The 56,678-nt window shown below is 65.4% G+C and carries 47 protein-coding genes and 2 pseudogenes; 19 read left to right on the top strand and 30 right to left on the bottom strand.

From position 1 onward, the window contains the following. Positions 1-252: 252 nt before the first annotated feature. The 5 genes from ACILR9_RS32265 to ACILR9_RS32245 all read right to left on the bottom strand — a co-directional run bounded on the left by ACILR9_RS32265 (position 253) and on the right by ACILR9_RS32245 (position 4,689). Positions 253-1,257 (bottom strand): NADPH:quinone oxidoreductase family protein, encoded by a 1,005-nt coding sequence (locus ACILR9_RS32265; RefSeq protein WP_395714088.1) that lies wholly within the window; start codon positions 1,255-1,257, stop codon positions 253-255. Positions 1,258-1,391: 134 nt separating this feature from the next. Continuing rightward, entirely contained in the window at positions 1,392-3,227 is a 1,836-nt protein-coding gene (locus ACILR9_RS32260; protein WP_395714087.1) for a carbamoyltransferase, read from the bottom strand. An 18-nt stretch (positions 3,228-3,245) separates the two neighbouring features. Continuing rightward, positions 3,246-3,398, bottom strand: a complete 153-nt coding sequence (locus tag ACILR9_RS32255; protein ID WP_395709880.1) for a DUF5989 family protein — start codon at positions 3,396-3,398, stop codon at positions 3,246-3,248. A gap of 19 nt (positions 3,399-3,417) precedes the next feature. Further along, on the bottom strand, positions 3,418-3,849 hold the full coding sequence (locus tag ACILR9_RS32250; protein ID WP_395714086.1) for an SxtJ family membrane protein: 432 nt from the start codon (positions 3,847-3,849) through the stop codon (positions 3,418-3,420). Between the two features lie 174 nt (positions 3,850-4,023). After that, positions 4,024-4,689: a TetR/AcrR family transcriptional regulator gene (locus ACILR9_RS32245; RefSeq protein WP_395714085.1), complete on the bottom strand. Its 666-nt coding sequence runs from the start codon at positions 4,687-4,689 to the stop codon at positions 4,024-4,026. Between the two features lie 141 nt (positions 4,690-4,830). On the opposite strand from ACILR9_RS32245, the gene ACILR9_RS32240 reads away from it, so the two are divergent. From ACILR9_RS32240 to ACILR9_RS32215, 6 genes are all read left to right on the top strand, one after another. Continuing rightward, complete coding sequence (locus tag ACILR9_RS32240; protein ID WP_395714084.1) at positions 4,831-5,496, top strand: HAD-IA family hydrolase; 666 nt, start codon at positions 4,831-4,833, stop codon at positions 5,494-5,496. A gap of 141 nt (positions 5,497-5,637) precedes the next feature. Further along, positions 5,638-6,192, top strand: coding sequence for a regulatory protein RecX (locus ACILR9_RS32235; RefSeq protein ID WP_395714083.1), 555 nt, complete (start codon positions 5,638-5,640; stop codon positions 6,190-6,192). 38 nt (positions 6,193-6,230) lie between these two features. Further along, entirely contained in the window at positions 6,231-6,581 is a 351-nt protein-coding gene (gene arsC / locus ACILR9_RS32230; protein ID WP_395714082.1) for an arsenate reductase (glutaredoxin), read from the top strand. A gap of 8 nt (positions 6,582-6,589) precedes the next feature. Then, positions 6,590-8,269 carry an adenylate/guanylate cyclase domain-containing protein gene (locus ACILR9_RS32225; protein ID WP_395714081.1) on the top strand — a complete coding sequence of 560 codons (1,680 nt, stop codon included), beginning with the start codon at positions 6,590-6,592 and terminating at the stop codon, positions 8,267-8,269. 59 nt (positions 8,270-8,328) lie between these two features. Beyond that, entirely contained in the window at positions 8,329-8,829 is a 501-nt protein-coding gene (locus ACILR9_RS32220; protein ID WP_395714080.1) for a tetratricopeptide repeat protein, read from the top strand. A gap of 173 nt (positions 8,830-9,002) precedes the next feature. Further along, a complete protein-coding gene (locus ACILR9_RS32215; protein ID WP_395714079.1) occupies positions 9,003-12,509 on the top strand; it encodes an indolepyruvate ferredoxin oxidoreductase family protein in 3,507 nt (1,168 codons plus the stop codon). 336 nt (positions 12,510-12,845) lie between these two features. Here the strand turns inward: ACILR9_RS32215 and ACILR9_RS32210 are convergent, their stop codons facing one another. Beyond that, positions 12,846-13,445 (bottom strand): YqgE/AlgH family protein, encoded by a 600-nt coding sequence (locus ACILR9_RS32210; RefSeq protein WP_395714078.1) that lies wholly within the window; start codon positions 13,443-13,445, stop codon positions 12,846-12,848. A 142-nt stretch (positions 13,446-13,587) separates the two neighbouring features. Between ACILR9_RS32210 and ACILR9_RS32205 the strand changes: the two genes are divergently transcribed. Both ACILR9_RS32205 and ACILR9_RS32200 read left to right on the top strand, forming a co-directional pair. Further along, positions 13,588-14,070, top strand: a complete 483-nt coding sequence (locus ACILR9_RS32205; protein WP_395714077.1) for a peroxiredoxin — start codon at positions 13,588-13,590, stop codon at positions 14,068-14,070. Between the two features lie 70 nt (positions 14,071-14,140). Then, positions 14,141-15,019: a shikimate dehydrogenase family protein gene (locus ACILR9_RS32200; protein ID WP_395714076.1), complete on the top strand. Its 879-nt coding sequence runs from the start codon at positions 14,141-14,143 to the stop codon at positions 15,017-15,019. 60 nt (positions 15,020-15,079) lie between these two features. On the opposite strand, the gene ACILR9_RS32195 is transcribed toward ACILR9_RS32200, so the two are convergent. From ACILR9_RS32195 to ACILR9_RS32185, 3 genes are all read right to left on the bottom strand, one after another. After that, a complete protein-coding gene (locus ACILR9_RS32195; protein WP_395714075.1) occupies positions 15,080-15,835 on the bottom strand; it encodes an SDR family NAD(P)-dependent oxidoreductase in 756 nt (251 codons plus the stop codon). A gap of 136 nt (positions 15,836-15,971) precedes the next feature. Further along, a complete protein-coding gene (locus tag ACILR9_RS32190) occupies positions 15,972-17,258 on the bottom strand; it encodes a hypothetical protein (RefSeq protein WP_395714074.1) in 1,287 nt (428 codons plus the stop codon). A 22-nt stretch (positions 17,259-17,280) separates the two neighbouring features. Further along, positions 17,281-18,255, bottom strand: a complete 975-nt coding sequence (locus tag ACILR9_RS32185) for a Bug family tripartite tricarboxylate transporter substrate binding protein (protein ID WP_395714073.1) — start codon at positions 18,253-18,255, stop codon at positions 17,281-17,283. 62 nt (positions 18,256-18,317) lie between these two features. Here ACILR9_RS32185 and ACILR9_RS32180 point away from each other — a divergent pair, with 62 nt between their 5' ends. Continuing rightward, positions 18,318-18,551 (top strand): hypothetical protein, encoded by a 234-nt coding sequence (locus ACILR9_RS32180; RefSeq protein ID WP_395714072.1) that lies wholly within the window; start codon positions 18,318-18,320, stop codon positions 18,549-18,551. A 96-nt stretch (positions 18,552-18,647) separates the two neighbouring features. Here the strand turns inward: ACILR9_RS32180 and ACILR9_RS32175 are convergent, their stop codons facing one another. The 3 genes from ACILR9_RS32175 to ACILR9_RS32165 form a co-directional block, all read right to left on the bottom strand. Next, positions 18,648-18,827, bottom strand: a complete 180-nt coding sequence (locus ACILR9_RS32175) for a hypothetical protein (RefSeq protein WP_395714071.1) — start codon at positions 18,825-18,827, stop codon at positions 18,648-18,650. A gap of 17 nt (positions 18,828-18,844) precedes the next feature. Beyond that, positions 18,845-19,228 (bottom strand): hypothetical protein, encoded by a 384-nt coding sequence (locus ACILR9_RS32170; RefSeq protein WP_395714070.1) that lies wholly within the window; start codon positions 19,226-19,228, stop codon positions 18,845-18,847. A gap of 274 nt (positions 19,229-19,502) precedes the next feature. Beyond that, the gene (locus ACILR9_RS32165) at positions 19,503-20,090 is read right to left on the bottom strand and encodes a UbiX family flavin prenyltransferase (protein ID WP_395714091.1); all 588 of its coding nucleotides are present in this window, start codon (positions 20,088-20,090) and stop codon (positions 19,503-19,505) included. A 340-nt stretch (positions 20,091-20,430) separates the two neighbouring features. Here ACILR9_RS32165 and ACILR9_RS32160 point away from each other — a divergent pair, with 340 nt between their 5' ends. Further along, positions 20,431-21,384: a Bug family tripartite tricarboxylate transporter substrate binding protein gene (locus tag ACILR9_RS32160; protein WP_395714069.1), complete on the top strand. Its 954-nt coding sequence runs from the start codon at positions 20,431-20,433 to the stop codon at positions 21,382-21,384. A 54-nt stretch (positions 21,385-21,438) separates the two neighbouring features. Here the strand turns inward: ACILR9_RS32160 and ACILR9_RS32155 are convergent, their stop codons facing one another. Further along, entirely contained in the window at positions 21,439-22,626 is a 1,188-nt protein-coding gene (locus ACILR9_RS32155) for an LLM class flavin-dependent oxidoreductase (protein WP_395714068.1), read from the bottom strand. Between the two features lie 244 nt (positions 22,627-22,870). Here ACILR9_RS32155 and ACILR9_RS32150 point away from each other — a divergent pair, with 244 nt between their 5' ends. The 4 genes from ACILR9_RS32150 to ACILR9_RS32135 all read left to right on the top strand — a co-directional run bounded on the left by ACILR9_RS32150 (position 22,871) and on the right by ACILR9_RS32135 (position 27,429). Then, positions 22,871-23,692 (top strand): SDR family NAD(P)-dependent oxidoreductase, encoded by an 822-nt coding sequence (locus tag ACILR9_RS32150; protein ID WP_395714067.1) that lies wholly within the window; start codon positions 22,871-22,873, stop codon positions 23,690-23,692. Positions 23,693-23,728: 36 nt separating this feature from the next. Further along, positions 23,729-24,976 carry an LLM class flavin-dependent oxidoreductase gene (locus ACILR9_RS32145; RefSeq protein ID WP_395714066.1) on the top strand — a complete coding sequence of 416 codons (1,248 nt, stop codon included), beginning with the start codon at positions 23,729-23,731 and terminating at the stop codon, positions 24,974-24,976. A gap of 129 nt (positions 24,977-25,105) precedes the next feature. Further along, positions 25,106-26,209 (top strand): hypothetical protein, encoded by a 1,104-nt coding sequence (locus ACILR9_RS32140; RefSeq protein ID WP_395714065.1) that lies wholly within the window; start codon positions 25,106-25,108, stop codon positions 26,207-26,209. A gap of 8 nt (positions 26,210-26,217) precedes the next feature. Further along, the gene (locus ACILR9_RS32135) at positions 26,218-27,429 is read left to right on the top strand and encodes an MFS transporter (RefSeq protein ID WP_395714064.1); all 1,212 of its coding nucleotides are present in this window, start codon (positions 26,218-26,220) and stop codon (positions 27,427-27,429) included. Positions 27,430-27,445: 16 nt separating this feature from the next. Here the strand turns inward: ACILR9_RS32135 and ACILR9_RS32130 are convergent, their stop codons facing one another. Beyond that, a complete protein-coding gene (locus tag ACILR9_RS32130; protein ID WP_395714063.1) occupies positions 27,446-30,820 on the bottom strand; it encodes a carboxyl transferase domain-containing protein in 3,375 nt (1,124 codons plus the stop codon). 322 nt (positions 30,821-31,142) lie between these two features. On the opposite strand from ACILR9_RS32130, the gene ACILR9_RS32125 reads away from it, so the two are divergent. From ACILR9_RS32125 to ACILR9_RS32115, 3 genes are all read left to right on the top strand, one after another. Next, positions 31,143-31,340, top strand: a complete 198-nt coding sequence (locus tag ACILR9_RS32125) for a hypothetical protein (protein WP_395714062.1) — start codon at positions 31,143-31,145, stop codon at positions 31,338-31,340. Between the two features lie 443 nt (positions 31,341-31,783). Beyond that, complete coding sequence (locus ACILR9_RS32120; RefSeq protein ID WP_395714061.1) at positions 31,784-34,480, top strand: cation-translocating P-type ATPase; 2,697 nt, start codon at positions 31,784-31,786, stop codon at positions 34,478-34,480. Positions 34,481-34,548: 68 nt separating this feature from the next. Beyond that, positions 34,549-35,754 carry an NnrS family protein gene (locus ACILR9_RS32115; RefSeq protein ID WP_395714060.1) on the top strand — a complete coding sequence of 402 codons (1,206 nt, stop codon included), beginning with the start codon at positions 34,549-34,551 and terminating at the stop codon, positions 35,752-35,754. A gap of 27 nt (positions 35,755-35,781) precedes the next feature. On the opposite strand, the gene ACILR9_RS32110 is transcribed toward ACILR9_RS32115, so the two are convergent. The 8 genes from ACILR9_RS32110 to ACILR9_RS32075 all read right to left on the bottom strand — a co-directional run bounded on the left by ACILR9_RS32110 (position 35,782) and on the right by ACILR9_RS32075 (position 45,003). Then, entirely contained in the window at positions 35,782-36,138 is a 357-nt protein-coding gene (locus ACILR9_RS32110; RefSeq protein WP_395714059.1) for a c-type cytochrome, read from the bottom strand. Between the two features lie 92 nt (positions 36,139-36,230). Continuing rightward, positions 36,231-37,184 carry an FAD:protein FMN transferase gene (locus ACILR9_RS32105; RefSeq protein ID WP_395714058.1) on the bottom strand — a complete coding sequence of 318 codons (954 nt, stop codon included), beginning with the start codon at positions 37,182-37,184 and terminating at the stop codon, positions 36,231-36,233. A gap of 8 nt (positions 37,185-37,192) precedes the next feature. Beyond that, on the bottom strand, positions 37,193-37,702 hold the full coding sequence (locus ACILR9_RS32100) for a nitrous oxide reductase accessory protein NosL (protein WP_395714090.1): 510 nt from the start codon (positions 37,700-37,702) through the stop codon (positions 37,193-37,195). A 23-nt stretch (positions 37,703-37,725) separates the two neighbouring features. Next, positions 37,726-38,556: an ABC transporter permease subunit gene (locus ACILR9_RS32095; protein ID WP_395714057.1), complete on the bottom strand. Its 831-nt coding sequence runs from the start codon at positions 38,554-38,556 to the stop codon at positions 37,726-37,728. Then, positions 38,553-39,473 carry an ABC transporter ATP-binding protein gene (locus ACILR9_RS32090; RefSeq protein ID WP_395714056.1) on the bottom strand — a complete coding sequence of 307 codons (921 nt, stop codon included), beginning with the start codon at positions 39,471-39,473 and terminating at the stop codon, positions 38,553-38,555. Before ACILR9_RS32090 ends, ACILR9_RS32095 begins: the two co-directional genes overlap by 4 nt. After that, complete coding sequence (locus ACILR9_RS32085; RefSeq protein WP_395714055.1) at positions 39,470-40,861, bottom strand: nitrous oxide reductase family maturation protein NosD; 1,392 nt, start codon at positions 40,859-40,861, stop codon at positions 39,470-39,472. Before ACILR9_RS32085 ends, ACILR9_RS32090 begins: the two co-directional genes overlap by 4 nt. Positions 40,862-40,877: 16 nt before the next feature. After that, on the bottom strand, positions 40,878-42,815 hold the full coding sequence (nosZ, locus tag ACILR9_RS32080; RefSeq protein ID WP_395714054.1) for a TAT-dependent nitrous-oxide reductase: 1,938 nt from the start codon (positions 42,813-42,815) through the stop codon (positions 40,878-40,880). A gap of 16 nt (positions 42,816-42,831) precedes the next feature. Then, on the bottom strand, positions 42,832-45,003 hold the full coding sequence (locus ACILR9_RS32075) for a 4Fe-4S binding protein (protein ID WP_395714053.1): 2,172 nt from the start codon (positions 45,001-45,003) through the stop codon (positions 42,832-42,834). Positions 45,004-45,107: 104 nt separating this feature from the next. Here ACILR9_RS32075 and ACILR9_RS32070 point away from each other — a divergent pair, with 104 nt between their 5' ends. Next, a complete protein-coding gene (locus ACILR9_RS32070) occupies positions 45,108-46,091 on the top strand; it encodes a ferritin family protein (RefSeq protein ID WP_395714052.1) in 984 nt (327 codons plus the stop codon). 184 nt (positions 46,092-46,275) lie between these two features. On the opposite strand, the gene ACILR9_RS32065 is transcribed toward ACILR9_RS32070, so the two are convergent. The 3 genes from ACILR9_RS32065 to ACILR9_RS32055 form a co-directional block, all read right to left on the bottom strand. Beyond that, the gene (locus ACILR9_RS32065; protein WP_395714051.1) at positions 46,276-46,788 is read right to left on the bottom strand and encodes a methyltransferase family protein; all 513 of its coding nucleotides are present in this window, start codon (positions 46,786-46,788) and stop codon (positions 46,276-46,278) included. A 129-nt stretch (positions 46,789-46,917) separates the two neighbouring features. Then, the gene (locus ACILR9_RS32060; protein WP_395714050.1) at positions 46,918-47,868 is read right to left on the bottom strand and encodes a dienelactone hydrolase family protein; all 951 of its coding nucleotides are present in this window, start codon (positions 47,866-47,868) and stop codon (positions 46,918-46,920) included. A gap of 76 nt (positions 47,869-47,944) precedes the next feature. Next, positions 47,945-48,766 carry an alpha/beta fold hydrolase gene (locus ACILR9_RS32055; RefSeq protein ID WP_395714049.1) on the bottom strand — a complete coding sequence of 274 codons (822 nt, stop codon included), beginning with the start codon at positions 48,764-48,766 and terminating at the stop codon, positions 47,945-47,947. Positions 48,767-49,035: 269 nt separating this feature from the next. On the opposite strand from ACILR9_RS32055, the gene ACILR9_RS32050 reads away from it, so the two are divergent. Beyond that, the gene (locus ACILR9_RS32050) at positions 49,036-50,604 is read left to right on the top strand and encodes a winged helix-turn-helix domain-containing tetratricopeptide repeat protein (RefSeq protein WP_395714048.1); all 1,569 of its coding nucleotides are present in this window, start codon (positions 49,036-49,038) and stop codon (positions 50,602-50,604) included. 1,357 nt (positions 50,605-51,961) lie between these two features. Here ACILR9_RS32050 and ACILR9_RS32045 read toward each other — a convergent pair. The 5 genes and pseudogenes from ACILR9_RS32045 to ACILR9_RS32025 all read right to left on the bottom strand — a co-directional run. Beyond that, entirely contained in the window at positions 51,962-53,524 is a 1,563-nt protein-coding gene (locus ACILR9_RS32045; RefSeq protein ID WP_395714047.1) for a DUF2252 domain-containing protein, read from the bottom strand. Continuing rightward, positions 53,467-54,279 carry a hypothetical protein gene (locus ACILR9_RS32040; RefSeq protein WP_395714046.1) on the bottom strand — a complete coding sequence of 271 codons (813 nt, stop codon included), beginning with the start codon at positions 54,277-54,279 and terminating at the stop codon, positions 53,467-53,469. Before ACILR9_RS32040 ends, ACILR9_RS32045 begins: the two co-directional genes overlap by 58 nt. A gap of 85 nt (positions 54,280-54,364) precedes the next feature. Beyond that, positions 54,365-54,614 (bottom strand): annotated as a pseudogene (locus ACILR9_RS32035) (efflux transporter periplasmic adaptor subunit); the annotation flags it as partial. Positions 54,615-54,876: 262 nt separating this feature from the next. Continuing rightward, positions 54,877-56,343 carry a tetratricopeptide repeat protein gene (locus tag ACILR9_RS32030; RefSeq protein WP_395714089.1) on the bottom strand — a complete coding sequence of 489 codons (1,467 nt, stop codon included), beginning with the start codon at positions 56,341-56,343 and terminating at the stop codon, positions 54,877-54,879. 192 nt (positions 56,344-56,535) lie between these two features. Beyond that, positions 56,536-56,649 (bottom strand): annotated as a pseudogene (locus ACILR9_RS32025) (hypothetical protein); the annotation flags it as partial. Positions 56,650-56,678 lie beyond the last annotated feature (29 nt).

Here is a 56,678-nt window from a genome sequence, read left to right as displayed (position 1 = left end):
TCGCTCGACTCGGCGGATGGACCGGATACCAAAGTGACAAATCAAATGGCCCCATCACTATGCGCGACGGACTCGAACGCTTCTACGCTATCGCTGATGGTTACCATCTCGCAGCGCAACATCTGTGCTCAAGTTAGCCATGCAGTGGGGAGGTGTCGCCGTCTTACGGCGACGGAGGGGTCATGAGCCATGACCCCGCTGCCTCTTGTGACTCATGACCCCTCCGCCCCGTAAGACGGGGCACCTCCCCAGCTACGCTGGGGAGGAGAACGAAGGGGCCATCTCGATCACCACCTTGCCGACGACCTTGCGGTCGAGCAGGACGCGGAAGGCGTCGGCCGCGCGCTCCATCGGGAAGCGGTGCGAGATGTGCGGGCGCATGACGCCGAGGCCGGCGAGCCGCGGCAATTCCTCGGCGTAGTCGCGGCCGAGCTCCGGCGCGATGCGGACGATGGTCTCGCCAGCGCGCACGCCCAGCACGGTCAGGCCCTTGATCAGGATATGGTTGGACATGAGCTTGCTCGGCCCGCCCGAGGTGAAGCCCACCACCAGCAGCCGGGCGCCGTAGGCGGCGGCGCGCACCGACTTCTCCAGCACCTCGCCACCGACCGGATCGTAGACCACATCGGCGCCGCGCCCCTCAGTCAGCCCTTTGACCTCGGCGACGAAATCGGCGGTACGGTAGTTCACGACATGATCGGCGCCGAGCCGCCGCACGACGGCGAGGCGTTCGTCGTCGCCACCGGTGGCGATGACCCGTGCACCGAGATGCTTGCCGAGCTGCACCGCCGCCAGGCCGACGCCTCCTGCCGCGCCGTGCACCAGCAGCACGTCACCCGCCTTGATGCGCGCACGATGGATCAGCGAGTGGTAGGCGGTGGTGGCGCCGACGCGAAAGCCTGCACCCTCGGCGAACGACCAGTTGTCCGGCAGGCGCGTCATCACGTTGCGCGGCGCCAGCTTCACGTACTCGGCGAAAGCGCCGGGCCGGATGCCGAAGATCACGCGATCGCCCGGCCGCCACGCCGCGACCTCGGCGCCGACGGCATGAACAGTGCCCGCGCCCTCCATGCCCGGCACGAACGGAAGCTCGGGCTTGTGCTGGTACTCGCCCGACACGGTGAGGATGTCGGGGAAATTGACCGACGCGGCGCCGACCTTGACGATGATGTCGTGCGGCCCGGGCTCGGGGATCGGTCGCTCCGCGATCTTCAGGACAGACGGATCGCCCAGGCGATCGCAGAGAACGACGCGCATCGAGGTACCTCAGCAATCAAGCGCAGGCACGGATAAGAAAGGTCTCTCGCTGCGCTCGGGATGACACCGATACTGTTGCTCGTGACGACAATGGTGTCATCCCGAGCGCAGCGAGGGGTCCTTCTTTTGTCGCGCTAATCGAGCTCGAAGGCGTTCTTGTAGTCGAGCTTGAGGGCGGGATCCTGGTCTTCCTTGCGCAGGAAGCAGTTGCCGACGACCAGCACCTCGATCTCGCTTCCCATGAAGCAGCGGAAGGCATCCTCGGGCGTGCACACGATCGGCTCGCCGCGCACGTTGAACGAGGTGTTCACCACCACCGAGTAGCCGGTCTTGGCCTTGAATGACGCCAGCAGGTCGTGAAAGGCCGGATTGGTTTCCTTGTGCACGGTCTGGATGCGCGCCGAGTAGTCGACGTGGGTGACGGCCGGAATGTCGGAGCGCGGCACGTTCAGCTTGTCGATACCGAACAGCGCCTGCTCGGCCTCGCTCATGGCGCGGCGGCGGTCATCGTTCACCGGCGCCACCATCAGCATGTAGGGGCTGTCGCTCTTTATATCGAAATAGTCGCCGACATCCTCGCGCAGCACCGCCGGCGCGAACGGGCGGAACGACTCGCGGTACTTGACCTTGAGGTTCAGCGTCTTCTGCATCGAGGGCGAACGCGCGTCGCCCAGGATCGAGCGGGCGCCCAGCGAGCGCGGCCCGAACTCCATGCGACCCTGCATCCAGCCCACCGCCTTCTCGTCGGCCAGCGCCCGGGCGGTCTGCTCGATCGTCTGGTCACGGGTCAGCACGGTGAACTTGGCGCCGGCGGCGGTCAGGCGGGCGGCAATCTCCTCGTCGGTGTATTCCGGACCGAGGTAGCTGCCGGCCATGCCGTCGAGATGGCCGTTGAGCTTGCGCGCCTGGCCGAGGAAGCCGTGATAGGCGGCGAAAGCGGCGCCGACCGCGCCGCCGGCATCGCCGGCCGCCGGCTGCACCCAGATGCCATCGAACAGGTTCTCGCGCAGCAGCTTGCCGTTGGCGACGCAATTCAGCGCCACGCCGCCGGCCAGGCAGATGTTCTTCGCCCCGGTGTCGCGCTTCACCGAGCGCGCCAGCCTGAGCACGATCTCTTCGGTCACCGCCTGCACCGACGCCGCGAGATCCATATGGTGCTGGGTCAGCAGCTCCTCGGGCTTGCGCGCCTTGCCGCCGAACAGCGCCGCGAACTTGTCGTTCGTCATGCGCAGGCCGGTGCAGTAGTCGAAGTAGGTCTGGTCGAGGCGGAAGGTGCCGTCTTCCTTGAGGTCGACGATGTTGGACAGGATCAGATCCTTGAACTTCGGCTCGCCGTAGGGCGCCAAGCCCATGACCTTGTACTCGCCGGAGTTGACCTTGAAGCCGGTATAGTAGGTGAAGGCCGAATAGAGCAGCCCGAGCGAATGTGGGAAGTGCAGCTCTTTCGTCATCTCGAGCTTGTTGCCCTGGCCCCAGCCGAGCGACGTCGTCGCCCATTCGCCGACGCCGTCCATGGTCAGGACGGCGGCCTCCTCGTAGGGCGACGGGAAGAAGGCCGAGGCGGCGTGGCTCTGATGATGCTCGCCGAACAGCAGGCGCTTCTGCCAGTCGAAGTCAGGCTGCCAGCGCTTCATCTCGTCGCGCAGCAGCGTCTTCTGGAAGAGCTTCTCCTTCAGCCACAGCGGCATGGCCATACGGAACGAGTTGAAGCCGCGTGGCGCATAGGCCAGGTAGGTCTCGAGCAGCCGTTCGAATTTCAGGAACGGCTTGTCGTAGAACGCGACATAGTCGACGTCGGCCAGCGCGATGCCGGCGCGGTCGAGGCAGAACTGCACGGCATTCTGGGGGAAGCCGGAGTCATGCTTCTTGCGCGTGAAGCGCTCCTCCTGCGCGGCCCCGACGAGATGGCCGTCCTCGATCAGCGCCGCGGCACTGTCATGGTAAAAAGCCGAAATCCCGAGGACACGCATGGCGAGCCAACCCTTCGTCTAGAACAGGGTATAGATGAACGGCGCGATCGCCGAGCCCTTGGTGAGCACGATCAGGCCGCCGAAGATCACCATCATGATGAGGATGGGGAGCAGCCAGAACTTCTTGCGTTCCCGCATGAACGCCCAGAGTTCGCCGACGATGGAGCCCATGGAGACAGGTCCTTTCTGGTCAGAACTGATTCTTCATCGATTGCGGAGGCGGTCCGGGCGGCGTGCGATCGATCCAGTAGCTCTTGGCATTGCGATCGAGCCGCAGGCGCAGGAAATCCTTGCCGGTCGCCCGCATGATCAGGCCGATCGGCATGATGGTCACGAAGAACAGCAGCCCCAGAACGAGGGGGTTCATGACCTTGTAGAGCAGCAGGCCGAATTTCAGCCACAGCCGGTTGAGCGGCCCCAGGATGCTGGGGACGGTATAGGCGACCACCAGGAAGGCCACCGCGATCGGCAGCAGGTAGTGCCAGCCGGTATGGTCGCGCCACCACGACAGCGCGCTGATGATGGCGAAGAAGCCGGCGAAGACCAGGCCAAAGCCGCGGTCGCTGCCGGCCTTGACATGCTCTTCGCGTGAAAAGTCTTCATGAAGCTGGCTGGTCGCCATGTCCTGCTGGGTGCCTGTCGCTGGCCGTCTTGGGGGCCTTTAACTCTCTGATCGCAAACGCCGAGTCAACGGCACAGACGCAATAGCGGGGGATTTGCCGCCGAGGCACAGTCCGGCGGGCCGTAACCATCCGGCCGGACGTGCCTCTGGGCAGCCCGCATGCCCAAGGCCGCGCTAGGCGGCCGCCGCGGTGTCGGCTCGGTGGGCCATCAGCGCCGTCAAGGTCCGCCGCCAAGCCGCCGCGGCCCGATCGTAGCTGAACCCGTCGCGTCGCCGCAGCACCACCCAGGCCTCGAGGGACAGCGCGCCGCCGATGGCGTCGGCAAGCTCTTCCCGCGCCTCCTCGCTCAACGCGGCGAATTCCTGGGCAAACAGCTCGGCAACCCGCCGGCGCACTTGCTGGCGCAGGCTGTTGGACCGCTCGATCAGGGCCGGATGATGGGCGAACTGGCCGGCAGCGACCCGCAACGGGATGATCTTGTCGAACAGCTGGGCCAGATTCTCGACCGCCGTGGCGATCCGGAACTCGAGCGAGAGGCCCTGCGACGTGGGAGGCGGGATGACCAAGTCCTGGCCGATACTGTCCACTGTAGTAACAAAAAGTGACTCGACATCGCCAAAATGCTGGAAAACCGACCGGACCGACACGTCCGCCCGCTTGGCGACCGCGACCACGGTTGGTGCCGTGCTCGTCTCGCAGATCATTTCCTTGGCAGCAGCCAGGATGCGGCGACGGGTTTCGGCGGCTCGCCGATTGCGCCCGTCGGACCGCGCCGACCGGGCCGTCAGATCGTGCGACGGGGACTCACCGGAAAGCACCATTGCGTTGCCGCGCGTCAAAGCCGCTGCTTCATTCATCATTCATCTTCCTAAACCGTGATCGCAGGCGAACGGTGGCCAACGCCGAACCCGTCCCCTATGGAAGTCGGTCAGATAGTCGCCCACCGTGGCAGGAACAAGGTCAACACCGTCGCACCCACCATGAACACGAGCCATGCATCACCCCCTCTCGCCGTCCTTTGGGATTTCGGCGGGGTCATTCTCAGCAGCCCCTTCGAAGCCTTCAATCGCTACGAAAGCGAGGCCGGCCTCCCCAAAGATTTCATTCGCGGGCTGAATGCACGCAATCCCGATACCAATGCCTGGGCCAAAATGGAACGAAGCGAGGTCACCCTCGATGGCTTCGTCGACCTGTTCCAGGAAGAAGCGCGCCAGCACGGCCATACGCTCGACGGCTGGCGGATACTGCAATCGTTGAGCGGCGACATTCGGCCGCAGATGGTCGAGGCCCTGCGCCGCTGCAAGGCGGCGTTCCGGGTCGCCTGCATCACCAACAACATGAAGTCGGGCGACGGTCCCGGCATGGCCCGCAGCGCCGACAAGGCGGCGGCGATCGCCGACATCATGACCCTGTTCGAGCACGTGGTGGAATCGAGCCGGCTCGGCTGGCGCAAGCCCGATCCACGCATCTACCGCCACGCCTGCGACCTCCTGGGCGTGCCGCCGGAGCACTGCATCTACCTCGACGACCTCGGCATCAACCTCAAGCCGGCGCGCGCCATGGGCATGCGCACCATCAAGGTCGGCGATCCCGATATCGCCATCGCCGAGCTCGAGGCGATGGTGAGGATACCGTTGCGGGGATGAAGGGGAATTCTTGAAACCCTCGTTCATGGTCTTCCGGACCGCGAGCGTCTCGCTCGCTCATGGCGCGGCTCGGCGAAGCCGAACGCGGCCTCATCCAGCTCATGAGCATGAGCGAGCGAGACGCTCGCGGCCCGGAAGACCATGAAGCATCTCGCGCGCCCGATTACGGCGAAGTACCTGGAGAACGCTGCGGCATTCTACCTCGAGCGCTACCCAACCACCGCCGAGGGCCTGCGCCGCGTGCTGATGCGCCGCGTCCGTCGCGCCGAGAGGGTCGAGGCGCCGGTGATGGACAATGTCGAGGAGGCGATCGACGCCATCATCGCCCGTTTCGTCGCGTCGGGCGTGATCGACGATGCGGCCTTCGCGCAGACCAAGGCGCGGGCGCTGCATCGCCGCGGCATGTCGACCCGGATGACGCACCAGAAGCTTCGCCTGGCCGGCGTCGATCGCGATACGCTCGACAAGGCGATGACCTCGCTGGACGACGAGCTCGCCACCGATCCCCAGAGCCGCGAGCGTCGGGCCGCCATTGCGCTGGCGCGCCGCCGCCGCCTCGGGCCGTTTCGGGCGAGCGAGCAGCGCAAGCAGAATCGCCTGCGCGACCTGGCGGCGCTGGCCCGCGCCGGCTTCGCCAGCGACATCGCGCGCAAGGTGATCGATGCTGCCGACCCGGGCGCGCTGGACGAAGCCTGACACTGGACGAAGCCTGACCGGTTGGCCATGATTCGGCGATGAGCCTCACGATCTGGCACAACCCGCGCTGCACCAAGTCGCGGGAAACCCTCGAGCTGCTGCGCAGCCGGGGCATCGAACCGACCATCCGCGAATACTTGAAGCAGCCGCCCAGCAAGGCCGAGGTCGAAACCCTGATCGGGCAGCTGGGCGGTGACCCGACGGCACTGATCCGCGACGGCGAGCCCGAGTTCAAGAAGCTCGGAAAGAAGAAGGCCAACCTCTCCAGGGCCGATATCGCCAAGGTGATTGCGGCGGCGCCAATCCTGCTGCAGCGCCCCGTCGTCGTATCCGGCAAGCGCGCCGTCATCGGCCGTCCGCCCGAAGCCGTGCTGGCGCTCGTGAAATAGCGCAACCTATGGTCGGCCGGATCCGTCTCTGGTCGGGCTATGTGCTTTTCTTCTACGTCGTCACCCATCTGCTCAATCACGCGCTCGGCCTGATCTCTCTGCGCGTGCTCGAGACGGGCCGCGTCTGGTTCGTCTACCTCTGGCACAACCCGATCGGCCAGACCGCGCTCTACGGTGCGCTGTTCACGCATTTCTTTCTTGCCCTGTGGTCGCTCTATCGCCGCCGGGCGCTCAGGCTCTCGGCCTGGGAATGGACTCAGTGGGGTCTCGGCGCATCGATCGTGCCGCTTGGCGCCCTGCACGTGGTGGGCACACGCCTCGCCCATGAGCTCTACGGCATCGAGATCGGCTACTCCTGGGTCCTGGCGTCGCTGATCGTCTCGCCCTGGATACAGACCGCCATCCAGTTCTCGCTGCCCCTGGTCGTCTGGCTGCATGCCTGCATCGGCCTGCACTTCGCGTGGCGGCTGCGTCCGTGGTACCGCACTTGGCTGCCGGTGATCTACGCCGTCGCCTTGCTGGTGCCGGTTGCCAGCCTGGCCGGCGCCGCAATCGCGCTGCGCGACGTTGCCGAGCTCGCCAAGACGCCTGGCTTTCTCGACGACCTGTTCAGACGGGTCCACGTCCCCTCGACCGCCGACATCGCGACGCTCCACCGGATTTCCGATGCGCTGCGCGGGGCGGCGCTCATCCTCCTGCTGGGCGTCCTGGCAGCGCGTCCGGCGCGCGACGTCTGGGAGCGCCGGGCCGGCGTGGTGCGGCTCGACTACGGCGAACGACGCACCACGACGCAACCGACCGGCCTTTCCATCCTCGAGATGAGCCGGCTGGCCGGCATCCCACACGCCTCGGTATGCGGCGGCCGCGGCCGCTGCTCGACCTGCCGGGTGCGCATCGGCGGACCCGATCGGGCCAAGCTGCCGCCGCCCTCGGCCGACGAGCAGAAGGTGCTGCAGCGCGTGGGTGCGCCGGCAAACGTGCGGCTCGCGTGTCAGTTGCGCCCGCCTCCCGGCCGCTACCAAGTGGCGACCTTGCTGCCGCCGACGGCAGGACCGGTCGAGGCCTATCGCCGGCAGCCGCAGGCGCATGGTGGCGAGCGCTACGTCGCCATCCTGTTCGCCGACATCCGCGGCTTCACCTCGATCTCGGAAGGCAAGCTGCCGTACGATGTCGTCTTCCTGCTCAACCGCTACTTCCGGGCGACCGGGCACGCCATCGAAACGGCCGGCGGCAGGCTCGACAAATTCATCGGCGATGGCGTGATGGCGATCTTCGGCCTCGCCGACGGGCCACAGACCGCCTGTCGGCAGGCCCTCGAAGCCGCCCGCCGCATGGCCGAATCGCTTGAGGACCTCAACAAGACGCTCGCCGGCGACCTCGACCAGCCGCTGCGCATCGGCATCGGCCTGCATTCCGGACCGACCATCGTCGGCGAGATGGGCTACGCGCGGGCCACCCAGCTCACCGCCATCGGCGATACGGTCAACACCGCGAGCCGGCTGGAAGCCCTGACCAAGGACTTCGCTGCCGAGCTTGTCGTCTCCCAGGAACTCGTCGACCAGGCCGGCATCGATCTCGGCGCCTACGAGCGGCACGAGGTCGAGATTCGCGGCCGACAGGGGCGGCTCGCCGTGCGCGCGGTCAAGCATGCTGCCGAGCTCACGGCCCCACTCACGTCAATGTCATGAGAATTTCGTTGCTGATTCCCGAGGCCGGTCAACAATCCGGCGTCATCCGGAGGTGGACCATGCGCTCGACCCTGCTCGCCACTGCAACCGCCCTCTCTGTCGCCCTGGCCCCGCTCGCCCTGGCACCGGCGGCCTTTGCCGCTGGCGGCGGCGCCGACCCCGCCCCGGCCCAGCAGTCCAAGCCCGCCGACCCCAACTTCGCGCGCGCGAAGGCGATGATCGAAGCGCGCGACTACAAGGGCGCCCTGCCGCTCCTGCAGCAGGTCGTCGCCAAGGATTCCAAGAACGCCGACGCTTACAACCTGCTGGGCTTCGCGACGCGCTCGTCGGGCGATCCCAACGGCTCGCTGCAATACTACCAGTACGCATTGTCGCTCGATCCCAAACACCTCGGCGCCCACGAGTACATTGGTGAGGCTTACCTCATGCTGGGCCGTCTGCAGGAAGCCGAGCAGCATCTGGCAAGGCTCGATTCGCTCTGCGTCTTCGGCTGCAGCGAATACCGCATGCTCAAGGCGGCGATCGCCAACTACAAGGCCGGCAAGCGCCCGACGAATTGAGGGGCGCCGTCATGACTCTTCCCCTCCCAAGCGAAGCTGGGGAGGAACATGAAGGCCATGCGAAATTGAATCCCCGGGCAGCGCCGCTCGGCGTTCCCCGCGGCAGCAGGGCCGGTTATGCTCGCGGCGCATAAACGCCGGTTCACGCTGCCGCCTCCGGAGGGCCTTCCGCGATGAGCATCACTCCCGTTCCGCTCGTTTTCGGCGATTACGCGCTGGAAGACCGCTACCGGCTGGACAAGGGCCGCGTCTACCTCACCGGCATCCAGGCCCTGGTGCGGCTACCGATGATGCAGCGTCAGCGCGACCTTGCGGCCGGCCTCAATACCGGCGGCTTCATCTCCGGCTATCGCGGCTCGCCGCTCGGCATGTACGACCACGCGCTGTGGACGGCCAAGCGCTACCTCAAGGACAACAACATCCACTTCCAGCCCGGCCTCAACGAGGATCTGGCGGCGACCTCGGTGTGGGGCACCCAGCAGGTCAACCTGTTCCCCGGCGCCACGGTCGATGGCGTATTCGGCATCTGGTACGGCAAGGGGCCCGGCGTCGATCGCTCGATGGACGTGCTGAAGCACGGCAACGCCGCCGGCACCTCGCCGCATGGCGGCGTCATCGCGCTGGCCGGCGACGACCATGGCTGCCAGTCCTCGACCCTGCCACATCAGAGCGAGCAGGTCTTCGCCGCCGCCATGATCCCGGTGGTCAATCCGGCGACCGTCCAGGAATATCTCGATTTCGGCCTGCTGGGCTTCGCGCTGTCGCGCTATTCGGGCTGCTGGATCGGCTTCAAGGCGATCTCCGAGACCGTCGAGTCGGGCTCGTCGGTATGGGTCGATCCCGAGCGCATCCGCATCGTCATGCCGACCGACTTCCAGCTGCCGCCCGGCGGCCTCGGCATCCGCAATCCTGATCCACCGCTCGAGGCCGAGAGGCGCCTGCATGGGCCGAAGATGGACGCGGTGAAGGCGTTCGTGCGCGCCAACGGCTTCGACAGGATGGTAATCGATCCGCCGCGCGCACGCATCGGCATCATGACCACCGGCAAGGCCTATCTCGACACGCGCCAGGCGCTCGAGGATCTCGGCATCAACGAGGAGCGTGCCCGCACGCTGGGCATCCGCCTCTACAAGGTCGGCATGACCTGGCCGCTCGAGCCGGAAGGCGCACGCCGCTTCGCCGAAGGGCTGCAGGAAGTCATCGTCGTCGAGGAGAAGCGCTCCAACCTCGAGGACCAGCTTGTCCGCATCCTCTACAACGCCCCGGCCGATCGCCGGCCGCTGGTCATCGGCAAGAGCGACGAGACCGGGCGCATCATCCTGCCGAGCGACGGCGAGCTGACGCCGACCGGCGTCGCCCTGGTGATCGCCAACCGGCTCATGAAGCACACCGGCGAGTCCCCCGAGCTGCGCCAGCGCCTCGCCCGCCTCGAAGCCAAGGAGAAGCTTTTGGCCGCGCCGCCGCCCAGGGTGGCGCGCACGCCGTTCTTCTGCTCGGGCTGCCCGCACAACACGTCGACGCGCGTGCCGGAGGGAAGCCGTGCCATGGCCGGCATCGGCTGTCACGGCATGGCGATCTGGATGCCCGAGCGTCGCACCGCCCTGATCAGCCACATGGGCGGCGAAGGCGTGACCTGGGTCGGCCAGGCGCCGTTCACCGCCGACAAGCACATCTTCCAGAATCTGGGTGACGGCACCTACTACCATTCCGGCCTGATGGCGATCCGCCAGGCCGCCGCCGCCGGCGTCAACATCACCTACAAGATCCTGTTCAACGACGCGGTCGCCATGACCGGCGGCCAGCCGCATGACGGGCCGCTGACGGTGCCGGAAATCACCAAGCAGGTCGCGGCCGAGGGCGCCAAGAAGGTCGTTGTGGTCACCGACGAGCCGGACAAGTATCCGATGGGCACCGAGTTCGCGCATGGCGTCACCATCCGCCATCGCGACGAGCTCGATGCCGTGCAGCGCGAGCTGCGCGACATCCCCGGCCTCACCGTGCTGGTCTACGACCAGACCTGCGCCGCCGAGAAGCGTCGTCGCCGCAAGCGCGGAACCTTCCCCGATCCGGCCAAGCGCGTGTTCATCAACGACGCGGTGTGCGAGGGCTGCGGCGACTGCTCCGACAAGAGCAACTGCGTGTCGGTGAAACCGCTCGAGACCGAGCTGGGCCGCAAGCGCCAGATCGACCAGAGCAATTGCAACAAGGACTTCTCCTGCCTGAACGGCTTCTGCCCGAGCTTCGTGTCGGTGCATGGCGGCACGCCGGCCAAGGCGCGCCGGCCCAAGCTCGAGCTGGTGAAGGAGGACCCGTTCGCCTCGTTGCCGATGCCGACCCTGAGGCCACTCGACGAGGCCTACGGCATCCTGGTGACCGGCATCGGCGGCACCGGCGTGATCACCGTCGGCGCGCTGATCGGCATGGCGGCGCATCTCGAAGGCAAGGGCTGCACGGTGCTCGACTTCACCGGGCTTGCCCAGAAGAACGGCGCGGTGATGAGCCATGTGCGGCTCGCGCCCAGGCCAGAGGACCTGCACGCGGTGCGCATCGCCGCCGGCGGCGCCAACCTGGTGCTGGGGTGCGACATGGTGGTGGCGGCCTCGCCGGCCGCGCTGTCGCGCATCGAGCAGGGCGTCACCAAGGCGGTGATCAACGGCTACGTCCAGCCGGTCGCGGCGTTCGTCATGAATGGCGACATGGATCTCGGCGCCGAAGCCATGATGAAGACGATCCGCGATGCCGCCGGCGAGGAGGCGACCTCGTTCGTCGACGGCACCGGCCTGGCCACGGCGATCCTGGGCGATTCGATTGCCACCAATCTCTTCATGCTGGGGCACGCCTGGCAGAAAGGCCTGGTGCCGCTGTCGCTCGACGCAATCGAGCGCGCCATCGAGCTCAACGGCGTCGCCGTCGAGACCAGCAAGCGCACCTTCGCCTGGGGCCGCCTCGCCGCTCATAACCTCGCAGCCGTTCAGGCCGCCGCCAAGCCGACCCTGCGGATCGAGAAGAAGGTCGCGCGGACGCTGGCGGAGATCGTCGCCAGGCGTTTCGAGCTTCTCGAAGCCTATCAGGACAGGAACTACGCGGAGCGCTATCGCGCCTTCGTCGACAAGGTGGCCAAGGTGGAGAAGGAGCGCGCGCGTGGGCGGTCCGGTCTCGCCGAAGCCGTCGCCCGGTCGCTGTACAAGCTGATGGCCTACAAGGACGAGTACGAGGTGGCGCGCCTCTACACCGACGGCGAGTTCCACAAGAAGTTGGCGGCGCAGTTCGAGGGCGACTACAAGGTCACTTTCCACCTCGCGCCGCCCTTGTTCGCCGACCGCAATCCGACGACGGGCCAGCTGCAGAAGCGCGAGTACGGCGCCTGGGTGATGCCGATGTTCCGCATGCTGGCGTCGCTGAAGCGCCTGCGTGGCACGCGGCTCGATCCATTCGGATACACCGAAGAGCGCCGCACGGAGCGCCGCCTGATCGACGAGTATCGGACAACCGTCGAGACGCTGCTGGCGACGCTCGACCAGAGCAAGCATGCGATGGCAGTCGAGATCGCCGAGGTGCCCGAGGGCATGCGTGGCTTCGGCCACGTCAAGGAGAAGAATATCCGGCTGGCCAGGCAGCGCGAAGCGAGCCTGCTCGCCAGCTATCGCAACCCGGCCGCACAGGCTGCGGCGGCGGAATAGAAAGGAAAGAGCGGGACGCCCACGCTTCCGATGGATCGGGGGAGCGAAGCGAGGGCGTCCCGGAAACGCGCACCGTCGGCGAAGGGAGGGTCGCGGCGGTACGCCCGCGCTATAGGCCGATTTGGCTGCGGAGATAAGCGCGATCCGTTCCGAAAAATGCACATCTCAACCACCCTCAGGGGATGGTGGGTGCAAATTTCTTCTCACGCATCACGGCAGGAAATGCCAGTGGCGAGGACGAAAGGTCCGTCGCTGCGCTCAGGATGACAGCAGTCGCAAGGCGATGACAAAATGTCATCCCGAGCGAGGCGAGGACCTTTCGTCTTGAGATGACGCCTATGCGCGGCCGGTCTGATGCGAGAAGGAGGCCGGGTCGAACCGCCCGCCGAAACTGCTCTTGCTGCCCAGCCGATCGAGCGCACGCTGCCACTTGGCGGGGAAATCGGTGTCGAACACCAGGGCGGCATCGCCATCCACCACGAGCCAGGCGTTGTCCTGCAGCTCGTGATCGAGCTGGCCGGGCGACCAGTTGGCGTGGCCGAGGGCCAGCCAAGCATGCTCGGGGCCGGCGCCGCCCGCCATATCCTTGAGGATTTCCATCGATGCCGTGAGCGCCATGCCGCCACCGATCACCAGAGTGTCGTCGCGCTTGTAGTCGGCCGAATGCAGGACGAGGCCGCGCGAGGGCTCGACCGGGCCGCCGAACAGCACGGGGCGTTCCGCCGCCGCCGCCGGCACGTCGATACCGAGCTGTTTGTAGACCTGGCCAAGCGGCAGATCCTCGACCCGATTGTTGACGATGATGCCGAGCGCCCCATCCTCGTCGTGCTTACAGATGAAGACGACACTCTTCTGGAACCGCTCGTCCGGCATGGACGGTGCGGCGACCAGGAAACGGCCTGCCAAACCGGCAGTGGGTGTGCCTGACCCGGACATGGTGCAATGATGCTCCAAAGTCATGGGGATTGTCCGGGCAAACATCAAGCCACCACCCCCATTGGACAAAGGCCGACCCCTCGCCTAGGGTCCGCCGGTTCGCGAGGCTGCCCGGACCGGGTGGCAATTGAAGGAGCAAATAATGGCGAAAGTCGGCGACAAGGTGCCCAGCGCCACGTTGCGCATGTTGGGCCCCGAGGGACCCAAAGCGGTCACCACCGAGGAACTCTTCGCGCCCGGCAAGAAGGTCGTGGCCTTCGCCCTGCCGGGTGCTTTCACTCCCACTTGTTCAGCAAAGCACGTGCCCGGGTTTGTGGCCGAAGCAGCTGCGCTGAAGGCGAAGGGTGTCGACACCATCGCCTGCATTTCAGTGAACGACGCGTTCGTGATGGGCGCCTGGGGCAAGGATCAGAAGGCGGGCGACAAGGTCATGATGCTGGGTGACGGCAATGCCGAGTTCACCACGGCGATGGGCCTTACCATGGATGGCTCCAAGTTCGGCCTCGGCACGCGCAGCCAGCGCTATGCCATGGTCGTCGAGGACGGCGTCATCAAGCATCTGTTCGTCGAGAAGCCGGGTGCCTTCGAGGTGTCGGCGGCCGAGCACGTGCTGAAGAACCTCTAGCGCCCCGCACCGAGCGGAGCCAAGATCGACGGCGGGGCGCAAGCCCCGCCGTTGTCGTCTCTGGACCGCCATGAACGCGCAACTTCCCGCCCTCTTTGCCGGCCAATTCTCCGTAGACGGCGCGACCCGCCTCTACGGCACGATCGGTGATCCGATCCGCCAGCTGCGGCTCACCGCGCTGATGCCGCAGATCTTTGCCGCCGCCGGCGTCAACGCCGTGTGGCTGCCGTTCGAAGGTGGCGCCGACCTGATGCCGGTGCTGCTCGATGGCCTCGCCAGGATGCGCAATTTCGCCGGCCTGACCGTCACCACGCCGCACGAGGCGGCGGCGCTGCGACTGCTCAACCGTGCGACACGCCGCGCCGAGGCGGCCGGCAGCGCCAACCTGATACGGCGCGAGCGCGACGGCGCCTTGGCCGGCGACAATGTCGAGGGGGCCGGTTTCGTGCGCGGGCTGGAAGCACAGGGACACCGATTGCGCGGCGCCAGCGTCTGGGTGGTCGGCCTCGGCGCCGTGGGCGGCGCCATCGCCGCGGCGCTGTGCGAAGCCGGCGTCGGCCGGCTGCTGCTGACCGAGATCCAGCGGGCACGCCTCGGTACCACGATCGATCGACTGTCGCGGCACTATCCGGACGTGCCGGTCGCCGAAGCCGAGGTGGGGACGCCACCCAAGGGCATCCACGTCGCGATCAACGCCACGCCGCTCGGCCTGCACCCGGAAGAGCCGCTGTCGTTCGATCCCGTCGTGCTCTCTCCCGATGTCATCATCGCCGACGTCATCCTGACGCCCACCGAAACCCCGCTGCTCCACCACGCCCGCACACATGGCCGGCGTATCCATCACGGCCGCCACATGCTCGACCACCAGGTTCCGCTTACCCTCGATTGGTTCGGCATCGACGCCAAGGATGCCGACGTCGTCGCGCTCGCCCGCTCGATCGGACGGTGAGCTCTTGCGAGGATTGCCGGAGGCGCGCCACTCCCGTGGCGCGCCCCAGCCACATAAGTCCTACAGCGTCACGCCGCCATTGACGTGGATGGTCTGGCCGGTGACGTAGCTCGCTGCCGACGAGCACAGGAAGGCGATCACGGCGGCGATCTCGGCGGGCTTGCCGTAGCGACCCATCGGGATCGAGCGGCTCACTTCGGCCATACGCTCGCGCGGCACGGCGGCATGGGCAGAAGCATCCTTCTCGACGAAGCCCGGCGCCACACAGTTCACCGTGACGCCGGCGGGCGCCAAATCGACGGCGAGCGCCCGCGCAAAAGCTTCCATGCCGGCCTTGGCGGCGGCGGAGGCCGGAAACGTCATCAGGCCACGGGCGAAAGCGTGGGCCACGAACGACGACACGCCGACGAGTCGCCCGCTCGCACCGGCCTCGACCAGCAACGGCTTGGCAGCGGTCGCCAGCTCGAAGAATGCCGTGGTCATAGCGGCGAGGCTCGCCTCCCAGGCCACGCGGTCGAGTTCGCCGACCGGGCGGCGGTCGGCGAAGCCGGCATTGCTCACCACGATGTCGAGTCGGCCGAAGCGCGCCGCTGTCTCGTCGACCAGGCGCGCCGCCGTACCCGGCTCGGAGAGGTCGCCCTCCACGATCAGTGTTTTGGCGCCCGAGCCCTGCAATTGGCTGGCGATCGCCTCGGCGCCGGCGCGGTTGCGACGCGCATGCAGGGCGACCGCCGTATCGGCGGCCGCGAGAGCGCGTACTGTCGCGGCACCGATGCCCGACGAGGCACCGGTAATCAAGGCAACTCTGGTCATCATCGAGGCTCCGGCTGGTGACAGCAGACACGGAGCTTGTTGCCGTCGGGATCGCGAAAGTAGGTTAAGGCGCAGGCGCGGTCGAAATCGCCGATACCGATGTGAACATGCGAGATCATCCGGATCACACTAGCACCGCCTATCGGCAGGCGTCCCGCACGACCGGCGCCAGATAGTCGGCGAAGCGCCGGGCGCCCGCGACGGAGAAATGGCCGTTGTCGACGAAGTCCGCGTCGGAAAAATCGTCGATCGGCACATCGACGTAGAGGTCGCCCAACGCCTTCGCCGTTCGCGCCAGCACCACATTCAGGCGCTGCTGCATCGGCCACAGATCGCGATCACGCACCAGCGGCAGCCAGCCGTAGCGCCCGTCGCCGCGGAGCTGAGCGCGGTTCAAGAGCTGGCCGACCCAGATCGTGACGACACCGCGCTCGCGATTGATCGCCGAGATCGATCGCACGTTGCGCTCGAACAACGCCTCGACCACCGGATCGTCGCCATCGAGCGGCGGCCGGCCATAGGGATCGGCGAAGTAGCGCACGGTATCGACGGTGGCGCTGAGGACGCGCAGCAGCACGGTGAGGAACGGCGAGATCGTGACGTGCGATCCGCCGATGCGGCGCGTCTTCAGCGAATCGACCTGACTCGGAAGGTGAAAGTCGGCATAGCCGGGATCGAGGTGGGGAATGTGCGCATTGCGCAGGTCGTTCCAGCCGACATAGTAGACGGCGCAGCGCGGCGTCTTGCCGAACTTCTGCTGGTAGAATGCCGTCTGGATCAGATGCTCGACCGTCGAGTAGCCAGGCACGCCATTGTTGACCACCAGGAAGCGGCCGGCATCCTGCCCGCGATCGAGAGCCACGGCGAGGCGATCGCTCCAAGTGTCGCCTTCGCCGGCGGCGATGTCGTAGGTCGTCGAGCCGCCGTAGGTCGCCACCATCGTCCGACCCGCCAGCCCCTCTGGCTTTGGATTACGTCCCCGTGTCCCCTCCGAAGTGTGGCTGATGGCAAGCCCGTTTGCACTGGTGAGCTGCAGCGACGGAATCGGCACCGCCTGCAGAAGCGCGTGCCACTGGAACCGCGGCGGCTCCGCCTTGTCCACCGGCATCAGGGATACGACCTCGCCCCCTACGCGTCGCAAGGCGTAGGCGCCGGCACCCCATGCGAAGTCGACGATTGCCAGGGTCAGGAGCGCGCCGGCGATCCATCGCCAGCGCACCAGCAGCACCGCCAGGGCGAGCAGCGCCAGCAGATAGAGGAAGTAGCCGGCCCGCGGTCCACCGGTGTGCATCTCGTCGCGGCCGATGAGCCACGAGGCGGTTGCCGCGAGCGCAACAGCCACCACGATGGCGATGACGGCGATGATCGCCCGCTCGAACCGGTAGGGAGGAACGAGACCGAAATAGGCGCGCACGCGGTTCGGCATGACGGCGGGCGGTCGCGCCGGGCTACTCCAGGGTCAGCTTGGCCGCCCTGGCAATGGCACTCCAGCGGGTGATCTCCTGGGCGACGAAGCGGGCGAACTCGGCCCGGCTCTCGAGCTCGACACGCGCCCCCTGCTTGTCCCATTGCGCCTCGATCTGCGGCTCCGCCAGCGCCGCCTGGACGGCGCCATGCATGATGTCGAGCACGGGCTCGGGCGTGCCGCGTGGGGCGAACAGCCCGAACCATTGGCTGACGCGAAAATCGGCGACGCCGGCTTCGCTGAAGGTCGGCACGTCGGGCAGCACCGGATCGCGCCGCCGGCCGGCGATGGCCAGCACGCGGATCCTGGCGGCGTTGGCCGCCGCGACATGCGGCGGCAGGAAGGCCGCATCGACCCGCCGGGCAAGCAGCGGATCGATCGCCTGGCTGCCGCCGCGAAACGGGACCTGGGTGAACTGCAGACCGGCCCGCTCCTCGAGCAGATCCAGCGCGAGGTGCGAGATCGTGCCCGGCGCGTCGTAGCCGACCTCGATCGCCTTGGGCTTGGCCTTGGCCGCGGCAATGAACTGCTGCAGATTCGCGACCTCGAGCCGCGCGGGACTGATCGCCAGCACCATCGGCTCGCGAGCGAAGGCGCTGATCGGCACGAAATCGCGTCCGAAGTCGAAACCCGCCCCGGACTTCGGATAGATGATCGGGGCGTAGGTCAGGCCGGTATAACCGACCATCAGCGTGTAGCCGTTGGATTCGGCGCGCCCGAACAGGGTGGCGGCCATCGTGCCGCCGCCCCCGGTACGATTGTCGATCGTCATCGGCTGGCCAAGCCGCTTGCCGACCAGGTCGGCGACCGGGCGGGCATAGAGATCGGCACTGGTGTTGCGCGAAAACGGCACGATCCACGTGACCGGACGCTCCGGCCATGTCGCAGCGAGGACTCGCGGCGCCGCAGCGACCGAAACCAGGCCACCCAGCGCAGTTCGACGAAACAGACCGGCCATGCTCACCCCATCTTCGCGCCGGAACCTAACGGCAAGAGACCCGAAGCTCCAGTCCACCGTGCTTGCAGACTGCCTGCGCCGACCCCTCACAAAAATGGCGATATTGCGCCGCACCGAACCGCCATGGCGGCGCAGACGGCGGATCTGTCCTGACCGCCGCCGAGGAGACGGCGCTGCACCAGCTCGCCGCGCGCGTCGTCAAGGCCGGCGAGATTCTCTACACGAAGGTGCCGCGCGAGAAGGCCGAGACAGTCCTCCGCCGCAAGTGGCTTTACGTCGCCGGCCAGATCCGCTGAGGCGCATTCTGACGACGTGAGGGAAAGGTCCCGCTCGATGTCCGGGGTGCCAGGCAGTCGCCCCGACGCGAAGGGCCAGACCTTTTTGCCGTCATGTCAGCGACGCCTCCGCGAGCGATCGGCATCCAGTGCACGGGGAATCCGCAGCAGCGACAACGGTGCGCGGCAGGCTTTCTCGAGGAGATACAGGGCGACCAGCGCGGCAATGCTGGCGTAGGTCCCCACCAGCACGACAAGGTCCCGGCCTTGGCCGAGCCAATTCAGGATCTTGGTCATGATCCGGGCTTCCGGCGTCAAACTCTTCTCACGAGCTTCATGCCCTCAGGAGAATGGCGGCTTAGCCAATCCGCGACGAGCGCCGTCAGGGCAGCGCCATGGAGCGCGGCTGCGGTGACGATCCAACCGGCGGGCCATGACTCCCCGACAAGGGTCGCCGCCAACATGAGGCTGCAGAAATAGAGGGTCGCCAGCGCACTGTAAGCAAGGAGACCCCGACGCAGCGAAGCGTCAGGTGTCGGCAGCAGGCCAATGCCGAGAGAGAAAGCGCCCATTCCTGCCGTGCGGATCGCTGCCAACGCCTCGATGCTTGGCGCCACCGGACTTGCCAGCATGGCGCCGATCAGCCCGCCCGCGACGATCACGGCTGCACCGACCGCCATCATCCCGACAGCCGGCATCAGCGTTCGATATCCGACCCTCGAATCGTTTGCGTACCGCAAAGCGACGCGCGCGGTGAACGCACGACATGCGTAATACATAGATCTCGTTCCCACACGTTCGAGCGACTCCCCAGCCGCTCAACTTCCCAATTCCCGACGCGTAATAGAGTTCAATCTGGCGACGCGCGCAAGCCCCTCGATGGGCACTAGCCATGCGAGCGCATCATCCCAGGGCGAGATCCCAAGGTCGCCCTGGATGACTGTCGTACCGACGATCACCGCCCTGCGCAAACTACTTGCCGCCCCTGATCCGGCGCCTGCCCACGCCGGACCGACCGGTCCATCGCGGGAAGGCCTTCGTGTCGAGCCCGAACAGGTCGAGAGCGCGCGATACCGAATGAGTGACGATCTCGTCGACCGTGCGCGGGCGTGCATAGAACGCGGGAACAGGCACGGCGACGACGGCGCCCATTTCCGTGACAGCCAGCATGCTCTTGATATGACCGACATGCAGCGGCGTCTCGCGAACCATCAGGACGACGCGGCGGCGCTCCTTCAGGCAGACATCGGCTGCGCGCGCGACGAGGCTCGACGTCACGCCCGTCGCGATCTCGCTCAGGGTGCGCACTGAGCAGGGCGCGACGATCATGCCCATCGTCTGGAACGACCCGCTCGAAATGGCCGCAGCGATGTCACCGGGCGCGTAGACCTCGTCGGCGAGGGCGCGCACCGCGGCCGCCGACAGGTCGGTCTCCAGCGAGCGCGTCTGATCGCCGGCCTTGGAGATCACGAGATGGCTCTCGATCCTCATGGCCCGCAGCATCTCCAGCGCACGGATGCCGTAGACCGTTCCCGAGGCGCCGGTGATACCGACGATCATGCGCCGGACAGGCGGGCCCGCTGCCACCGGCTGCCTCAGCACGCGGCCTTGATATGCCGCAGATCCGAGTGGTTCACAGGTTGCGGCTTGGCTTCCTTGTGGGGACTCCCCGGCGGCACGGTGCAGTCCAGCTCAAACGTGAAGGCGATACCCAGGGTCGTTCTCTTCGGGTCGGCCGTCATGGATTGGAACGATAACAGCCCGAACCGAGGGGCTCAATGCCTAGCGCAACCTGCAGAGATACCGCGTACCATGAAACGACTTGTCAGTATCGGAAGCCGCCCTAATCTTCGGGCGAACAAGCTCGCCGACGGGCGATACAGGAAATGCGAAGGTTTCAATGAAGCGTCGCGCATTGTTGGCTTTCTCAGCGTCACTTGCGGCACCAGCGATCGTCCGCGCCCAGAAGCCCTACCCTAGTGGGCCGATCACCATCGTCGTGGGCTTGGCGCCAGGCGGTTCGGTGGACGCCACCATCCGCTTCATCGCGCGCGAGGCCACGGCCTTCCTCGGCACCCAGGTATTGGTCGAGAACCGCCCCGGTGGCGCACAAACCATCGCGCCGGCGCGAGTAGCGCGCATGCCTTCCGACGGTTACACGCTGCTGGCCGTCACCCACACCCCGTTTACGACGGCACCCCACTTCCAGACAGTGCCATACGACCTCGAGAAGGACTTCACCTTCCTCGCGCAGTACGCGATTGTCCTCTATCCCAACTACGTCATGACCGAGAGCCCTCTCAAGACGTGGTCTGACGTTCTCGAGTTTGCGAAGAGCAGGCCCGACGCGCTGAAGTGGGCCTCGGCGACACCGCTTTCGCCACAACAGGCGGCCAACGAGGCCGCCTTCAAGATGCTGGGGCTCAAGACAATCTTCGTGCCGTTCAAGGGCGGCGCTGAAGCGCTGACCTCCATGATGGGCGGGCATGTCGACATGATCGTGACATCGGACTTCGGGCCGATGCTTGCCGCCGGCAAGGTGCGGTTGCTGTCCGAGCAGGGACCGAACCGTGCTCCGGGCATGGACAACATCCCTTGCTTCGGCGAGCTCGGATATCCTTACACCCTGAGAGCCGGCTTTGGTCTCGCGGGACCGGCAAATCTGCCGGAACCGGTCGTGCAGGCCTGGACTCAGGTCATTCAGAAGGTGGCGGAGAACGCCGAGTGGAAGAAGCTCCTCGATACCTACAACTTCCTGCCTGAGATCGTGTGGGGTCCGAAGCTTCGTGAGCAGCTGATCGAGGGCCATGCATCGTTCGGGAAGATCCTGCCAACCCTCAACATCAAGCCTTGAGGCCCTCCGTCCCGAGCAATCTCGATCGCTCGACGGATACGCCTGACGCCCGCCTCACGAGATCAGCGAGCCGGTGCGCCGATCCGTGACCTCCTTCCGGCCGGTCTTGGCGGCACGTTCGGCGGCGTGCTTGTCGATCATGCGCTGGGCGGCTTCCTTGCGCTGACGCGAAAGCGTGTCGCGGTGGCGCGTCACCCAGTCGTAGGATTCGTCGCGCGCCACGTTGGTGCCGTCGAATACCGGCATGACGTAGCGCGCATAAAGCTCGTAGGAACGCTTGGTCGCCTCCCAGTCCGCGATGTTGTTGGCCATGTGCAGCATGACCCCGAACTCGCCCTGCTTGGCCTGCAGCTTGCGGATCTGGGCAATCGCGTCGTCGGGCGTGCCGACGACGCCGATCTTCACCCTCATCCAGTAGTCGACGATGTCCTCGCCCGGCGGCACATCGAAACGGGGCATGTTGTTGTTGATGTAATCGACATAGGCCTGCATGCCGAAGCGCACGTTCTCGCGCGCCTTGTCGCGCGTCTCGGCGATGTGGAAAGGCGCCACCAGGCGCAGCCGTCTCGGATCCATGGCGCGGCCGTGCTCGGCAGCGATCTCGCAAGCGGTTTGCCAATTGGCGGTGAGCGCGTCGAAGCCGGTGGTCTCGGCCGCCGCCACGCACAGCATGCCGAGATCGTAGCGGCCGGCCAGCCGGCCGCCCGACGGCGTGACCGCGCTGGCGACCGCGACCTCGGGAAACGGGTCGCTGTAGGGCAAGAGGTGCAGACGCGCCTCCTTCAGCGAGTACCAGTCTGTCTTCTCGGTAACGACCTCGCCGCGGAACAGGCGCAGAATGAGGTCGAGCGCCTGTTCCATGCGGTCGCGCTGGGTATTGGGATCGATGTCGAGCATCATGGCGTCCGACGCCAGCAGGCCGGGTCCGGCACCGAACATGACGCGCCCGCGGGTCTGGTGGTCGAGCTGTATGATGCGGTTCGCGACCATCAAGGGGTTGTGGTAGGGCAACGAGATGACGCCGGTACCGAGCCGGATGTGCTTGGTGCGCTCGGCAGCCGCGGCGATGAACAGCTCGGGCGAGGAGATGGTCTCGAAACCCGCCGAGTGATGCTCGCCGATCCAGGCTTCGTGGTAGCCGAGCTGGTCGAGCCATTCGATGAGCTCGAGATCGCGATGCAACACGTTGTGCGGATTCTCGTTCAGGGCATGGAACGGCGGCAGGAAAATCCCGTGTCTCATGCGCATTGGTTCCTCCGTTCGCCGGTGCGGACGCCCAGTCTATCGCCGTGGCGGGGAAGGTCCATCCTGCTCCCGCATCGCCAGGCGGCGCGGTCTGCGCCTGCGTTGCCTTGCTTGGCGCACGGATGTGATGCTCCGCGGCTCGGGCTCTGCCCAAAGGACTGCAACTAGAATTGCGCGTTCAAACGAGCCCGCATTCCCCTATTGTCGAACCGTGGTTCGCCGGCATGCATGAGGTCAAGCCGTGTCGGTCGGTCTCGAGGATGTGCGTTTCGCAATGCAATGGACGGAGGCGGAGATGGGAAGGCTCGACGGCAAGGTCGCCGCGGTGACGGGAGGAGCATCGGGGATCGGCGAGGCAACGGTCAGACGTTTCGTCGCCGAAGGCGCGAGCGTGGCCTTCTGCGATCGGGATGGTGAGCGCGGCCAGCGCGTCGCGGCCGAGCTCGCGACGGCCGGCGCCAAGGTCGCCTTCACGCAGGCGGACGTGGGGTCCGAGGCCGCCTGCCTCGCCTTCGTCAACGGTGCGGCGCAGAAATTCGGGCGCCTCGACATCCTCGTCAACAACGCCGGCATCCGCAAATACGAGAAGATCGACGAGGCGAGCGCAGCGAGCTGGAACGAGATCCTCAACGTCAACCTGATGAGCTACGCCTTCTGTGCCAAGGCGGCGGTTCCACTGATGCGCCGCGGCAAGGGCGGCGCCATCGTCAACGTCGCCTCCGTCCGTTCCATCGTCGCCGGCGGCGGCAACCTGCAGTACGACACCACCAAGGCCGCGATCGCGGGCCTGACACGGGCGCTTGCCGCCGACCATTCGCCCGAGGGCATTCGCGTGAATGCCGTCGGCCCGGGCCCGATCTTCACGCCGTTCCATCAGCGCCGCCTTGAAGCGGCCGGCGAGTCCGTCGCGCAGTACAACGAAAGGGCCGCGCAGGGCACCATGCTGAAGCGTCCGGGCAGGGCCGAGGAGGTCGCCGCCGCGATCCTGTTCCTGGCCTCCGACGATGCCTCCTACGTCACCGGCGCGCTGCTGTTCGTGGACGGCGGCATGACGGCGCTGTGAGACGTATTCACCCGGCGCACCAGCGAGGAGTTCCAGATGACCTGTATCCGCTTCGGCACGTTCCTGGCACCGCATCATCCGGTTGGCGAGCACCCGGCTCTGCAGTTTCAGCGCGATCTGCGGCTGGTCGAGCATCTCGATCGGCTCGGCTTCGACGAGTTCTGGTGCGGTGAGCATCATTCCTCCGGCTGGGAGATGATCGCCTCTCCCGAGCTGTTTCTTGCGGTGGCGGCCGAGCGCACGAGGCGCATCAGGCTCGGCACCGGCGTCGTCTCGCTGCCCTACCACCATCCCTTCAACGTCGCGCAGCGCATCGTGCAGCTCGACCACATGACCCTCGGGCGCGTGATCTTCGGCACCGGCCCGGGCGCCCTGCCCTCCGACGCGCGGACCTTCGGCATCGATTACATGCTGCTGCGCGACCGCCAGGACGAAGCAATCGGCATCCTCAAGAGGCTCTTCGCGGGCGAGCGCATCACCTACAAAGGTGACTGGTTCCAGCTGAACGATGCGCAGCTTCAGATTCTGCCCTATCAGGAAGCTCTGCCGATGGCAGCCGCGTCCGCGATCAGCCCATCCGGCATGCAGCTCGCCGGCAAGTACGGAATGGGCGTCCTCTCTATTGCCTCGACCTCCCAGGAGGGCCTGCAGGCCCTGCCGATCCAATGGTCGTTCGCCGAGGAGTCTGCGAAGAAGCATGGCCAGAAGGTCGACCGGAAGAACTGGCGTGTGGTGATGGCTTGGCACCTCGCCGAGTCGAAGAAGCAGGCCGAGCAGGAAGCGGTGGACGGCCTTCAGCACTGGCACAACGAGTACAATGTCCGCGTTCTTGGCCGGCCTGGCTCGATCCACATGGCAGACAAGTGGGAGCTTCTGGCGCGCGTGACCGGCATCGGCAATGCGGTTGGCACGTCGGTGATCGGCACGCCCGACGAGATGGTCAAGACGATTCGCGCTCTGCAAGAGGTTACCGGCGGGTTCGGCGTCGTGCTGGGTTTCGCCCACGACTGGGCCAATCAGGAAGCGACCCTGCGCTCATGGGACCTGTTTGCCCGCTACGTCATTCCCGAGATCAACGGATACACCCGCAACCTCAAGGCGTCGGCCGAGTACCTGGCGGCAAACAAGGTCGAGCTGATGTCCGGATTGAACGCCGCGATCATGGCGAAGGTGCAAGGCAACAAGGTCGCCGAGGCGGCCATGGCAGTGACCAGGCAGCGGATGGCCGCCCAAGCCCAGGGCGGCGGTCGGAGCCCGAAGTCCCTGCGACCGCGGCAGACGTGAGCCGCAGGGTAGGGAATGTCTGACACTATTGCTCGTGCGCCATTCGTGCAACGGAAGCGCCCAGCGGCAGTGGTGGATAGCGCCATCCGTCGACGATAGAGTTGCCTGCCCCAGTCACAGGGACGAACCATGTCGAAGCATCATGCACAGAAGCGCGCGGCCAAGGCGGCACGCAGGAAGAAGCTCGCCGCGGAGCGGCGCAAGGTCGCCCTGGCCGAGAGCCAGATGTCGCTGGCGACGCGGGTGCGGCGGATGGCGGTGGCGCCGATGCACTCCTGCCTGATGAGCGAGACGCTTTGGGAGAGCGGCAGCGGCTACCTGGTCGTTGCTCGCAAAGCCTCGGACGGGCAGGTCGCCATGGCCACCTTCCTGCTCGACACCTACTGCATCGGCGTGAAAGACGTTATCCTGCGCGTGGACGGAGCCAGCACGATCGACCGCTTCATGGAGGCGCTGGGCGACGTGCAGCCGATGATCGCGATCGAGCCCACGCGTGCCCGCAAGCTGCTGCGCGATCTCGTCGCCTGGGCGCGCTCGCTCGGGTTGGCACCCCATCCCGACTACGCCGTTGCGGAGCCGCTATTCGGCGATGTCTCGGCCGATGCGTGCGATGAAAGCTTCAGCTTTGGCAAGGACGGCAAGCCATTTTTGATTCCGGGCCCGGGCGATACGCCCGCTCGTATCAGGAAACGGGTCGAGGCGCTGCGACGCACGGTTGGCGACGACGGGTTCGACTATGTCCTGGAAGTCGGCATGGAAGACGACGACGTCCTCGACGACGAAGAAGCCGACATTGACGATATGGCCGAGATCGACGACGCGGTCGAGTCGGTCACGGGCATGCGGTACGACCCGCATGCGGCCCCCGACCCATCCAGATGGCTCGACATCGGCGAGGATGAGCGGATCCTGCTGGCAGAGGCGTATCATCGGCGAGCCGCAGACGAGGTGCCGAATGCGAAGCTGCACGCGCTCATGCACGTCTTCGTCGAGAACCAGGTGGCGATCGGCGACGAGCTCCCCGTGCGCCGCGCGATCGAACGGCTGATCGGCGAGGGCCTCGATCGCCACGATGCGGTTCATGCCGTGGGCAGCGTGCTCGCAGCACACCTGACCGATACCTTGAAGGCCGAGGCTCAGAACAACGAGGCCTACTACGCGGCAGTCGAGCGGCTGACCGCCGACAGCTGGCGGGCCGAGTTCGGATCGATCGCCGACGACGAACGCCCTTAGCGGACTCCATGAAGTCTCCCGTTGCCGGTGTCTTCCGGTCCCTGCGCGGGTACAACTATCGGGTCTGGGTCGTCGGCGCCTTCGTCTCCAACATAGGCACATGGGTGCAGCGGACAGCGCAGGACTGGCTGGTGCTCACGCAATTGACCGACCACGACGCGATGGCGGTCGGCTTGGTGATGGCGCTGCAGTTCGGCCCGCAGCTTCTTCTCCTGCCATGGACCGGCTTCGCCGCCGACCATTTCAATCAGCGCAAGCTCCTGATCGCCACCCAGGCGACGATGGGCACGCTCGCTCTGGCTCTGGGCGCGTTGACCGTCGCCGGGGTCGTCGAGCTCTGGCACGTGTGCGTCTTCGCCTTCCTGTTCGGCAGCACCGCGGCCTTCGATGCGCCGGTGCGCCAGACCTTCGTCGCCGAGCTGGTCGGTGAGCAAAGCCTTCACAACGCCGTCGCCCTCAACTCCGCCTCTTTCAACAGCGCGCGGATGATCGGCCCAGCTGTCGCGGGCCTGCTCATCGCCACGCTCGGCACCGGCTGGGCGTTCCTGATGAACGGCGCTTCCTTCGTCGCGGTGCTGATCTCGCTGGCCTGCCTGCGCACCGCCGAGCTTCGATCGAATGCCCGGACGCAGCGGGCCAGAGGCAGCTTCACGGAGGGCTTCCGCTACGTGTGGGGGCGCCCGGACCTCAAGGCGATCCTGGTCATGCTGTTCCTGATCGGGACGTTCGGCCTCAATTTCCCGATCTTCATCTCGACCATGGCCGCCAGCGTTTTCCACACGGACGCCCAAGGATACGGCCTTCTGTCGTCGAGCATGGCGATCGGCACTGTGGCCGGCTCCCTGCTCAGCGCCTACCGCGAGAAGCCGCGGTTCCAGTTGCTGATGACAGGCTCTGCGGTCTTCGGGCTCGGCTGCACGCTGGCCGCCGTCGCTCCGGGCTACTGGTTTTTCGCCGCAGCGCTCGTCCTCACCGGCGCGGCGGCGCTCACCATCACCAATACGTCGAACAGCCTGATGCAGCTTTCGACCGAGCCCGCCATGCGCGGGCGGGTGATGGCGCTGCGCGTCGCGATCGCGCTGGGCGGCACCCCGATCGGAGCACCAATCGTCGGATGGGTGGCGAGCCAATACGGGCCGCGCTGGGCCCTCGGCATCGGCGCGGCCGCCGGCTTCGCCGCTGCCCTCGTCGCGATTTATGTCCTGGCTCGCCGACGGTGAGTCTCACGTCAAAACCTCACCAGGCGTCGATCATGGGGCGCTTCTTGCCCGCCCGGGCCGGCGCGGGCCGGATGGCGGCCAGCATGTTGACGATCCAGGCCCGCGTCTCGGCCGGGTCGATCACGTCGTCGATCATGAAATTGGTCGAGCGGTTCAATGCCTTGCCCGAGTCGTAGGCCTTCGCAACCTTGTCCTCGAAGAACCTGAGGCGCTCCTTCGGGTCCTCGATCGCCGCGAGCTCGGCGCGAAAGCCCAGCTTGACCTGACCCTCGATGCCCATCGGCGCGAACTCGCCGGTCGGCCAGGAGATGTAGAAGTAAGGGGCGCGGTAGTTGCCGCCGGCCATGGCGCTCTGCCCCAGGCCGTACGCCTTGCGCAGCACGATCGTGAAGTACGGAACGGTCATGTTGCAGCTGGTCAGGAACATGCGCGCGGCATGCCGCACCAACGCCGTCTTCTCGGCCTCGGGCCCGACCATGATGCCGGGCGTATCGCAAAGGTTGACGACCGGGAAATCATAGGAATCGCAGAGCTGCATGAAGCGGGCTCCTTTGTCGGAACCGTCCGAATCGACCGCTCCGCTCAGGTGCTTGGGATCGTTGGCCATCACGCCGACCGTCCGCCCTTCCAGCCGGATCAACGCCGTCACCAGCGTGCGCCCGAAGTCGCGGCGCAGCTCGAGGATCGAGCCTTCGTCGGCCAGCGTCCGGATGACGTCGCGCACCTCGTAGGTGCGCAACCGGTTCTCCGGCACGATATGGCGCATCCGCCGCTGGTCGGGCGCGGTCCAGTCTTTCAGCGGTCCCTGGAAATAGGCGAGATACCTCTTGGCGACGGCGACCGCTTCGGCTTCGTCGGCGACCAGGATGTCGACGACGCCGTTGCGCGTCTGCACCGGCATCGGACCGATATCCTCCGGCGCGAACACGCCGAGCCCGCCACCCTCGACCATCGCCGGGCCGCCCATGCCGAGCGTGGTGTCGGCCGTCGCGATGATCACGTCGCAGCAGCCGAGCAGCGACGCATTGCCCGCGAAGCAGCGGCCGGAGACGATGCCGATCAGCGGCACGAGGGCCGAGAGCTGGCCGAAATGATGGAAGGTGTCGAACTGGATGAAGCCGCCATAGTCGTCGTCGCCGGGCCGACCGCCGCCGCCTTCCGCAAACAGCACCAGCGACATGCGCCCGTCCTCGGCGATGTCGAGGATCTTGTCGGTCTTCCAATGGTTGTGGACGCCCTGCGTTCCGGCGAACACGGTGTAGTCGTAGGCCAGCACGGCGACGCCGGTGGCGGGAGCGGCGAACGTCTGCCCGTTCACGCGGCCGACGCCGGCGATGAGGCCATCGGCCGGGCTGCGGGTCAGCAGGTCGTCCAGAGCCCGCCGGTGCCGCTGCGCCGCCACGATCAGGGGGCCGTACTCGACGAACGTGCCGGGGTCAATCAGGTCGTCGACATTCTCGCGTGCGGTCCGATGGTTGGTCGCGTGCCGGCGTTTGACAGCATCCGGCCGATTCTCGTCGCGCGTCAGGGCCCGACGCTTCAGCACCTCGGCCAAATCCGGGCGAATCCCATCCAGATCAAGCTCGTCCGCACCGTCCTGGACCTGCGCCGCAATCTCGGACGGTTCGAGAACGAGCAGCAGCTGGCCTTCCCAGAGCGTTTCACCAGGCTCGGCATGAACGGCTCGGACGACGCCGCCGGCAGTGGCCGTGATGACGTGCTCCATCTTCATGGCTTCCATCACGGCAACCTCGGCCCCCGTTGGAACGGCGTCACCGACCGCAAGGGCAATCGAGATGACTGTGCCCTGCATCGGCGTGCGGACCGCGATCATCCCGTCCGGCAAATCCTCTGCCCCCGCGCGGCCGGTATCGGCTTCCTGCCGGCCGCGCGTCGCCTGGCCGTAGGCGAGCACGGCGAGCGGGTCGGCAGCGTCGACCGTGGCACCGGCCCGGCCGTCCCGCTTCCTGTCTTCCTTCGCCGCATAGAGACGCGGATGGGCTTCCGCTGCCCTGGCGATCAGGGCGGCAGCATGGGCCTCCACAAAGCCGGTCTCGAGAACGCCGGCCCGCACGTTCCTGTCCAGCAGCACGGCCTGGAGAAACGCGATGTTGGTCGGCACGCCCGCGATGTTGAATTCGCAGAGCGCCCGGTAACCCTTGCCCGTCACGTCGTCGATGCGGCCGGAGCGGGCGAAGACGATCAGCTTGGCGAGCAGCGAATCGTAGGCCGGGTTGGTCGCGTAGCCGGCATAGCCGTAGCCGTCGACGCGAATGTCAGGTCCGGCCGGTGGCTCGAACGTGCTCAGGACGCCGCCGCCGGGTTTGGCCGTTCCGTCGGGTTGCATAGTCTCGACGTTGATCCGGAGCTGCATCGCCATGCCACGCGGCGCCGGTCCCGCGCCGCTCGCAAGACCAAGCTCCGCCAAGGTGGCGCCGCCCGCCAGCCGGAGCTGCAGCTCGACCAGATCGAGGCCCGTGACCACTTCCGTCACCGTATGCTCGACCTGCAGGCGCGGGTTCGCCTCGATGAAATAGAAGGTGCCGGTGAAGCCATCCACGAGAAACTCGAAGGTGCCGAGGCTGCGGTAGTTCGCGGCGCGCGCGAGCGTCAGGGCGGCATCCAGCAACCGCCGACGTACGTCCGCATCCAGGTTCGGCGCGGGCGCGAACTCGACGAGCTTCTGGCGCTGGCGTTGGAGCGAGCAGTCGCGCTCCCACAGATGCGCGACCTCCGTCCCGTCGCCGATCACCTGCACCTCGATGTGGCGCGCCCGGCGAACGAGTTGCTCGACGTAGAGATCGCCCGAACCGAAGGCTGCGGTTGCCTCGGATCGGCAACGGGCGAAGGCCTCTTCCAGGTCGCCGACCGCAAAGACCGGGCGCATGCCGCGGCCGCCACCGCCGGCGACCGCCTTGACCATCGCGGCCGCGCCGGCGCCGAGCCCGGCCATGAACGCCCGGGCATCCTTGAGGTTCGTGGGCACCGCCGTGCCAGGCAGGATCGGCACGCCGACCTTTCGTGCAAGCTGCCGGGCCTGGTGCTTGTCGCCGAACAACTCCAAAACCTCGGGTGTCGGGCCGACGAAGGTGACGCCGGCATCGGCACAGGCACGCGCGAAGCTCGCATTCTCCGACAGGAAGCCGTAACCCGGGTGGATCGCCGTCGCACCCGCCCCTTTTGCCGCTCGCAAGATAGCGGCTCCATCGAGATACGCGGCGACGCCCCGTCCCGGCAGGGCGATCGCCGCGTCGGCCTTCTCGACGTGCAGGCTGGCCCTATCGTCTCCGGGATAAATCGCGATGCTGCCCATGCCGAGATCGGCGGCCGAGCGAAAGATGCGAATGGCAATCTCGCCGCGATTGGCGACGAGCAACTTCTGTCCGGTCATCGGGTCGGCGCTCTGGGAAGAAGAAAGGAGTGGGCCTCGCCGTAGGCAATATCACAAAACATCAAGCACCGGCGCGCTTCTCTGATCGGTGCGGGCACTCCCGACACTTACGGGGTCACAGGATGATCGCAGGCCCCACCTCGGGCAGATGTTGTAGCGTGGCAGACGCTACAAGACCAAGAATCTGAGGATGCATATCTGCGCGTACCGGGAGCCCGGTCGTACGTGCTCGCCAGAATGACATCGGAGCTGCAGCCGACGTCCGCGAGAGGACGTCGAGGAGCCGATGCGGCACGGGTAGTTCTTTTGGGGTAGCGTAGTCATGGCAGCCACGACGACCGATTTGGCAACAGCGCCGAATGCGGCCATCCACGGGGGCTACGTCGCCCACCTGACAGGCCAGACTTACACGATCTCCTCGCCGATCGCCATTCACGTGACCGCCACCATGCAGGGCGCGCTCGGCATCGACGGGGGGACGCCACCTTCGTCTCCCAGGTCACCAACGGCGCACCGCTGATCAAGCTCGTCGTCGATCCGGGCGCCGACCTCCGCTACCTGACGCTGTCCAATTTCACGATCGAAGGCAATGGCCGGGAAAGCGACGGCATCCAGATCGTCGCCGACGGCAACACGTTCTCAAGTTCAGGCGCGCAGAGCATCGGCATCAGCGGCTATCTGTCCGGCGGGGCGACGCTCGTGGACAACACCAGCACCGACACCGGGCCGGGGTCGAACACGCCTGCGTTGGCCAATCTGCAAGGCAACGCCTTCCTGACCGGCGACGACGGGCCGATCTCGAGCGATTGATTTGCATCGAGTCCATCTTGGTCGACTTGTGCTGTGCGGACGATGCGGCATGCTGGCGAGCTGGTGACCGCAATCGGCGCCCTTCGACGTGCTCAGCGCGCTTGTTGTCGTGTACTCTGCAGATGATGTTTGGCAAGGCCACTATATCTTCTCATGATTGGCGCCAAGGGTCTGGTTGACTCCCCGCACGGCCGGACTGCCGGCGACGTGCTGACCGCTCTCGACGTTTCGGTCGTCACCGGGCTTTCAGAAGAGGAGGCGGGCCGGCGGTTACGGCGCTACGGGCCGAACACGATCGGCGTGCGGCAAAGAGCCGGCGCATTTGCCATCCTCGTTCATCAGTTCCAGAGCCTCGTCGTCGCCTTGCTGGCCATGGCCGCCGGGTTGGCATTCTTCTTCGGAGAATGGGAGGAAGGCGCCGCCATCGTCGGTGTACTGGCACTCAATTCCCTTGTCGGTTTCGTGACCGAATTCAAGGCTGTTCGCTCCCTTGAAGCCCTTCGGATGCTCGGGACCCGTTCGGCCCGGATATGCAGGGACGGGCGCACGCGCCTTGTTCCCGCCGAGCGCCTGGTTCCGGGAGACATCGTCCTGCTCGACGCTGGCGACGTCATCACGGCCGACCTGCGGCTGGTCGAGGCATCACACCTGCAGATCGACGAGTCCACGCTTACGGGCGAGTCGACGGGTGTGGCCAAGGCCATCGCGCCAGTCGACGTCGAGGCGCGCGTCTCGGATCGCGCCTCGATGCTCTTCAAGGGCACGAACATCACCCGTGGGAGCGGGATCGGCGTCGTTGTCGGAACCGGCATGGACACCGAGCTCGGCCGCATCTCGCGGCTTGTCGAAGAAGCCGTGCCCGAATCGACACCGTTGGAGAAGAAGCTGGTGCGGCTGTCTGCCCAGCTGGTCTGGGTGACGCTGATCCTGACCGCGCTGGTGGGAGGCGTCGGGCTGGCTCAAGGCAAGGACACCTTCCTCATGATCGAGGCCGCGATTGCGTTGGCGATCGCGGCGATTCCAGAAGGACTGCCGATCGTGTCGACGCTGGCGCTCGCCCGCGGCATGTGGCGCATGGCCCGGAAGAATGCGCTGGTCGAGCGTCTGTCGGCAGTCGAGACGCTGGGTGCCACGACCGTGATCCTGACCGACAAGACGGGAACGCTGACGGAAAACCGCATGACGGTCCGCAAACTGTGGCTTCCGTCGGGGAAGATCATGGTCGGGACAGGGGGGTTCGAGGAGTTGCACGAGGCAGGCGCTGAGCATCGGCGGCGGAGCCGGCAGCTCGAGCAGCTTCTCGAGGTCGCAGTGCTCTGCAACAACGCCACGCTCGGCCGCGTCTCCGACGAGGACACCGGTGACCCCATGGAGCTGGCGCTCTTGCGGGCCGGCAGCCTCGCTGGGCTCGAGCGAACCGATCTCCTGGAAAAGAGCCCGGAGGTCATCGAACACGCCTTCGACACGGCCACGAAGATGATGGCGACGGTTCATCGCCGCGACGGCGCCTACTTCTTTGCGGTCAAGGGAGCGCCCGAAGCCGTGCTCAGAAACGCGGAACGCATCGCCGGAAAGGACGGTGACGCGATCCTGGATGAGGCGGCACGAGCGGAATGGCTCGCACGGGTCGGCAAGCTTGGCGCGGATGGACTGCGAGTGCTTGCGATCGCGACGCACACCGAGCCGACATCGGATGGCCAGCCCTACGAGCCCCTGACGTTCCTGGGCCTGATCGGCCTCGACGACCCACCGCGTGCCGACGTGCCGGCTGCCATCCGGGCCTGCCACGAGTCGGGAATAAGGGTTGTCATGATCACCGGCGATCATGCCGTCACGGCCCGCAGCATCGCCCGCGCCGTGGGACTGGGCAGCGCTGCGCCGCGAATCGTCGAAGGTCGCGAGCTTTCTGACCTCGCCGGCCAAGACCGGGCAGACCTGCTGAAGACCGAGATATTCGCGCGCGTCAGCCCGGCCGAGAAGCTCGAGCTCGTGCGCGCCTATCAGGGCGCCGGCGACATCGTTGCCGTGACAGGCGATGGCGTCAACGATGCACCGGCGTTGCGGCAGGCCGATATCGGCGTCGCGATGGGACGGCGAGGCACCGACGTCGCCCGCGAGGCAGCCGCAATGATCCTGCTCGACGATGCCTTCCCGAGCATCGTCGTGGCGATTCGCGAGGGCCGCGTCATCTTCGGCAACATCCGCCGGTTCGGAACCTATCTGCTGTCCTGCAACTTGAGCGAGGTGTCGGTCGTCGGCCTTGCGGTCCTTTTCGGACTACCCCTTCCGCTTCTGCCCCTGCAAATCCTGTTCCTGAACCTTGTCACGGACGTTTTTCCCGCCTTCGCCCTGGCCATGGGCGAGGGCGAGCGGGGTATTCTGAAACGCCCGCCGCGCAATCCCGAAGAGCCGATCCTCGGTCGCGAGCAGTGGCTCGCGATCGTCTTCCATGGCATCGCGCTCACCGTGTCGACATTCGGCGCGCTTGCCCTCGCTTATCTCTGGCTGGAGCTGGATGAGCGTTCGACGGTGACCGTCACGTTCCTGACCCTCGCCCTTGCCCAGCTTTGGCATGTCTTCAACATGCGTCATCCGACGTCGGGTCTGCTTCGCAATGAAATCACGCGCAATCGCTGGATATGGATGGCGCTGGCGGCGTGCGTCGGCCTGCTGTTGACGGCCGCTCATGTACCAGGTCCAGCTCACATGCTTCACCTCGTGGCGCCGGATCTCGGGATGTGGGGCATTATTCTTGCCATGAGCCTCGTTCCAATGCTCGTCGGCCCGGTGGTGCAATCCTTCGCCAGCGGTCTTGAAGGGACGAAGTATCCGCGGGCCATCGGCGGATGAGGCGCACCTTCCAGATCGACCGCATCGCTGGCCTTTCATTCCTTTAGGATGCTCGAAACGCGAACCACATGCCTCAGATCCCGCGCCTGAAGCCCTATAGTGGCCCCGCCTTGTTCTCCTACGGCTTCCGGCCGTTCTTCCTGCTTGGCTCGACCTATGCCGGGCTGGAGGTCCTTGCGTGGCTGCCGATGTACTATGGCGAATTGTCGCTTGGCACCGCCTTTGCCCCACGCGATTGGCACGCGCACGAGATGCTGTTCGGCTACGTGGCAGCCGTCATCGCGGGTTTTCTGCTGACGGCGATTCCCAACTGGACCGGCCGCCTGCCGTTGCAGGGTTTGCCGCTTGTCGTGCTGGTCGCAACGTGGCTCTCCGGCCGCGTCGCGGTTGATTTGTCGGCAAAGATCGGCTGGCTCAGCGCCGCCGTGGTGGACGTTGCGTTTCTTGTTCTCATGGCTGGAGCCCTCTCGCGCGAAATCGTGGTCGGCAAGAATTGGCGCAACCTGAAGGTCGTGGGAGTGATCGCGTTCCTTGCGATCGCCAATATTGCCTTTCACCTCGAGGCACATTTCACGGGTGGCGCCATCTATTCGACACGGTTCGGAATCGGCCTGGTCATCTTCCTGATCATGGCCGTGGGTGGGCGCATCGTGCCGAGCTTCACCCGCAACTGGCTGATGCGCCGTGAGGCCGGCCGCCTACCGGCACCATTCGACCGCCTCGATGCGGGATTCATGGTGGTGAGCGCGCTGGCCCTTGTATTCTGGGCGCTCGAGCCCGAAGGGCTGCTGACCGCGATTGCTCTCGTCACCGGTGCCGTCGTCAACGCGCTGCGGCTTGCTCGTTGGGCCGGAGAACGCACCATCGCCGATCGCCTCGTCCTCATCCTTCATGTCGGGTTCGCCTTTGTGGCGATCGGCTTCGCACTGAGCGCATTCGCTGCCCTCGGGCTCGCCCCGCCGAGCGCGGGCATCCATGCCTGGACAACGGGCGCCATCGGCCTCATGACGCTGGCCGTCATGAGCCGCGCGAGTCTCGGCCATGCCGGGCGGGCGCTGACAGCCGCGCCATCGCTCCAGGCCATCTATGCCATGGCCGCCGTCGCGGCGATCACGCGCATCGCGGCTGCCCTGCTGCCGGAGGCCGGTGGGATACTGCTTCACCTTGCGGCTTTTGCGTGGGCCATCGCCTTCTTGGGGTTTTCCCTCCTGTACGCGCCGCTGCTGTGCCGGCCCAAGCGGCCGTCGCCTTCGAAACGCCGCCCGACAGTCTAGGGCGCCCACCGCCCTCAACACTCGGGGCTATTTGGCTTGCGATACCTGATGGCCCTGCCCGTCGAACTGCTTGAGGTATGCCGTGAGGTCCTTGATCTTCTGCTCGTCCTTCAGCCCGGGGTAGATCATCTTTGTGCCGGGTATCTTGGCCTTGGGATTCTTGATGTAGTCGGCGAAGGTGGCTTCGTCCCAGCTGATCCCCGAGTTCTTGTTGGCCTCGGAATATTTGAAGCCTTCGATCGTGCCCGCCTTGCGGCCAATGACACCGTTGAGGACGGGTCCGACGGCGTTCTTCGCCCCCTCGCCGATCTGATGGCAGGTCTTGCATTGCGCAAAAACCTTTTCGCCGGCGGCCACGTCCTGGGCTTGGGCGATCGAGGGCATGACGATGAGGGCAGCGACAATCAACGGGCTCAAGCGCATGACATCTTCCCTTGATGGCGGATTCATTCGGATCGACCTCTCCCTCGGGAGATTCACATCGGGATGAAACGAACCTCGCCCACCGAAAGTTCCCGCATGATGTCGCGTACCTGAGGCTCGGACACCAGGCTGAACGCCGTCGACAGCGCGTCGGCGTCGGTTGCCGTGGGCATCACGACGGTGACGCTTCGGTCGGGAGGCGGTGACCGCCCCGTCGAGGGATCGAAAAGGTGATTGAAGCGGCCGAGGGCGTCGAAACGGTAACCGCCCCCCGCCGAAGTCGCCACTGCCTGGTCGACGAGGGTGATGCTGTCGTCGGAGCCGGTGATCCCGATCTTCCAGGGAGTGGCATCCGGCCGATCGCCGATGGCACGTATTTCACCCATGTCGACGAGGCTGTGCTCGATGCCATGATCGCGCAGCAGCGCGACGACCTGATCGGTGATGTAGCCCTGGGCGATGCCGTTCAAGGTCAAGGCCATGCCACGGTGCACGAACACGATCCGGTCCCGGCTGACCGAGACCTTGCCGAAGCCCACCCGCTGCAAGGCGGCATCGATGACGCGCTGTGGGGGTCCGCCCTCCCCGGCCCCGGCGTTGGCGAAATGGTCGGAATAGAGCTGCCACAACACCTGCACCGTCGGATCGAAGACACCCTTCGTCAGCGCGTGATGCCTCTGACAGAGCTGCAGCAGGTCGACCAGCTCGCCGGGTGGCGCCGCCAAAGCGCCGCGGCGATTGAGGTCGACAAGCGCCGAGTCGGGCCGATAGAGGCTGAAAATCCCCTCCAGGCGCCGGGCCTCGCTGACCGCCAATTCGATCAGCCGTCTCGCGACGGCCGGATCGCCATGATGGATCTGCAGGGATGCCGGGGCGCCCAGCACGACGCCGCGCCAGGACGTCAGGCGATCATGCGCGGCCACGGGCCCACGCAGCGGCAACAGCTCGAGGCCGGCAGCGGCAGCGGAAATGGCGATGGCGCGCCGGCGGGTGAAAAGTCGCACCATGGCGAACCTCAATGGCGATGTTGCGGGTGGCCGGAAGGGTCGGGCTCCGCCGGCGCCAGGATGTAGTCGCGTGGAATCTGGTCGAAAGCGACAATCCGACCGCCGTTCTCCGCCACGAAGCGCTCCGCCTCGGCTTGGCCGGAGAAGGGTACGGCCTCGGCCGCACCCATGCCGCCTTTCAACCGGCTTTCGATCACGAACAGCGCCTTGCGGGCGTCGACCCAGTTGGTCGCTCCCGGGTCTTGCCAGCTCGCCGCCTTCGCCATGTCGGAAACATAGATGGCGCGGATGTCCTTGGGCTCGTCCGGCAGCATGGTGAAGGAGATCGTATCCCGTGCCGAGGAGAACCAGACCGGCTCCTGGCGGCTCGACAAGATGATCTGTCCCTTCGGTCCGGCATGCTCCGTCAGATTCATTCCGCAATAGTGACCAATCGCGCCTTCCGTCAGAGCGAAGGGCGCCGGCGCATTCTGGGCCGTCTCCTTGCGGCAACCCGCCACCGTGCCGGCTACAACCATCACAAGCGCAAGGAGGATCGCTCTCACAGCTCCCTCCGTGAGAAGGCAAGGGCAGCCAGCGTGAGCGGCACCGCCGTCCAGGCCACCAGTGCCGCAAGGAGATAGGCTGGGGCCAGCGTGACGGTGTTGGCGAGACCGGCCATGCCTGAGAAGGCGCTCACGTTGGCAGAGCCTGCCAGGTTGAACATGCGATAAATGTCGGTGGGATTGAGCAGCAACAGGGCGTTCAGCGTCTCCGCGGTGATGGTCCGGCCCTGATCCACGACCAGCAATCCGAGCAGCGCCATGTCGTAGATCAGCACCATCAGGAGCCAGACGCCGATGGCGATTCCCGCCGCCAGGCCACGCTGCTGGACGAGCGCGCTTGCCAGATAGCCGATGGCGACGAAAGCGGCGCCCAGCAGGATCGAGGAGCCGATCATGGCGGCAAACGCAGCCCAGCTCGTGCCGTCGACCTCGACACCGGTGCTTGCGAGGGCGACAGCCGCCGCGCCGTAGCCCAGCACTGTCGCAAAAGCGAGAATGGCCAGATGGCCGAGGAACTTGCCCAGCAGCACGTGCCGGCGGCCGACCGGGTAGCTCAGCAGCAGCAGCATCGTGCCGCGCTCGATGTCGCCCACGATGGCATCGTGCGAAATGAGGAGCGCGATAAGGGGCACCAGGAAGATCGTCAGGCTGGACAGGCTGACGACCACGACATCGAGGGCCCCGACACCCACCGTGCCCGTTGGTGCGCTGCCGAGGAACGTCAGCGTCAAGGCAAGGGCGGCCAGCAACAGCGTCGTGGCGAGCACCCAGCGGTTGCGCAGCCCTTCCTGGATCTCCTTGCCGGCGATCAGCAGCACGTTCCTCATTCCGCCGCCTCCTGCCGTCGGAGGAAATGGGCATACAGCTCGTCGAGGCTGGGCGGGACGATGTCGACGTCCTGCACGGGCGCGCCTTGCTCCGTGGCTCGCCGCAGCAGGGCGAGCTTGCGCCCCTGATAGGCCTCGAACTCGACGACGCGCGTCCCGAGATCGCGACCACTCTCGCCTTGCCCCATCCACGCGTGCGCCGCCCTCGCCCCTCCTTCCGCCACGGTGAGCCTGATGCGGGTCGGCAGCTCGGCGACACGCCGCAGCTCCTCGATCGTCCCATTGGCGACCATGATGCCGCGATTCATGATGATCACGCGGCCGGCGCGTTCCTCGAGCTCGGTGAGAGCATGCGAGGAGAGCACGACGGTGGCGCCTCGATCGCGCAGCTGCTGGATGATCTCGTAGAAGCTCAGCCGCAGCGCCGGATCGAGGCCCGTCGTCGGCTCGTCGAGCAGCAGCAACAGCGGTTCGCCGATCAGCGCCTGGGCCAGCCCCAGCCGCTGGCGCATGCCCTTCGAGTAGGTGCCGACCCGGCGACTTGCGGCCTCCGCCAGACCCACGCGATCGAGCAACGGCAACGCCTTGGCAGCCGGCTCGCCTTTCAGGCGAGCATAGAAGGAAAGAATCTCGCGGCCCGTCAGTGCCGGGTTGAAGGCAACATTCTCCGGCAAGTAGCCGAGTCGCCGGCGACCGCCAAACTCGCCTTGCGCCGGATTGTCGCCCAATACCCGCACCGAGCCGGCGGTGGGCCGGATCAATCCCAGCATCAGTTTGAGCAAGGTCGTCTTGCCGGCGCCGTTGTGCCCGACCAGGGCCACCGTCTCGCCGGCCGGCAAGTCGAACGACACGTCGCGCACCGCTTCGATTCCGCCGTAACGCTTGATGACGCCGCTCAGGTCGACCGTGGCGGTCACTGCCTGGCTCCCTGGCCGATCGTCGGCCGCGCCGGCGGTGCGATCAGGGGATGGCTGTCCACGACGCCGCCCGGCAGCAGCGCAGGAAACTGCGCCTGCGACCAGCGGATCACCTGAACCGCGGGACTGTTCGCCAGCACCTTGGCCTGCGGCGCCGTCCACAGGACCTTGTCGATCAGGTCGTTCGGCCGGTAGGCGGTGTCGGCGATGCCGTCGCCGTTCAGGTCGAACGCGGCGTTGTCGCTCCAGTAGTTGCCGCGCCCCTCCACGGACCAGTCGAGATAGCGCGTGCCGACATACTTCACCTGGTTGCGATTGCGCACGAAGGCGTTGCCGACGATCTGGTTGCCTTCGGATCCGGCGGTAAAGTGGATGCCGATCTCACACCCCTCGAACCAGTTGTCGCGAAACCGGTTGTGGTTGGTGTTGTAGATGAAAACGCACTTCTCCGGCCCGATGCGCGCCCCGGCCTGGAGGGTCCCACCCGGCTGCCGGTCGTCGACCAGCCCGTGCTCGCGCATCTCCCGGTTGTGCATGCCGACTCGGGTCCATCGCTCCGCAGGCTGAAGCCGTCCCAGCACGACGTTGCCGGTGATCAGCGAACCATTGGCGAAGTTGAACAGGAAGCCGCGGTCGCGGTCGCCGTCGGACAGATTGCCGCGAACCAGCAGGCGATGGGAGTACATCACGGCATAGCCCACGGCATTGCCGATCGAGACGTTGCCGGTGACCTCGCCGTCGTTGGTGTACATGTAATGCACCGCGAAGCGCAGGTCGCGGAAGCGGTTGCCGCTGAACACGTTCTTGCGGCTGGCGATCGAGAATATGCCGTCGCGGCCGAAGCGGAAATCGTTCTCCAGCACCTTGGCGCCGGGCGCATCCCAGACCGACACGCCGTTGCCGGCGTCGTTCATGCGTCCCTGGGCGATACCGACGATCTCATTGCGACGCACGATGGCATCGGCGGCGCCGTGGATATACACGCCGTAAAGATTGCCTTCGACACGGTTGCCTTCGACGACCGCGCCGGTCGCCGACTTCTCGATGAAAACGCCGGAGTCGAGCTTCTCCAGGTCGCGGCCCGAGCCACGGATGGTGAGGCCACGCACGACGGCGCCGGCCGCCTCGATGACGACGACGCTGCCTTGCCCTGGACCGACGATGAGCGCGCCGGGCTCACCCTCGACGATGATCCTGCGCCTGATTTCGAGCGGGCCGCGATGCTCTCCCTCCTTCAGAACCACGGTATCGCCGTCGGAGAGCGCGTCGACCACGGTCTGCAGCGGCTGATCGACCGAGACAACGACGCGCTCGGCATGTCCGGGCACGGCAAGGCCGACGGCAAGCACCGCCGTCCCCAGCCATGCCCAGCACAGGCGCCGCTCCATCGTCAGACGCTCGGCTTCATGCGCTCTTGGGCTCGACCAGCATGCGGCCCTGCATCTCCATGTGCATGGCGTGGCAGAACCACGTGCAGTAATACCAGTAGACACCCGGGCGTGACGCCTTGAAGGTCACCGAGGAGGTCTGCTGCGGTCCGATCTCCATGTTGATGCCGTAGTTCACGATGCAAAAGCCGTGGGTAAGGTCTTCCACGTCGTCGACGTTGGTGACGAAGACCGTGACCTCGTCATCCTGCTTGACCTCGAACTTCTCCAGCCCGTACGCGGGCGCGGCGGACGTCATGTAGACGCGCACCTTGGTGCCGTCGCGGATCACCTTGGAATCCGTCTCCAGCTTGATCCCGTCGGCCTGTGCCTGCTTGACGGCGTCGGCGAAGAACGGGTCGTCGCGCTTCCAGATGGAGAGCGGCTTGATCTTGGAGCGATGCACGATCGTGGCGTCGTGCGGCTCGGCAAAGCTCGGGCTGTCGTGGACCAGCACCATCTTGTCACCCGAGATGTCGATGAGCTGGTCGTTCTCAGGCTTGAGCGGACCGACATTGAGGAAGCGGTCCTTGGAGAATTTGTTGAGCGACAGCAGCCATTTGCCGTCAGCCTCCTTGGTCTGGCCCATCGAGCTGTGGTTGTGGCCGGGCTGGTAGTGGACGTCGAGCTTCTGGATGATCGGGTCGACCTTCTCACCCTTGTAGGCGCGCTTGGCCTTGTCGATATTCCACTTCACGACTTGGCTGTCGAGGAACAGCGTCGTGAAGGCGTTCCCCTTGCCGTCGTAGGCGGTGTGCAGCGGGCCGAGCCCGAGCTCGGGTTCGGCGACGACGACGTCGCGCGGCTGGATCTTGTCGTCGAACAGGTCATCGAGCTTGCGCGCATCGAATACCGTGCAGGTGGGCGAGAGCTTGCCGTTGGCGACGAAGTGGATGCCATCGGGCGCAGTGTTGATGCCGTGCGGGCTGTTGGGCACCGGGACGTAGCGTGTAAAGGGTGAGCCGTGCCGTCCATTCAATACCGGAATGCCGCCGATCGTCTGGAAATCGCCCTTCTTGACCGCGTCCTCGATACGCTTGAGGTTGAAGATGACGACCCAGTCCTGCTCCTTGGCCATCATCTCGGCGAGCGTTACGCCTTCCTCGGAGTTGTAGCAGGTCGACCAGGCATACTTGCCCTGGTAGTCCGAATCGACGTTGTCGAGATTGCCGTCGACCTGGATCTGCCAAGCGACCTTCATGGTCTCACCGTCGACCGCGGTGAACATGCCGACATATTTCTTGGGATCGTCGAGGATCTTGCCGTCGTTGGGCACCGGCACGCGGTCCTCGCCGTTGCAGAATACGTAGCCGGTCTTGGGAAATTTCTGCACGCGCAGGCCGTGCACCGTCGCCTGGTTGGGCAGCTGGATAATCTTGTCGCATTTCATGATGTCGAGGCGGATGCGGCAGACGCGGCTGTTCGACTTGTCGTTGGCGAACAGGTAGCGCCCGTCGTAGGTGCCATTGGTGAAGGACGGGTGCGGATGGTGCAGGTCGCCGTTGGTATAGATGCCGCCCTGGTCCTTCAGGAACTCGCGCGCCTCCGGCGTCAACCCCTCGGTCAGCACCTTCAGGCTCTCGTTGGTCTGGCCCCAGCCGGTGGCGCTATCGCGGTTGAACACCGGCACACGCATCAGCTCGCGCATCGAGGGCAGGCCCATGATACGCAGCTCGCCGGTCTGGCCACTCGAGAAGAACACGTAGTACTCGTCGAGCTCGCCCGGCTTGACCTCGTACCTTTGCGCACCGGGACGGCCCTGTTGCTGCGGCGGCCGAGTCTGCGCCTGGGCCTGACTGATGTTCAGGCCCTTGGCTATGCCCAAGCCGCCGGCGGCGCCGAGGGCGCCGGCCGCGGCGCTGGCTGCGAGGATGTCGCGACGACGGGATTTGCCGCCATTGTTGTCGCTGGTCATGGGTTGCTCCTTGTGGTCACGGGCGGGTTGAAGTCGTGGTAGCGGCGACGGTCGACCGGGCTGCTTCCTGCTCGGGGGCATCGGCAAAGGGCGCGCGCAGGGCGCGACGCTTCTCGCGCTTCAGTCGCCGCTGCACGTTGTGCAGGCAGCGATTGGGGTCGTGGTAAAGCTCCTGGCAGTGCATGCAGTAGATGCACTCGTTGACATTGATATGACCCTCCGGATGGATCGATTGCACCGGACATTCCTTGGCGCAGCGCTGACAGGGCGAGCCACATTCGGGCCAGCGCTTGAGCCATTCGAACATGCGGATTCGGCCGGGTATGGCAAGTGCCGCGCCCAGCGGGCAGAGATAGCGGCAGAAGAAGCGTTCGACGAACAAGCCAGCACCCAGCAAGGCCACCGCGTAGACGACGTACGGCCAGTTCCGCCAGAACTTGAGCACGATCGCCGTTTTGAACGGTTCGACCTCGGCGAACCGTTCGGCCATCGACAGGGAATACAGCGAGAGTCCGAACAAGCCGAGGAAGACAATGTACTTTATGGGCCATAGCCGCTCGTGCAAGCCCCAGGGCAGCCGGTACTGCGGCACCTTGAGCCATTGTGCGAGGTTGTTGAGCAATTCCTGCAGCGCTCCGAACGGGCAAAGCCAGCCGCAGAACGGGCCCCGTCCCCAGAACAAGAGGCCGCCCGCCACCGCCGCCCACAGGATGAAGATCAGCGGCGCGGCGAGGAAGAACTCCCAGCGAAACCCGGTGATCAGCGCGCTTGTGAAGGTCAGGACGTTGACCACGGAGAGCTGGGCATTGGCGTACCAACCCAGCCAGACCAGGGTGAACGCCAGATAGCCGCGCCTTACCCAGGTGTAGAGCACAGGCCGGCGTACCAGGTAGCTCTGGAAGAAGAAGATGGCGGTCAGGACCGCCATCGCTGCCGTCGTGATGCCGATCGACACGGCATTGTCCTCCCACATGCGCACCCAGAGCGGTGCGTCCATCGTGTCGGGCAACGAATCCGCAGCGGACGGGCCAGCCGCCGGCGGCGCGGCTGGCGCCACCTGATCGCGACGGAAATACCGGTCGGGCAGGGTGTAGGAAAGCTCGAAGGCCAGGAATGCCTTGTCCCGCGCACCGATTGCGCGCTGCACGAGGAGCTGCAGCTGCCAGGGCTGTGCCAGATCGAGCGTGAAGTCGTCGGGTGTCACGAACAGCGCGATCTCCCGGAACTCGGGCGAGCCGTCCGCGGCCAGCGATCCCAACCGGGTGTGGTTGCGGTCGCGAAAGCGGGTGCTGGCGCCTTCCTGCAAGAGTTCGATGCGGTCGAAGATGCCGCCGCGCACGTAGCCCGAGCCCTTGAAGGAGTAGAGGCCATTGGCCGCCACGACGATCGCCTGCTGATGCGGCTTCAGGCGCTCTCGCAGCTGGAGATACCCTTCTTCGCCGAGGAGGCTGCGGCCGATGGCCGGCACCGAAACCGGCGCGGCGTAGAGATCGATGAAGGCGTCGTCGAGACTGGTCGATTCAGCGTTCTGCGCGGCGGCGGCATTGCCTGCCTTGGCGAAGGCCTCGTTGACGTCGCCCACGCTGAGCTGAAGGCGGCGGATCGAGCCGTCGCCGACCAGGTCTTGCCAGGACCTCACATCGCCCTGATCCATGTCCACGGTTCTCTGCGCGGCCGGCCTGGCTGCATCCGCCGAAGGCAAGCTGCCGCCCAGGCGTCCGCTGCGGATCAACCGCACCGCCGAACGCACGATGCTGTCGCCGATGACCAGCACGGTGACGGTGGCGCCACTCACGATGTCGGTCTGCGGCGGCCGCTGTGTACCCGACGCCACGGGCGTGATGTCCTGCCCGATCAGGCTGTTCACCGCCTCGATAACCCGTCGCTCGGGAATGCCGACCAGCACGATCGGCTCGTGGTGCTCGACGAGCTTGAAGCCCTTCACGATGCCTTTGGCGTCGATGCCGACCAGGACATGCACGGGCTTGCCGGAATAGCCCACGGCATTGGCAAAGTCGGCGTTGAGGTAGACGTAACCCAAGAGCTCGCTGCCCTTGTAGGCGCGCACGAGGGGCGGATCGCCCTCCGGCGCGGAGAAGCGATCTGCCCCCGGCACGAGTTCCGAGGGCTGCGCCTTGTCGAGAAATTCCTGCAGGCGCCCCGCAGCAACCGCCTCAGCCGAAACCATGCTGACAATCAGGAAAAAGACAAGTGCAACGAAGGCCCCTATCCGGCAGGCCAACAGACGACGCGTCGGTCTGTCTCCTACAGGCGGCACAAGTTCCCCCTTCGATGACTGTGTCCTACCTCGATATCTTGGAACGATTGCAACAGTCAACGGTTGCAGGAAATGGACTTCGCTTGGCGTCCTGCGCTACGGTACTGGCCTCGGTAGAGGTTGACGTGTCACTGCTGAAAGTGCCGCCGGGCGGTACGGTGCAATCGCTCGAAGAGCTCTTCGCCATCGCGCAGGCCCTGGAGCACGAGGCCAGTACGCGTTACGTTGCGTTGGCTGCACATGCGCGGCTCGAAGGCCTGCCCGAGCTGGCCAGCCTCTTCGAACGGCTCGCCCAGGACGAGCGCCACCACGAAGCGTTCGTCGTCGACTGGGCGAAGAGGACCAAAGGAAAGCCGCCGGATCCCGCCGACCTTCGCTGGGCGCCGCCGGAGATCCTCGAAGACGCAACGGCGGGCGAGCTCGCCGTCGCGCGTACGACGACTGCCTATCGCATCCTGTCGATGGCGGTGCGCAACGAAGAACGCGCCTTCAGCTTCTGGAGCTATGTCGCCGCCGAGGCGCCGTCATCGGATATCCGTGCGGCTGCCGAACGGATGGCCCTCGAGGAGTTGCATCACGTCTCTCTGCTGCGGCGTGCGCGTCGCCACGCGTACCACGATCAACGCCGGCGACATCCTCCCGACGCGGCACAGGGGCTGTCTGACCGGTTGGCCGAGGCGCTGGTCCTCGAGCGGCGGCTGAGCCTGCAGCTGCGCGACTTGGCCTCGCGCATGCCGGCCGGCGACCGAACCCGGGCTGAAGCCATGGCCGGTGAAGCAGAAGCGATGGCGCGCGAGCTGGAGCCCTTGGCGCAGACGCCGCGGCTGCCGATCGACGAGCTCGACGCAATCGCTTCGGCCGAACGCCTGGTCGACGACTATATCGGGATCGCCGAGGCGACCCGGGACGAGCACACCGCCCTAGCGACGCAATCCCTGGCGGCACGGGCGATCGATCGGCTCGGCGGGTTGCGGCAGTTGATGAAGCGACTACCTTGAGATCCCCGTGCTTGAATGTAAGGCAAATAGCCCGGTTTCGTTCTTTCTGTGGAACAGGGATTGAGATCAGCCAAAAGCTGACTTCAACCGCGGATGGTTGAGATACGTCATCACCGACCCGCCGCTGCTGGTGACGTAGTAGCGTGCCTGCAGGTGAGCGGGCGACACAAAATCGGTCGTCTGACTATGATGCATCCGGCGCCCAGGGCTGTAGCCGCGGCACCCAACGGGGAACGTTGGCGGTATATGCTTCAAACTGCGTCCCGAAGGTCTGCCGCAGCGTCGGCTCCTCATAGGCCAACACGAAGATGTGGAAGCCCAGCGCGAGGAGCGCGCCATAGACCAGGAGCGTGACGTTTCCGAACAACAGACCTTGGCCCAGAATAATCGCGGTGACCGCAAGGTAGATCGGATTGCGGACGTAGCGATAGGACCCCGTGACGACCAGGTGACGGGTCGGCGCCACCGGCGCCGGCGTGCCTTGGCCCTGTAGCGCAAAGCGGGCAAACGACTCCAGCAGCACCGGGATGCCGATTGCGATCAAGGCCACTCCCGCGGCACGAACCGACGCGAGACCGAAGAAGGATGCCTGCAGCACCTGCCAGCGCGAAATCCACCAGGGGACAAGACCGGCAATCATCGTCGGCGCGATGAAGAAAAAGAGCACCGACCCAAGGATTGCGGACCTTCGTTGCATGATGATTGCTCCCGCACCTGCCGGCTGCCGTCATTTCGGCTTCTCGCGACCGTGATCAGTCATGTATCTATTCAATCGCCTGCACGCCGACTTCCTTGACGATTTCTGCCCAAACGGCGGCTTGACGCATTACTGTCCGAACACGCTCTCCAGGAACGCGAGGACGTCGCCGTGTGCCTTCTTCATCGCGGCTTCGTTGTAGTGGATCGTCACGCCACGCTCGAGACACGGATCGGAAGGACCGAACGGCTGTTTCGTTTCCACATTAATGACAACGCCACCGTCGCTCTCGGCGAGACGGCATTTGCGAGGAGTGAGACCTTGGGCGACTTTTACTACCTGCGCCACATCGGGCGAGTCGAAGTTGTGATGCGCATCCGGATACTCGATGTAGCGGACGTTCTTGCCTGCCTTCGTGAGACGAGATGCATACTCACGGCATGGAGCCGCAAGCACCCAATCGTCGGCCGCACCGTGCAGCATCAGCACTGGTTTGGTAACGGCTTCATCCCCTTGGAAGGTAATATTGCAGCCTGTGTACAGTGATACGTGCGCGGCAAAACGCACATGGGAACTGAAAAGTTTCCCAAATCGCTGCAGGCTCGAGCACAGCGCCGCATGGCCCCCGTGCGACAAGCCCATGACTGCGATTTTTGAGGGGTCGATCAGAGGGTTCTTTGCGAGAACGTCGAGTGCCCCGACCAAGTCGTACATGCGGGACATCGCGCTTACTCTCGAGATGTCCGCGGCGATGTTCTGCAATCCGCGGCCGGACCAGCTATCGACGATGAAGGCCGCGTAACCGGCCTCATTGAAGACGCGTGACCACTCGGACACCGAGCCGTTGTAGCCACCAACGCCGAGGGCGCCGTGCAACAGCAAGACTGTCGGGTGTTTGCCGCTCGCTTTCGGAACGCGTAGATAGCCAGCGAGCGTGACGGGCGCCCCCTTTTTTCCCGCGAGAAAGTCCGCTGCCGGCGTATCTGCCGACTGAAACGAATGCAGTTCTTGCCGCTCGAGCTGCGCTTCCGCAGTCGTCGTGAAAAGCATCACGCCGAGCATGCAAAGAAGTACCCTCATGTCACCCTCCCTTGGTGATCCTCTCCTAATGCTGCCGAGAAGCAAGGTTACTTCTTTGCCCTCGCAGTAGAGGCCCTCACGTTCCCAAGAGCAGCTCAACAACCGCGTCAGGGTGAGTGATCATCGAATCGTGAGGCGCCTCGAGATCGACCCACCTCCATCCCGACCATGACCGCACGAGCTTGCGCGAGTCCTCAAGCACGGGGTGGGATGGCTGGGTAGAGTGTATGTAGGTTCGCGGCAGGTTATTACCGACAGGCCCTTTAAGAGTGAGCGCCGTCGTATAGGTCTGCAGTGGGTGAGGAGAGAGCCGCCGACGCACCCAATCGTAATCTGGGTTACCCTCCTTTCCCAGACCCCACACACCAGGCAGCTGCTGAGGCACAGGGACTGCTACGCCGTTAGTTGCCTTCTCAGCTGCCTTGATGCGCCCCTCAGCCTCTGCCGGCGGATAATAGGAGAACGCGCTCCTTCCGCTCTCGACCAGAACGGAATCGAGATAGACGAGATGCGCGATCTTCTCAGGAACGCGGTCGGCCGCTCCGGAAATTGGAACACCGCCGAAGCTATGGCCGACAAGAATGACGTTCGAGAGCTCCTCGCTCTGGATGAGCTGAACTAGATCTTCCGAAAAGGTGTTGATGGTGATGTCCCTGCTCAGGAGGTGCGCCCTCTCGCCCATGCCTGTGTAGCTCGGCGTATAGACGGTGTGCCCCTTTGCACGGAGTCGATCAGCGACCTTCTTCCAGCACCACCCGCCGTGCCACGAGCCATGCGCCAGGACGAAGGTCTTCGAACCAATCTGAGCCCATGATGCGGTCGGCCAGTGTATTATCCCGGCCGCGGCAACAGGAACACTAGCTGTAGCGCTCCTGAGCAGATTTCTACGTGTCAGCATGGCTGTCCTCCTTAGAGTCCGGTTCTGACCCGCCAGCCCACCTGAGCGGGTGATCATGACGGCCTGCGCCTGCCTTCGATCTTCTTCGTTGGGATGTGCCAGTCGCCGCTCATCGGATAGACATCGCCAAGGCAGATCATCTCCCCCAACGCAGCGCAAAAAAGCGTCCTCATGATCGATCGCCCCCTCCTGCCGAAGACCGTGCAAGCGATTGACGCGGGCCCGATAGGGCGCCCAAGATACCTGCGCGCGCTCCACAAGTGCTTGGCGTGGGCCTGAAATATGCTGAAATCGCCGCCATGACGGTTGCTTCGGATCAAAGTCAGGAAGTCGCGTTTGGTCCGTTTCGGCTCGATGCGCGGGGACGGATGCTCTATCGCGACGGTGCAAGTGTCGCCCTCGGCACACGTGGAATCGACATTCTTTGCGCGCTCGCGGCTTCCCCCGGCGCGCTGGTCACCAAGGACGAGTTGATCTCGAAGGTCTGGTCCGGCGCGATCGTGGAAGACAACGCCATCCAGGCGCAGGTCTCTGCCCTGCGCAAAGCGCTCGAAGACGGCAAGGGCGGCCAGCGCTACATCATGACCGTGCCGGGCCGGGGCTACCGCTTCGTCGCCGGGCCGACGGACGCGAGGCACTCTCTCCTCGACAAGCCCTCGATCGCCGTGCTGCCGTTCGACAACATGAGCGGCGATCCGTCGCAGGATTATTTCGCGGACGGCGTGGTCGAGGACATCATCACGGCGCTTACGCGCGTGCCGTCACTGCAGGTGATCGCGCGCAATTCCTCTTTCGCGTACAAGGGGCGCGCGACCGATATCAGACAGATTGGGCGCGAGCTTTCGGCCCGCTACGTGCTCGAAGGGAGCGTGCGCAAGGCGGGGGAGCGACTGCGGATCAGCGCGCAGCTCATTCAGGCGGGAACCGGCGTTCATTTGTGGGCGGAGCAATTCGACGGCAGTCTTGCCGACGTCTTTGCCCTGCAGGACGAGATCACCGCGCGCGTGGTCGGCGCGCTGGTACCCAAGCTGCAAGGAGCCGAGATCGCGCGGGCAGTTCGCAAACCGCCCGAGAGCCTCGATGCCTACGATCTCTATCTGCGTGCACTCGCGTGCCGCAACGTGCTGACCGCTGAAGCGGCTGACGAGGCGTTGCGGCTGCTCGAACGAGCGCTGGCTCTTGATCCGACGTTCGTTTCCGCGGCGGCCTTTGCCGCCATCATATGGGCCGTGCGCATCAACTATGGATGGTCGTCGCCGCTGGAGCACGCACAAGCAGAAGCATTGCGATACGCGCGCATGGCCGTACGGCTCGACCCGCACGATGCCGAGTCGCTCGCGACGCTCGCCCGGTGGACCGCGATGTACACCCACGACTATCGCGAAGCCCGACAGCTTGCCGACCGTGCGATCGCGCTCGACCCTCACTCCGCACGTGTCTGGAGATCCAGTGGTTTCATTTACCTTTATATGGGCAAGGCCGAACTGGCCGTCGGCCACCTGCGGCGCGGATTACGGTTCCACCCGCGCGACATCTGGGTTCACGACAGCTGGAGCGGGGTCGCGCTCGCGCAGCTAACGCTTGGCCGCGACGAGGAGGCAGTCGCATCCGCGCGCATGGCCGTTCAATTGAACCCTCGCTTTGCATTCGCGCTGCGCATTTTCGCGGCGGCCCTGGCAATGACCGGCCACATCGAGGACGCGAAGGACGTGATGCGACAGCATCGCGACATCGATCCAGACTGCACGATCAAGATTCTAAGCGAGCGCCTCGGACTTTCGAAAAAAATGTCCACCCGATTTTTCGAAGGCCTGCGCCGGGCCGGGATGCCCGAGTAGGCTAGTCGGTTGAACGCATTTGCCGGCAGGCAGCACGGCGAGTCCGCTAGCCCTCGACGAAGTCCCTGTCCATCTCCCGCAGTTTCATAGTGCCTACTTCGGTCAAGAAGACCCAACAGGCACCTCGCATGGAGCGGCACGCCGCAGCCGCTGGTGACTTTTCTCCCAGCCGCTCGAGCGCGTTCGTCAGCTCCGTCCTCATATGCTGAACCGACTGCACGACGTGTTGCGGCTGCTCCCATATCGCGGCGGCGAATAGAGCGCGTCTGTCTTCGAGGAACACCAACAGCTCCCGCACGACGGTGCGGTCTCCTCGGGCAGCTTCAGGCTCACTCCGAAACCGAACGCCGAGACACCGCCGAGCCTGCTCAAAAGCGTCTTCGATTTGAGCTTCGCCTTCTTCAGCGACATGAGCCGTTTTGCCTCTGGAAGGCTGAGATTATAGCAAGACTAAGAAGGTGGGCTCTATCGCTAAGTCCTTGAAATTATTGGCGCGCCCGAAGAGATTCGAACTCCTAACCTTCTGATCCGTAGCTAAAAGAATCCATAGGAATATCAGAGACTTAGCTCTACCTTCTGATCGATATGTCAGAAGGTCTTCAGCATATAAGTCATTGAAACTACGGGTCTCCTGCTAGGCCTCTAATTCCTGAGATTATAGCGAGACTAAGCGCGAGACTAGATCGTGAATCCATAAATCTGCCGGGTGGACGGCTTGTCCGAGTCCGCTATGCCCCGATAGCGACCAAATTCCGCGGCGTAGCGAAATGACGCGATGGGCCAAAGGCGGACTTCGCGATAAAGAGCAATCGACAAGGAGCCATGTCTTTTGCCTCGCAGCAGCCAGTAGCTCGCGGCAGCCGCGGTTGTCGATGGCGCCGATCGTGCGTGGCTGCTGGAGCTCACCGTCGACCAGCCGAGCCTGGCCTTGGAGGAGCGCAAAATGAACTATGCCTGTCAGGGATGCGGGGCGACGTTCTAGCCAGCAGTACAACGGCCAAAGACACACTGTTTCAACAAGATGATACTCGAAACCTTCTGAATTTGTGGCCAGAAGTCCATATTAAGTCATTGAAATGGTTAAAGAATTTATGATCTACGGAACAGAACGTTAGGAGTCGAGCCTTGCTAGCCGCGCTACCCTCGTTAATAACTTTCTCAGAATAAGCGCCGTATTTGTCGCTCGAGATGCTCCCACTGGCCGACAGATCCACGTTCCGAGGTACCAGTTGCCCCAGGACTATTGCGCCAGACCGGACGTTCAGTGACCGTCTGTGGATCTCCGAGATTGGCCGCCCTAACCAGACGTCATCAACTCAAACATTAATGTCCACGTCGAATGGTTCGCATAATTCAGTTACTTAATCACCCGCTCGGTAGCCACGCGGATTCGCCCAATTCTTCGAGCCTTGTCGAGCGTCTCGTGGTCGCGCTCGGTCTGGTCGGCGTACGCAAGAGAGAACTTCACCATGGCTTCGTCGAGTACCGCGCTCTTGCCGCAGTACCCCGAAATCATCGCGGCGTCGCCTGACTTGGCGTGAGCCAAGGCCAGCGCCCAGCCGCACAGCGCGCAGTATTCCCTGAAGCCCGCGATCCCCTTGCGATTGCCCTTGAGGAACTCGATGCCACCCTTCATGTCCGCCAGCTGGCGGACATAGATGTGCTGGCCATCGATTTCGCCCCAGCCCAGGAAGATGTCGGGCGAGCCCTGGATCATGCGCTGTCCGACCACGACGCGGCGACCCTGGTTGTCGAACGGCAACTTGTAGCGCGAGTGCGGCTCGAGAACAGACGTCTGCGCCTCCTTGACCTGAAGGAACAGCGGATCGTCTTCGTCCTTGCCGAACAGCAGGATGACCCAGCATCCAGTGCCGACGCTGCCCACGCCGACGACCTTGCGTGCCACGTCGACGATCCGGTACCGGGACAGCAGCCGCTGCCGATCGTACGGCAGCGATCCGACATATGAACGGAGAACCCGGTCGAGGGCATCGGCGATCGGCCTACCCTGCTTGGTGTGCGTCTCGCGCACGATCAGCGGCACGTCCTCGACGATACGGTGCTCGCCGTCCACCTGCTCGGTCAGCTTGTCGAAGACGCGCTGATGGCCCTTGGCGAGGGCTTTGTCGATGATTCGCTGCGCCCCGCGCCTGACCCTGGGCGACAAGGCATCCAGAACAGCACGCTGGTCGATTCGGTCATACCAGATTTGCAGGTAGCCCATCTCGGCGTAGTCCGCCATGCGGTGACGATACGAGCGAACCGCCTCTGAAGCCGCCTCTGCTGCAGCCGTCTTGTCGCCGCCCATGAATCGTACGGCCACGGCGGCACTCGCCACCAGCCGCTTGAGGTCCCACTCCCAGGGCGCCGGGAACACTTCGTCGAAGTCGTTGATAGCAAAGATCAGCTCTCGCTCGGCCGAGCCGAACACGCCAAAATTCGACACGTGCATGTCGCCGCAGGCGTTCACGTACATCGCGGTGGTAGGCAGCGCCGCGAGGTCGGCGGCCATGACGGCCGCGGACCCGCGCAGGAAGGCAAACGGCGATGCCAGCATGCGGGCGTAGCGCACCGGCACCAGCTTCTGCACGCGTGTGTGGTTCTGGGTCTCAAGGATCTCGACCGGATCGGCACGATCGGCACTCGGCACGAAATGCGCATGCGCTTCCCTCGGCACCTTGTCCCGCAGCACCTTGCCCTGGGCGCGGCGCTCGCGCGCCGAGGGGCGGGCCGCCACGAAATTGTCAATCATGGCGCCGACGCGGTGATCGGCCATCATGCGCTCGAACGATTGGTCGAGCAGTGGACGCGACAATGAGGAGATCATTGGTTCCTCCCGAAAGCAAGAGCCGACTGTAATCATCAGCGGTTGGGTGCCGGCGGAATCTGCACGCCGCTCTTGAAGCTCTGCAGCGTCCATACGTAGGCGTCCGAATTCGTCCGAAGGGCGCCGAGACGCGGAGACGCCAGGTCCAGAATGACGATCGTTACGCTCGTCCAGGCAAGCATGAGCACCGCAACCAGCAGACGGGGTCGCTGTCGCACGAAGCCCACTTGGTAGCCCAAAGCCGCGGCGGACAGCACACTGAGGGACATCAGCAGCCAAAAGACCGGCGCGGGCAATCCTCTGTCGTAGGCGAACCTCTCAGTAGTTGCTGCATCGAATGTCTCGTTCAACGAGGTCATCAGTGACGTGGAAACTGTGTCGGGCCGTTCCTGCACGATCGCCGCCAGATGCCCTGTCATCTCGGACTGCAACGCTTGCGTCGTTCGGTTGAACTCGGCGAGTTTCGCCTTGTCGCGCCCAGCCTCGACGAACCCCTGTCGCACCCTGGCATATTCTTCCAACAAGCGGGCAATCTCCTTGCCCCGTCGATGCCCGATGGCTTCGGCTCTCGTCCACGCAGTGCTGATGACGTTCGCTTCCGAAAGCGCGCCAGCCCGGCGCTCGTTGAAGCGCGCACTGGCGTACGACAGGGTAAGTGCCAGAACGAAGGCGAGAAGGCCCAGCAATCCGCCGACAATAACGTTGACGCCCTCCGGCGCCTTCTCCTCGCGGGTAAGGCTGCGGCGAGCGATCCGCGCGCCCGCTTCGTGCACAACGAACAAGACGACGAGGAGCAACGCCATGAATGAAAGCTCGCTCCACTCGGCCAGTTCCGTGAGATATTCCATCCCGTATCCGCTCCAACTACCCGCAGCCGCAGGCCGACCGCCTCATATCGCGTACTTCAACCAGAATTTCATCCGCTCCACTTGACTAGAGCGGGTTGACATAATTCAAGATCGCAATCTGCCGCAGCAGCACCTTGCGGATGACGTGGCTCACCTTCACGCGGTCGGTGAAGATCGCCGCGCTGCCGATACTATCCGCCGGCAGGCGGCTCGCCAGCGCCTCGTCGTCAAGCTTCACGCACCACGAAGGGCGCGGGCTCCAGGGATGGCGGGGCGATGGCGCGGCCCGAAACCTCGGTCTGGCCGCTCGAGATCGCCTGCAGAACCGCCACGACTCCCGCGTCTTCGTCTGCGACAACCTCGAGTTCGTCGCGGATCACGTGTGTGGCGACCAGGAGGAGGATCTTCCGGCACCGGCTGTGCCCAGAGTCGACCCAGCAGTCCCCAATGCCGCTCACGATCGGCGAGCGGAGGGTGGGGACGAAGACCGGAGTGATCGCGATCAGCGCCACAGTGAAGGCGATTGCGAGGACGTTCCAATGTCGAAAGTCCTCCTTGGCGATATCATCGAAGGTAGCGCGCTGAGTCACCCGTGCGCTACCGCCGCCTGTCGCCTTCGGCGCTGGCACGTAGTTGCGCAAGAAATCGCTGCGCTTGCGGATCGGCCGGATCGAGCGCGACCAGCTTCTCGGCCCAGGAAACGGCAAGCTGCCAGCGCCGGTCCTGACTGTAGAAGACCGCCAGGGCATAGACGATCGAGCGGTCGGTGGGGGCGAGGCTCTGTGCCTTCAGCAACGCCGTCTCGGCCTGCGGGCGGCGCCCCGACTGCTGCAGCGCGAGCGCGTAGTTGTATTGCACGCGCGCGCGGTCGGGCAGCAGGCGCGCGGCTTCGGCGAGCGCTGTGGCGGCTTCTGCCAATCGGCCCTGCTCGGCGAGCAGCAGCCCCAGTGAATAGTGAAGCTCGCCCTGGTCGGGCGCGCGCGCCAGGCCCTGACGCAGGACCGTCTCGGCATCCTTAACCTTGCCGCTCGCGGCGTTGAGGCGCGCAAGGTTCAGTCGGGCTGGCGTGAAACTCGGATCCAGCTTCAAGGCGGCGAGATAATGCCGCTCGGCCTCAGCCGGATGTCCTTGGGCTTCGGCCACGACCGCAAGGTTGAGCCAGGACCCCGGCATGTCGAGCGAGGAACGCTGTGCGGCCAGATACTCGGCGAGAGCGGCTTCGAAACTCGATCGCGTCTTCGGGTCGAAATCGTTTGCCGGAACCGATGCCAGGATGCGAGCGGCTTCGATGCGCACCGCCCTCGCTGGGTCGGACAATACGGGGCTTAACTGAGCCAGTCGCGTGCCTGCCCGTGCGCCTTCCATCGCCGCGACGGCCGCGCGACGGACGACGGGATCGGGGTCCGCCAGTGCCTTTGTCGCCGAGTCCGCCGCCGCTCCGCCATAGGCGCGCAGTTGATCGAGCGCGGTGGCGCGCACGATGGCCGGCAGGGTGGTGTCGTCGACCAGGCGGTCGAGGGCGGGAATCGCGTCCACCTTGCCGGCACGCCCGGCGGCGAGCGCCTCGGCGAACGACGGCGCGCGCCCGCGATCAGGGGCGAACCAGCTCTCGACAAACTCGGCCGCCCAGCGCGGCGGCTTGTCGGCATGGCAGCCGGTACAGGCGTTCGGCGTACCGAGAGTCTCCGACAGATCTGGCCGCGGCAGGCGCAGGCTGTGATCCGGGCGGCTGTGGACGACCATGTAGTTGGTCGCCGGCATGTGGCAGTTGACGCAGGCCGCACCCGGGCTGCCGGGCCGATGGTGATGGTGCGACGGATCATCGAACAGTCTGGCTGCCGACGGAAAGCGCCGGTCGCCGGGCGGCGAATGGCATTGCGTGCAGACCGCGTTGCCCTCGGCCCTGAGCCTGCCGGAATGAGCGTCATGGCAGTCCATGCAGGTGACGCCCAAGGCGTACATCCTGGATTGGCGGAACGAGCCGTAAGCAAAGACCTCGGCCTGCTGCTGGCCGTCCGCATAGTAGAGACCGGGCGTCAGGTCCGTCGGCCGGAACTGGTCCATGAATGGATGGCTGGCATCGAACGTGCCTGTGAGCTCGGCGCGCCTGGAATGGCACATGGCGCATACGTCGACCTTTTCGTGTGGACCAAGACGGGCGAAGTCCACAGTGAGCCCATACCGTGGTCCCGGCCCGTCCACGGACGAACGCGTCCGTGCCCAGGCGATATGCGCCGCACCCGGGCCATGGCAGGACTGGCAGCTGACGTTGATCTCCGACCAGCGCGAGGCAAACGTATCCGTGACCGGATCGAAGCGCTTCTCGAAGCCGGTCGTGTGGCAGCCGATGCACTGGCCGTTGGCGTTCAGCCCGCGGCCCGACCAATGTAGCCAGTCGC

The sequence above is a fragment of the Reyranella sp. genome (genome assembly GCF_044224635.1).
Taxonomy (GTDB): Bacteria; Pseudomonadota; Alphaproteobacteria; order Reyranellales; family Reyranellaceae; genus Reyranella.
This window is presented reverse-complemented; position numbering and strand designations above follow the sequence as displayed.

What these genes read in the sequence shown, in the direction of transcription:
- ACILR9_RS32070 (WP_395714052.1), top strand. Translation starts at nt 45,108, where the DNA reads ATGACTGTGTCCTACCTCGATATCTTGGAACGATTGCAACAGTCAACG.
- ACILR9_RS32145 (WP_395714066.1), top strand. Translation starts at nt 23,729, where the DNA reads ATGACCTGTATCCGCTTCGGCACGTTCCTGGCACCGCATCATCCGGTT.
- ACILR9_RS32225 (WP_395714081.1), top strand. Translation starts at nt 6,590, where the DNA reads ATGGTCGGCCGGATCCGTCTCTGGTCGGGCTATGTGCTTTTCTTCTAC.
- ACILR9_RS32220 (WP_395714080.1), top strand. Translation starts at nt 8,329, where the DNA reads ATGCGCTCGACCCTGCTCGCCACTGCAACCGCCCTCTCTGTCGCCCTG.
- ACILR9_RS32140 (WP_395714065.1), top strand. Translation starts at nt 25,106, where the DNA reads ATGTCGAAGCATCATGCACAGAAGCGCGCGGCCAAGGCGGCACGCAGG.
- ACILR9_RS32250 (WP_395714086.1), bottom strand. Translation starts at nt 3,849, where the DNA reads ATGGCGACCAGCCAGCTTCATGAAGACTTTTCACGCGAAGAGCATGTC.
- ACILR9_RS32085 (WP_395714055.1), bottom strand. Translation starts at nt 40,861, where the DNA reads ATGGAGCGGCGCCTGTGCTGGGCATGGCTGGGGACGGCGGTGCTTGCC.
- ACILR9_RS32055 (WP_395714049.1), bottom strand. Translation starts at nt 48,766, where the DNA reads ATGCTGACACGTAGAAATCTGCTCAGGAGCGCTACAGCTAGTGTTCCT.
- ACILR9_RS32075 (WP_395714053.1), bottom strand. Translation starts at nt 45,003, where the DNA reads ATGGTTTCGGCTGAGGCGGTTGCTGCGGGGCGCCTGCAGGAATTTCTC.
- ACILR9_RS32095 (WP_395714057.1), bottom strand. Translation starts at nt 38,556, where the DNA reads ATGAGGAACGTGCTGCTGATCGCCGGCAAGGAGATCCAGGAAGGGCTG.
- ACILR9_RS32115 (WP_395714060.1), top strand. Translation starts at nt 34,549, where the DNA reads ATGCCTCAGATCCCGCGCCTGAAGCCCTATAGTGGCCCCGCCTTGTTC.
- ACILR9_RS32065 (WP_395714051.1), bottom strand. Translation starts at nt 46,788, where the DNA reads ATGCAACGAAGGTCCGCAATCCTTGGGTCGGTGCTCTTTTTCTTCATC.
- ACILR9_RS32105 (WP_395714058.1), bottom strand. Translation starts at nt 37,184, where the DNA reads ATGGTGCGACTTTTCACCCGCCGGCGCGCCATCGCCATTTCCGCTGCC.
- ACILR9_RS32260 (WP_395714087.1), bottom strand. Translation starts at nt 3,227, where the DNA reads ATGCGTGTCCTCGGGATTTCGGCTTTTTACCATGACAGTGCCGCGGCG.
- ACILR9_RS32030 (WP_395714089.1), bottom strand. Translation starts at nt 56,343, where the DNA reads ATGGACCAGTTCCGGCCGACGGACCTGACGCCCGGTCTCTACTATGCG.
- ACILR9_RS32210 (WP_395714078.1), bottom strand. Translation starts at nt 13,445, where the DNA reads ATGTCCGGGTCAGGCACACCCACTGCCGGTTTGGCAGGCCGTTTCCTG.
- arsC (WP_395714082.1), top strand. Translation starts at nt 6,231, where the DNA reads ATGAGCCTCACGATCTGGCACAACCCGCGCTGCACCAAGTCGCGGGAA.
- ACILR9_RS32160 (WP_395714069.1), top strand. Translation starts at nt 20,431, where the DNA reads ATGAAGCGTCGCGCATTGTTGGCTTTCTCAGCGTCACTTGCGGCACCA.
- ACILR9_RS32170 (WP_395714070.1), bottom strand. Translation starts at nt 19,228, where the DNA reads ATGCCGGCTGTCGGGATGATGGCGGTCGGTGCAGCCGTGATCGTCGCG.
- ACILR9_RS32100 (WP_395714090.1), bottom strand. Translation starts at nt 37,702, where the DNA reads ATGGTTGTAGCCGGCACGGTGGCGGGTTGCCGCAAGGAGACGGCCCAG.
- ACILR9_RS32125 (WP_395714062.1), top strand. Translation starts at nt 31,143, where the DNA reads ATGGCAGCCACGACGACCGATTTGGCAACAGCGCCGAATGCGGCCATC.
- ACILR9_RS32155 (WP_395714068.1), bottom strand. Translation starts at nt 22,626, where the DNA reads ATGAGACACGGGATTTTCCTGCCGCCGTTCCATGCCCTGAACGAGAAT.
- ACILR9_RS32175 (WP_395714071.1), bottom strand. Translation starts at nt 18,827, where the DNA reads ATGACCAAGATCCTGAATTGGCTCGGCCAAGGCCGGGACCTTGTCGTG.
- ACILR9_RS32265 (WP_395714088.1), bottom strand. Translation starts at nt 1,257, where the DNA reads ATGCGCGTCGTTCTCTGCGATCGCCTGGGCGATCCGTCTGTCCTGAAG.
- ACILR9_RS32190 (WP_395714074.1), bottom strand. Translation starts at nt 17,258, where the DNA reads ATGCCGAACCGCGTGCGCGCCTATTTCGGTCTCGTTCCTCCCTACCGG.
- ACILR9_RS32130 (WP_395714063.1), bottom strand. Translation starts at nt 30,820, where the DNA reads ATGACCGGACAGAAGTTGCTCGTCGCCAATCGCGGCGAGATTGCCATT.
- ACILR9_RS32205 (WP_395714077.1), top strand. Translation starts at nt 13,588, where the DNA reads ATGGCGAAAGTCGGCGACAAGGTGCCCAGCGCCACGTTGCGCATGTTG.
- ACILR9_RS32185 (WP_395714073.1), bottom strand. Translation starts at nt 18,255, where the DNA reads ATGGCCGGTCTGTTTCGTCGAACTGCGCTGGGTGGCCTGGTTTCGGTC.
- ACILR9_RS32060 (WP_395714050.1), bottom strand. Translation starts at nt 47,868, where the DNA reads ATGAGGGTACTTCTTTGCATGCTCGGCGTGATGCTTTTCACGACGACT.
- ACILR9_RS32200 (WP_395714076.1), top strand. Translation starts at nt 14,141, where the DNA reads ATGAACGCGCAACTTCCCGCCCTCTTTGCCGGCCAATTCTCCGTAGAC.
- nosZ (WP_395714054.1), bottom strand. Translation starts at nt 42,815, where the DNA reads ATGACCAGCGACAACAATGGCGGCAAATCCCGTCGTCGCGACATCCTC.
- ACILR9_RS32195 (WP_395714075.1), bottom strand. Translation starts at nt 15,835, where the DNA reads ATGATGACCAGAGTTGCCTTGATTACCGGTGCCTCGTCGGGCATCGGT.
- ACILR9_RS32120 (WP_395714061.1), top strand. Translation starts at nt 31,784, where the DNA reads ATGATTGGCGCCAAGGGTCTGGTTGACTCCCCGCACGGCCGGACTGCC.
- ACILR9_RS32235 (WP_395714083.1), top strand. Translation starts at nt 5,638, where the DNA reads ATGAAGCATCTCGCGCGCCCGATTACGGCGAAGTACCTGGAGAACGCT.
- ACILR9_RS32215 (WP_395714079.1), top strand. Translation starts at nt 9,003, where the DNA reads ATGAGCATCACTCCCGTTCCGCTCGTTTTCGGCGATTACGCGCTGGAA.
- ACILR9_RS32240 (WP_395714084.1), top strand. Translation starts at nt 4,831, where the DNA reads ATGAACACGAGCCATGCATCACCCCCTCTCGCCGTCCTTTGGGATTTC.
- ACILR9_RS32135 (WP_395714064.1), top strand. Translation starts at nt 26,218, where the DNA reads ATGAAGTCTCCCGTTGCCGGTGTCTTCCGGTCCCTGCGCGGGTACAAC.
- ACILR9_RS32045 (WP_395714047.1), bottom strand. Translation starts at nt 53,524, where the DNA reads ATGGACGCTGCAGAGCTTCAAGAGCGGCGTGCAGATTCCGCCGGCACC.
- ACILR9_RS32040 (WP_395714046.1), bottom strand. Translation starts at nt 54,279, where the DNA reads ATGGAATATCTCACGGAACTGGCCGAGTGGAGCGAGCTTTCATTCATG.
- ACILR9_RS32110 (WP_395714059.1), bottom strand. Translation starts at nt 36,138, where the DNA reads ATGCCCTCGATCGCCCAAGCCCAGGACGTGGCCGCCGGCGAAAAGGTT.
- ACILR9_RS32165 (WP_395714091.1), bottom strand. Translation starts at nt 20,090, where the DNA reads ATGATCGTCGGTATCACCGGCGCCTCGGGAACGGTCTACGGCATCCGT.
- ACILR9_RS32255 (WP_395709880.1), bottom strand. Translation starts at nt 3,398, where the DNA reads ATGGGCTCCATCGTCGGCGAACTCTGGGCGTTCATGCGGGAACGCAAG.